Below are 56,893 nucleotides of genomic sequence, written 5' to 3'. Positions count from 1 at the left end.
GCCTCCGCATCTTGCAATTTGGGTTCCTGCTGGAATCCGTCATACTAGTTACAACCGTAAACCTATCGAATATTGTTCTTTGAACATTGCCCCTGAATTGACGGCGCACTTTCCTACCAAAACGAGTCTGATCAAAGTGACTCCAATCGTGTCGTCAATTATTGAGGACTTTCGTCAACGAGACATTAACGTGGCGCAAAGTGATGAAGACAAGCGCTTGGTACAAGTGTTATTAGACCAGCTCGCAAAGCAAGAAGTGGAACACCACTTTTTACCGACAACCGACAATAAGTATCTTGAACCAATCTTAAAAGCAGTAGAAGAATCGCCGACGGATGAGATCAGTTTGGCGGAGTGGGCGGAAAAAGTGCATACCACAGAACGCACGTTGGCGAGACACTGCCAGAGTGAGTTGGGCATGAGCTTTACTGAGTGGCGTTTACGTGTACGCTATTTGCATTCTATGGAGTTGCTGCGTAAAGGGCAGACCGTGAAAGAAGTCGCGTTGACGTTAGGTTATAACCAAGCTAGTCCTTTTATCGCGATGTTTAAGAAATACTCCGGCATGACACCGGAGCAATATAAGAACCGCTTATTATAACTGAGCCAGAACGTAATTCAGACCACCGACCACGGCTGCAACTTGCGCATCGTTGCACTCTTCGTCGGTCACCGTTGGGCTGTCTGGGTACACTTCCGTTGTCGTGCCGTAAACGCAATTTGTTACGCCGCCACACAGACCCAGCTTCACCATTGGGTAGTTGATAACGCCAAACTGTACGACTGGTGAACCAATGATTTCGCCATTTTCATCTGCAGGTGCAATGTGAGTCACTTTCGCAACCGATTCAATCACCGCTTTTTGAAACTCGGGTTGAGGATTTTCACTATCTCCAACTGTGTAAAAACCGTCTGGGATCATGCCCTCGATGTACTCAATGCCATCACGAGCGGCAAGCGCAGGACGGAACTCTGTTTCATCGGAGTCTGTCGTCTCGTGCAAATCAATGTGCATTAATACATCGCCTAATGTCGCAACGAGCTTCATGAGGTTGGCGGATTCTTCGGCGGGGCTATCCTTATAGAAAGAGCGGTTTGGATCAATCGCGTTTGGATTCCAGCGGTTGATCACCTCGTAACCCCAAGGGCTTACGCAGGGTGCAACGACAATATTGAAATGCTCTGCATAGCGCTCTGCTTCCGTTTCTACAAACTTTAATGCGCCATGTACACCGCTGGTTTCGTAACCGTGTACGCCGCCTGTGACCAACACAATAGGCTTCGTTGAATCCCAATTGCGTGTTTTGATACAAAATAGAGGGAAACGTGCCTCGTTGTATGAGAGCGCACCGTATTGTTCAACATCAAAACGCTCGCGTAGGGCATCGATTTTACTGACGACTTCATCTTGGTAGCTACGTTTTACTTCTTGCGTTGCTAACCAAGCTTTACGTTCTTCTTCGCTCCAAGGTTGGCCAGGGGTACCGATTGGGTAAATGTATCCACTTTTCATCTATACTTTTTCTTTTGACTGCTGAAAGGTATCACAAGACTAGACCTGTCTTATCTTAACGGCAATATAAAACACCATTTGGGATAGTATTCTTTGCAAAATCATCACTTTGATGAGTGATTTATTGGTGTTACATTTTGTTACTTACTCAATTTCATATAAGAGACAAAAAATGGCTGGAGCAAGTTTACTCACACTGTTGGATGATATTGCCACGGTACTCGACGATGTCGCCTTAATGTCGAAAATGGCGGCAAAGAAAACCGCAGGTGTGTTGGGTGATGACCTAGCGTTAAACGCTCAACAAGTGTCTGGTGTTGCATCTGAGCGAGAAATTCCAGTGGTTTGGGCGGTTGCGAAAGGCTCGTTCAAAAACAAATTGATTTTAGTTCCTTCAGCATTGCTAATTAGCGCGATTATTCCATGGCTTATCATGCCACTATTGCTAATTGGCGGCTTGTTTCTCTGCTTTGAAGGGGCAGAAAAGGTGCTTGAGAAAGTCTTCCCTCACTCCCATCCGCACGAAGAAAAAGAAGAGTTAGTTAATACTGGCGAGTCGATAGAAGAGTATGAAAAACGCAAAGTTGCTGGTGCGATTCGAACGGACTTTATTCTTTCAGCGGAAATCATTGTGATTGCGTTAGGTACCGTGACTGGGGCGAGCCTTGTGACGCAAATCTTAGTGGTGAGCTTAATTGCAGTCATCATGACCATTGGTGTTTATGGCTTAGTAGCAGGCATCGTGAAATTGGATGACTTGGGCTTCTACCTTGAAATTCGCTCAAAAGGTAAGGGCTGGATGGCGAAAGTCGGCAGTGCTTTAGTTGCTTTTGCACCAAAGCTGATGAAGTTGTTAACGATTGTGGGTACTGCCGCGATGTTTTTAGTCGGTGGGGGGATTGTAGTGCACAACGTGCCTGCCATTCATCACTTTGTAGAGCCGATTATTATGAACTTTAGTGGTCATTCGGTTGCTACAGCGATTCTGCCTATTTTGCTTAACGGCATTATCGGCTTTGTGGCGGGTTTGATTGTGGTTGCTGTGTGGACTGCTGTAGAAAAAATTCGCGGCCACTAATAATCACAGCTCAAAACAAGACAAGAACAACAAGGGTCATGACTTCTTTTCACAGAAAGGCATGACCCTCTTTTATGGATGGAACGTCAGTAAAGTACTTACTTCACTTTCCATTCGATCTGTTCATTTGCTCGAATAGGCACAACGATATCATTGCCAAATGGCATCGTTTCCGGCACATCCCAAGCGGATTTTTCTAACGTTACCGTATCTGTGTTGCGCGCAATGCCGTAAAAATCAGGACCATTGAAGCTTGCAAACGCTTCCAAGTTTTCCAGCTTGCCTTCATTCTCGAATACTTCTGCATAAAGCTCTAGCGCTGCGTGTGCGGTGTAAGAACCAGCACAACCGCAAGCTGACTCTTTTGCCCCTTTCGCATGTGGTGCCGAGTCTGTACCTAGGAAAAACTTCTTGCTACCACTAGTTGCTGCTTCGATCAGCGCTTGCTGGTGGGTTCCGCGCTTAAGAATTGGCAAACAGTAGAAATGAGGTTTAATACCACCCACAAGCATATGGTTACGGTTGAAAAGAAGATGGTGAGCAGTGATGGTAGCAGCTACGTTATCTGAGGCGTTATTAACGAAGTTTGCTGCGTCGGCGGTAGTGATGTGTTCTAGAACGATTTTAAGATTAGGGAAGTCATTGACGATAGGAGCGAGGACAGTATCAAGGAATTCTTTCTCTCGGTCGAAGATATCAACATCGTGATGTGTTACTTCGCCATGAACCAAAAGTAACATTCCGACTTCTTCCATCGCTTCGAGAACGTGGTAAATGTTCTTCGCATTGGTCACACCGGAATCTGAGTTTGTGGTAGCTCCAGCAGGATAAAGCTTGGCAGCAACAATGTTTCCGGTGGCTTTAGCCTTACGTATTTCATCTGGTGTGGTGTTGTCTGTGAGGTAAAGCGCCATCAAAGGTTCAAACTGTTCGCCATGTTGCTCTTTTAGAATTCGGTCACGGTAGGCTAGGGCGAGCTCAGTTGTAGTAACTGGTGGGACGGTATTTGGCATGATCAGCGCACGGCCATTGTAGCGGCTGATGTCGCGAACGGTGTCTTTAAGAACTTCCCCATCGCGTAAGTGAACGTGCCAGTCGTCAGGACGAGTGATTGTCAGTGTTGTCATTAATTGCTCCCACCATTGAAAAGTTGTCTGATTGGAGCCCAAGCGCCGTATTTGCTTTTGAGCAAACGCTTGCGCTTAGGCGACAGGATGATAGAGGAATTGCCCTCACATTTCATCCCATTTTTCACTTTTCTACAGAGTGAGAGTGTAAGTGATTACTTCATTGTTAACCAAAGCGCGTGGATCGTACCCGGCAGAAAGAAGAAACACGTCAATATTAGGTTAATCAAAAAGTCTTTATTTAGACCTTTCTCCATAAACACCGCGACAGGCGGAAGAAAGATACATAACAAAATCAGAACCAGTTTTCTTGTATCCATAATTAAGCTCCAAATCGATAAATGGGAGTAGTGATAACTTGGGTGAATTATGTGTGTCGTATCACACTTTATCAAACGGTATTTGGTCAGAACGGTGTTAAAAAACGCGAATATTGAGTGTAGTAAATACTTGTCACTAAAACCAAATTTATAAGAATATGGTTTCGAGAAAGTTGCGATGGATGAAGAGGCAGTAGACTCTGCAACTTAATGTGATTTGAGTATACAATACCGCAACAAATAAAAAACACCCGTAGGAAGAAGGCCATGTCGCAACCCGTTTTATCCCAAATTAATGTTTTTCCGGTTAAGTCAGTTGGCGGATTATCGCTGTCATCCGTATGGGTTGAGAAGCAAGGATTGAGCTTCGATCGTCGTTTTATGATTGCGAAAGCTGATGGCGCTATGATTACCGCGAGAAAGTATCCGCAAATGGTAACCATTAAGTCCGCCTTATTATCCGATGGAGTGGTGTTTAGCAGTTTGGGGATGGAGCCGCTTAAAATCCGTTACCAAGATTTCAAAATGCAGGAGACACCTGCAACGGTTTGGAAAGATACGTTTACTGCCTATACCACGACAGATGATGCAGATGACTGGTTTAGTCGTGTGTTGGGGCAGCGCGTTGAGTTGTTGTTTAGTGGTGAGCAATCGAATCGTGTCCGTGAAAAGCTAGGTCAAAACGTCAGTTTTGCTGATGGTTATCCGGTTTTAGTGATCAGCCAAGCTTCACTTGATGAGCTGAACCGAAGAAGTTCAGAGCTACATTCAATGGATCAGTTTCGTACTAACTTAGTTGTCTCTGATACTAAGCCGTTTGAAGAAGATTCATGGAAGCGCATACGAATCGGTGAGGTAGAGTTTGAGTCTCTCAAACCTTGCGAGCGCTGTATCCTGACTACGGTGAATACCCAAAGAGGCACATTCCGTGAGAGCAAAGAGCCGCTCAAAACCTTGCAACAGTTCCGTGCAAACGATGTCGGTGGTGTGTTCTTTGGCCAGAATCTTGTCGCGCGAAATGAAGGCATTATTCGTCAAGGCGATAAAGTTGAAGTATTGGAGTACAAAGAGCCGGAGTTTTACGCAGATAACTCGCCAGTGCGCATGACGTTAACATGTGTTGAGCGTGAAGAAATCGCCCAAGACTTCGTGACCTTATGGTTAGAACCAAACAAAGGTTCTTTACCTAATTACTTGCCAGGACAACACCTGCCAATAGAAGTGAATATTGATGGTAAGAAAGTAGGTCGACGCTATACGCTATCATCCAGTCCGTCTCGTCCGGGTCGCTATGCTATTTCTGTTAAGCGTATTGCAGGTGGAAGAGTCTCTAATTCGCTCTTAGACAATTTACAAGTCGGTGATGTTTTAGAGGCAGAACAACCTGATGGCCAGTTCCACCTAAAAACTCATGAAGCGCAGCCTCTATTGTTACTCTCTGCAGGCAGTGGAGTAACACCAATGCTATCGATGGTACGTTACTTAGCGGATCACAATCAGTTGGAGAACGTGGTTTTCTACCATCAATGTCGTACCGAAAATGATATTCCTTGTCGCTCTGAGTTGGAGCAGTTAAAGCGTAAGCACCCGGGGTTAGAAGTGAAAATCTGCTTGACGCAGCCTGCCGTTGATTGGTTTGGGTTAAAAGGGCGTTTAAGTTTGTCACACATTAAGCAAATCAAAGATATTGAACAGCGCCAAGTGTTTGTGTGTGGTCCTGATGGTTTTATGGAGAAAGCGAAAAATCTCCTACTAAGAAAAGGGCTGCCAGAAGAAAACTACCATCAAGAAGCGTTTGGCGTATCTTCAGTCACTTCAAGACCAGAGAAGAGCATAGCGATCGATTTTAATGGGACGAAAGTTGTAGGGAATAATCAGAAAACGTTGTTAGATCAGCTTGAAGACGCAGGGAAGGTTGTTAGCAATAGCTGCCGTGCTGGCTTATGCGGCGCGTGTAAGGTTCAGCTTACGTCGGGTCAAGTACATCATCCGGACGTGCCTGCGTTGACAGATGAGGAACGTGTGATGGGAACCGTATTGGCGTGTTGTGCTGTTCCAGAGACGGACGTGACGGTAACAAACTAAGCGAGAAGGCTCCCCGGTTCTCAATAAAAACGCTGCTAACTTTAGCAGCGTTTTGAGTTTAAAAGTGAACGGAAAATATCGCTTAGTCGTAAATCGTCGGGATTGGCTGACGTTTGTGCTGCGTTGCTTTGTAAATCGCTACCAGACGATCACTCACTTGCTGCGGAACGGGTTTGCCTTCTAAGAAGTCATCGATCTGTTCATAAGTTAAGTGCAGAGCATCTTCATCTGCTTTTTGCGGCTCTAGTTCTTCTAGATCTGCCGTTGGTACTTTCTTAACAAGTAGTTCTGGTGCGCCTAATGTTGCAGCCAACTCGCGGACTTGACGCTTGCTTAAACCAAATAGAGGGGCAAGGTCGCACGCGCCGTCACCAAACTTAGTGTAAAAACCGGTGATGTTCTCTGCTGAGTGGTCTGTTCCCAATACTAAGCCGCCAACGTAACCAGCGATTTCATATTGTGCAATCATACGAGCTCGCGCTTTTACGTTACCTTTTACGAAATCAATTTTGTCGGCTTCAGTCGGAAGCAGGCCCGTCCCTTGCAACGCGGTATCAGTCGCCGCATGCAAACCGTCAACACCATCTTTAATGTTCACAGACACAGAGTGTGTTGGCTTGATGAAAGAGAGTGCCAGTTGCGCTTCATCTTCATCTTTTTGCTCACCGTAAGGCAGACGTACTGCGATAAACTGATATTTGTCAGTACCAGATTCCGCATTCAATTGTTCTACTGCAAGCTGGGCAAGGCGACCTAACGTGGTTGAGTCAACACCGCCACTAATGCCAAGCACCAGTGACTTACAACCTGCTTCTTGTAGCTTACGCTTAATAAAAGCAATACGGCGTTCAATTTCAAAATGCGGATCAATTGAAGGGAGTACACGCATTTCATCACGGATGGATTGTTCCATTTAGGGTTCCTTTTCCTGCAAATATTTCAGACACCAAAGCCTGCTTGCTCAAATGGTGATAAACCATGCAATTGAGACTGATAAACACGACTTTAGGGTCAAAAGCTGTAAAGATTAGTAGTATCATACCGAAATCATCAGATTAGAAAACTCTCTTCAACCAGGTAATCACCGGATATGAAAAAAATCGCCATTTTTGGTAGTGCATTTAACCCACCTAGTTTAGGGCACAAAAGTGTTATTGAGTCATTGAGCCACTTTGACCTTGTGCTACTTGAACCTAGCATTGCACACGCTTGGGGCAAGAATATGCTCGATTACCCAACTCGGTGCAAAATGGTTGATGCATTCATCAAAGATATGGGGCTTTCTAATGTTCGGCGTTCTGATGCAGAGCAAGCTTTGTACCAACCCGGACAAAGTGTGACAACCTATGCGTTGTTAGAAAAAATTCAAGAAATCTACCCAACAGCCGATATAACTTTTGTCATAGGTCCTGATAATTTCTTCAAATTTGCTAAATTTAGTAGAGCAGAAGAGATTATGGAACGTTGGACTGTTATGGCGTGCCCTGAAAAAGTAAAAGTCAGAAGCACGGATATACGTAACGCATTGGTTACGGGTGAAGACATAAACGCCTACACAACCCCGTCCGTCTGTGAATTGTTGCTTAACGAAGGCTTATACAAAGAAACATTATCTGGGAACTGAGAGGTCAGATTTTCATGGTCAGATTAGCCGTATTTAGTGCATGTGCGCTGCTTGTGGTCACACAAGCTCATTCTGCGTGTAACTATTTTTCTGATCGTTCTGTTGTGTTTGAAGATAACACCCTTCCTATCTGTGAAGAAATTTTAGATTCCATTGGCGTATTAAGTACGGATGCGTTGATTTGGTATGCTGCGGAAGCGAAATTCGAAGGGCCAACAGAAAACTATTGGGAAGAGTGGGCGATTAAGCCGGAAGACACACCACTCCTAACCCAAAATCTAGAAAAGAATTATTTTGGGCTTGGTTTTTGGATGCCGGAAGAGCTCCGAGACGAAGAGAGCAAAATGGACACAGAAGAGTGGCTCCGTAGTCATGGCCTGATGTTTAGCGTGGGTTTTGGTGATAAATCCGACGGACAGCCAAGAATGCGATTTGATTATCGTTGGCACGAATATTACGACGCTGACTGGATGATGCAGATTGAAGTTCCCTTCTAGTCACCTTGAGCGAAAATAAAAAGGGCGTACATCATCCATGTACGCCCTTTTTATTTTTATCTGAGTCTCTATTTTCTGCGCGCGTCACTCTGCGTAATACTGAAAAGATGGCTCGTTAGAATGCGAGTTATAGCGCTTCTCCAAAGACCAAAAAACAAAGTTGCTCATATTCTTCTGTGTTACCCGCAAAAAGCGTATCGACAATCTGCTCTTCTTTCTTTCCCGACAGCTTCATTTTTCTTGCTTCACGGAGTGTCAGTACCAAGCACAGCTCTTTAGAAATGTCCATGTCACAACCAGGCGTCCACTGATTGATGGTTTTTGTTAACGTTGAGTGCGCTAGTTTAGGGGAGAGAGTCAATACTTCATGTCTTACTACCGTCAGCAGATCGGTTTGCAGATCTGAGCGCTCGGCTGTTGTTGCTAGTTTCTCGACGAGGGCTTTTAGCAGTGGTGAAGGTTTCACAAACCCTGCTTGTTGTGAGAAGTCATCATTTAAACGCACAGAAAAATCACAACGATATACACGAGAATTAGGTAAAAAGGTGAGGGAGCTCAAACATCCTTGAGGAATCCAAAAATATTGGCCTGGTTCAATGGCATACTCCTGCTTACCCAATTTAATGACGGCTAACCCTTCGACGACAGACAGCAGACTGTGCTTCAGTGCTTTTTTGCGCGCAGCTACTTCAAGAAAGGGGTATTTAGCGTCGTGAAATTCAATTGCGTAGTTCATTATGAGTACCAGTGTTTTTTGGCGCTAAGGGTAACGTTAAACCTATACGATTCCAACCAGCTGAGAGAATTTTTTAGCATGAGAAATTGTAGCCTAACTGGTATGACCATGTTAAAAGTATGGGTTGAAATGCTGCTTGTCAGCAAAACTATGCGTAAAATGTGCCAGCTTTTTTTGATATGTAATGAACAATGACTGCCAATACCGATCCTTATATTGAAATTCGTCCTTACAATGACGAAGAAATTCCAGCAGCGCTGGATCGTCTAATCCAAGATGATGAATTTATCACTGCTATTCTCGATCATCGCTTTGCTAATAAAGCAGCGTGGTTTAAAACGCTAATGAGCCCGATCCTGCGCATCTATCTGAAAGCTAAATGGAGCAAGCTTGATTCAGTAGAAGCGATTCAGATTGAAGTGAAGAAGTATCTGAAAGATACATTGAATAAGACAACGGATGGCGTCACTTTTTCTGGTTTGGATAAGCTGGATAAAAACACGTCGTACTTATTCGTTTCTAACCACCGTGATATTGCGATGGACCCTGCGCTAGTAAACTATGGCTTGTACCAAAGTGGGCACCGTACAGTTCGTATTGCGATTGGTGACAACCTGCTGAAGAAGCCATGTGCGACTGAATTGATGCGACTCAATAAAAGCTTCATCGTTAAGCGCTCTGCTAAGGCGCCTAGAGAAATGATGAAAGCATTAGGACAACTGTCGAGCTACATTAAACACTCGCTTGATACCGGTAATTCAATTTGGATTGCCCAAAAGGAAGGTCGTGCCAAAGATGGAAACGACTTTACTGATCCTGCGATTTTAAAAATGTTCCATGTTGAAGGCCGCAAGCAGAAGATCAGCTTTGGTGAATACACGCGTTCTTTGAAAATCGTTCCTGTCTCGATTGCCTATGAAAATGATCCATGTGACATTGCCAAAGCAAAAGAGCTGTACGAAAAAGCAGAAAATGGCCGTTATGAAAAAGGTGAATTTGAAGATATCGAAAGCATCATTCAGGGCATCATTGGTTATAAAGGTCGTGTGCATGTCGCGTTTGGTGATGTGATTGATCAAGAGTTTGAAACGCCAGAATCTCTTGCCGGTGAAATCGACCGCCAAATTCACAATAACTACAAGTTGTACCCAATCAACTTGTTAGCTGCTGGACGCGAAGATTCGAGCATCATCACAGAGGCGGTGAAACGTCATCTTGCGGATAAATTGGAGCAGTTACCTGAAGGGGCAAGACCTTATTTGGTGGCGAGCTATGCCAACCCAGTGAACAACCAAGAGTAATATTCATCACTGAATTGATGGATTATGAACGCCTTAAAGCCTCGGTTTTCCGGGGCTTTTTTTGTCTACTTTTTAAGGAGCAACGGCCCCGCCAAGGGTTAAATTGCTAGGCCACTTGGTAATCTTGTTGCCACCTAAAAAGATATTCCCTTTCACCGTCATCGTGTCTGGAAATACTTGTAGCGCTGATCCTCCTATATAAAGGTTACCATCAACCACCAATCCTTCAGGAAGAGCAGAGATAGGAGTGCGAATAACACTTAAATCGCCTTTGACTCGAAGTTTAGCTGGGAGCGTTTTTAATGGTGTATCCGTCAAGTTCAGATAACCGCCGAGTTTGATGCCCCTAGGCCAGCTTTCGATCTTACTACCCAGTAGATTCGCATAACCTTTTATCTTTGTACCTGAGCGAATGGTTTTGAGTGCGCTGTTGGTTGCTTCCAAACTGCCTCCAACATCAAGCCCCTTAGGCAGCTTTTTGATCGGGGTTTGCGAGATATTTAAGTTGCCTTTGACCACTAACCCAGAAGGTAATTGGGTGTAAGGTTTGTTTCGTAGATCAAGATTACCGTAATTATCGGTGTGACCAAACTTAGAGTAGTAATCTAGCTCATATGCGAAAGATGGGAAGCAGAGCAGCATCAAGGTAAGGAAAAGGGAAACAAAACGCATAGCCAGAGACTTAGTTAAACATAGAGATCTTAAGTGCTCATCTTATACTTAAATAGACTCATTATGCATACTTTGTTAACAGTTTTTGATTTTTAGCCCAAGAACTTCAAATTAGGGCTTTATCTGAAAGCATACACGCTCTCACGATGCCGAGTTGCTTCAGTGTGCAAGTTAGGGAATGATTAAGTGATTGATTATATAGTTTATTTAAAAGTAAATGTGAGAAAAATATCAGTAGAGATATGAAGAATATGAGGTTCTGCCAAGAACTGAACAAGCGTCCTTGTTAGTATCATGAGCGTCTGAGGGAGATTTTCATGAAGTTAAAAAGAGCGTCTATTTTTTCCGCTGGTGTTGTCGCAGTACTACTATCTGGGGCCGCTTTTGCTAAATCATACAGTACGCCAGAAAGCAAAGCGCTGGTGGTCGCTGACGGCAAGGTAGGTCAGCGTATCTGTTACTACGATGATAAAGCCTACACCACCGGAGCCGTGATTAATGTTGAGGGTGTATTACTGATGTGTACAGCTGAGAACGATTTTGAAACGAATGGTTCGTTAAAGTGGGTGGTATTCAAAAAAGATAAATAAACGCCAAAAAACGGTCTGTTTAATATTAGGATAACGGAAAAATAAAAAAGCGAGCACAGAGCTCGCTTTTTCCATTAACGCGCGAGTGAGCGAGTTTTTAATTCAAAGATAAGCTTTTCAGCACTTACTTCAAATTTGAATCGAGCCGTCGCTTGGTTTGACTCTTCTGTTATTTCAGAAACATTGTATTCAACATCAGCACATACTGATTTAGCGAGCTCAATGTATTTTTGTAGTTCAGACTCTAGCTCTGTTTTTGTCTGTGCGAAAACCGTTACGTCGGCAACTTCGTCACCTTCTTTGATGATGAAGCCAATCTCGCCTGCGCAGCCGCAAGCTTCACATACTTGGTTTTGTTCTAATTCGACACTCATAACGAATCCTCTTGTAAATACTAAGGGTATTCTATCAGGTATTTGATCTGTATCTACAAAAATGACGAGTTTTGAATAAAAAAAGAACAGAATAGGCGCTTGTTAAGTAAGGGTTAAAGATTGGATTACTAAATCATCAAGAACGTTAATGTGATATATATCAACATTTAAAATCAATTAACGAACATAGTGACGAGATTTCGCTCAGCCCAGTTGAACTAATGGACAATTTATAAGACTATTTCTTGATTGATTATTTTTAATAATTATCATTCTTGGTCTTTGAATAGTTTCGATGAATAATTGGCGCAAGGTTTTGATGAGACTAACTTTTCGCCTTATTTTGAGTAGCATGTATTGACAAAAACATAACTGCAAATTGCACATTACGCAGTGTAAAGACGTTATGATTTGGAACTTAACTTTATATTAAGTAGTCGCAGTACATATATCCAAACGGCCTTAATGCGCAGGTGTTAGCGGTTCAATTTTTAGGTTTCGCTTAACGAAGTGCCTTGGGCTAATTGGGTATAATGCTAAGAATGATTTCATTCTGGCCTCATTTAATAGTGAGTTAGATGGATTTACAAAGAGAAGAGCTTAAAATATGCCAAAGCGTAGTAAAGAAGATACCGAAATCACTATCCAAAAGATCATGGATGCCGTTGTTGATCAGCTACTAAGACTAGGTTACGACAAAATGTCGTACACGACTCTAAGTCAGCAGACAGGTATATCTCGTACCGGTATTAGCCATCACTTCCCTAAGAAAACGGACTTCACCGCCGCACTGGATGGCCGTATCTTTAAAATGTTTATTGAACACCTAGAGTTTGATAAAGGGCTAAGTGCATTTTCACAAAGTTGGATTAAAGCACTGGAAGATGCTGAGTTCCTCGCGATTTTACGACTGCTATTCCATCACATTGTCACGGCCGAAAATGCGCAAGAATTTGCTGCTAACGGTATTGACCGTTTATACAAAATGGTTGAAAGCCAGTTTGGCGCAGGTGGTGACAAAGAGCTCGAGTGGTTGATTGGTCGTTCATTGATCCAAATGAGTAAGTAATAGCAATTGAGAGCGCTAGATGAACACTTGTTTGCTGCTTTGGTTGTAAAGCCAAGGCAGAACACAGTAATTTTCTCGCCGCTCTTTTGAGCCCAAGATTCGATTAAATATCAAAGCAAAGGCCCGCAATATGATTATTGCGGGCCTTTGTCGTTTGGAAAGCAGAAGAGACGGCTCAGAAGAGATACACGCTAAGCGGCGGCGTGAACTTGAGGAAAGTCTAAAGTTGGATGTTTTGTCACGATGGAGCGGTAGCCATAAACGTGCTCAATGCGTTCTGGCGTCAGTGCATTCCATGGTGTGTCATCACAAACCAGTTTTCCGTTATGTAAAAGTACAAGTCGGTCTGCGTACTGGGAGGCTAAATTCAAGTCATGCAACACGACAACGACTGCGGCGTTCTGTATTTTCGCGGCCTCACGAGCAATCTTTAACGTGTTGTGTTGGTGGGCGAGATCTAACGCAGAGGTTGGCTCATCAAGCATCAAGATTCGTTCCTCGCCAGATTGGTGTAGCTGTGTCATCACGCGTGCTAGATGTAATCGTTGCTTTTCGCCACCAGATAAAGATGGGTAGAGGCTTTCTGCCAAATGCATTACATCGGTTTGTTCCATGTAATGTAAAGCTAACTTAGTTGTTTCTTTATTGGACAGCGATAGCGGAATCGCGCCTAATTCGACCACTTCTCTGGCTAGAAATGGGAAGGTCAAGGTACTGTGCTGTGGAAGCATCGCAATGTGTTTTGCGCTTTTTTCAGGCTCCCAATCATGCTTTTGTTTACCGAAGTAGGCGATGTCATGATTTGAAGAGATTTCACCACACAGAAGCTTGAGCAAAGTACTTTTGCCCGCACCGTTGGGGCCAAGTAGGGCGGTCACTTCACCAGCTCGGATATCAATATTGATGTCATCGAGAACAATTCGCTTGCCAAATTTCATCGAAATGTTTTTACCCGATAAAACGATCTGGTTCATTACAAAATCTTCCCTTTCTGCTGGAACAATAAGTAGATGAAGAAGGGTGCACCGATCAAGGCGGTCACGATACCGACGGGTAATTCTGCTGGTGCCACGGCAATACGAGCAAACATATCAGCAGCGGTAAGAAGCAGCGCTCCCATGAGTGCAGAGATTGGCAGTAGCGTTCGATGGTCGGGGCCTGCTAGCATGCGTCCTAAGTGAGGAATCACGAGCCCGATAAAACCAATTGCACCACTAATACTCACCGTAATACCAACCCCCAATGCAGAGAGCAAAATAAGCTGTCGTTTGAGTTTTTGGACCGGAACTCCCAAGTGTCTTGCTTCTGATTCCCCTAGCAGAAGAGCATTCAGCGCCATCGATTTTTTCTGGAACCAGAATAATAGGACGACCAGCGTGACAGCGGATAGGCCTATCCCCGACCAATTTGCGCCAGCTAATGAGCCCATCGACCAAAGTGTTAGATCTCGTAGCATCTGATCATCAGCAATAAAGTTCATGTAACCGATCGCCGCTCCTGAAAGCGCGCTGATGGCAACACCAGCTAACAACATAATCGTCACAGAGGTACCAAATTTACTTGTGCCGAGCTTATAAACGAGAATGGTCGTCAACGCACCACCTAGGAAAGCAAAAAGAGGCAGTGCAGCTAAGTTCATTAGCTGCGGATAGTTTTGGCTAAACTCAGCAAATACAACAATAGCGAATGCACCACCAAGAGCAGCGCCAGCAGACACGCCAATGATGCCGGGTTCGGCCAACGGGTTGCGGAATAAGCCCTGCATAACCACGCCACAAATCGCCAAAATAGCCCCGATGAACATACATAAAATGGTGCGAGGTAATCGGATCTCATTAATCACCAACTGAATGTGAGGAGCGAGATCAGAACTGCTTCCTGTTAGGCTACGCAAACTGTCAGTGAAACTAATGCTCATTGGACCAACGGTAATAGAGGCGATAGCAACAAATGCTAAAAAGCCACTAAGTACGGATAACGTCGTTGAAAGGGAGATACGTCTTAACAACATGCCATGTCTCTATGGGTAAAGCAGCGTATTCAAACGCTCGGCTTCTGCAAGGCTTTTAAGACCCAAACCACCAACAAGGGCGTGACCGTCAATCGTGATGATATTTTTATTCATTCCCGCAGGTGTTGCGGCGAGAAGTGGCATTGCTTTTAAAATCGCATCGGCACCGCCCAGCGTTTCATAGCTGCGACCGCTAACGAGAATAACGTCAGGCTGCATCTCTACCATGGCTTCTGTGGATAAAGGCTTGTAAGAAGACAGCTGGTCAGCAGCTGGGTTTTGTCCTCCTGCTAGCTGGATAATTGCATCGGGTGTGGTTTCTGATCCTGCAACGTTCGCAGGTCGACCTTCATGGATGAGTAGAAACAGTACTTTCTTTTTCTGAGCTTGAGCAGGTTGATTTGCATTGAGTGCTTGAACTTGTGCTTTCACATCTTGCTTTAAATCTTCCGCTTTAGCCTGGCGATTCATAAGGTTCGCAATTTGATCGATACGTTGGTAAAGGCCCTCAACGTTGGCATCGGTATTGACGATTTCTACATCTACCCCCGCTGCTTTTAATTGGTTCAATGCCGTTTTCGGTCCCATCTCATCAGAGCCAATGACTTTTGTCGGACGTAAGGCGAGCAACCCTTCTGCTGAAAGGCGGCGATGGTAGCCTACTTTAGGCAGCTCCATGCCTTTTGGTAACTGACTGGTTACGTCGATAGCAACCAAGCTATCTTTGGCGTCGAGTTCAAGCAACAGTTCAGTGACGGCACTGCCTGCACTAACAACACGCTCTGATGATGGTGTTTCATTGGCAAAAAGTTGGCTACTCGCAAGTAGGGAAATGGCAGCCGTAACAACAGCATGAATGGTGGCACGTGTGTTCTTCATTTTGAAAGGATCTCTATCTTACTTATTTTTATGATGGCTCTTCAGTGAGTAACTGAGTTGCCTGAATTCCGTTTTCTTGTAAAAAGCCGAGAAGTTGAACTAGCGACTGAATGTTCGCGGTTTTTTCTGCTCCAATCACAATCGGTTTATCGCTTGATTTACTCTCTTCTAGCAGCGCGAGGGTAAAGTTGTCCCAATCGATGTATGTCTTGCCGTTAATGGCCCAGTAAGGCTCGTCTTTGAGAATATTTACCGTGATGGATTGCTTATCGACATCTGCAACGGCCTGAGATTCTGTACTCGGTAAATTGACATCTAATGAATCGAGCTTGACCGCTGCAGTTAACATCAGGAAAACCATTACGATAAAAATGATGTCCAACAGCGGTGTTAAATCTGGAGTTAAGTCGTTACGAGTGTTGTCTTGTGGCGTTTTAATCATTGTGCTTCTGCCTCGACCTTTACAGAAGAGCGCACTGCTAATGTTGAATTGTCTGGCGACACGTGTTGCAGAGAGATACCTTCAAGCCATAAGTTGACATAGTTTAATGTGTGTTCGAGTTTGGCGATCACACGATCCGCCCACAAACCAATGATTTGTGCTCCTGAAATCGCAGGAAGGGCGATAATAAGACCTGCTGCAGTAGTGCGCATGGCCAAGCCTAGACCGTCTGCCAAATCATTCGGGGTGATATTCCCCGTTGAGACAGCGATGCCTTTGAACATCTCAATTAAGCCAAGTACCGTACCAAGCAAACCAATCAAAGGGCTAATGACGCCAATCAACGTCAGTAAGCGAAGGCCAGAATGCAGCTGATGACGTTTTTCTTGTAGCCAAATGCCTGCGGCATCTTCTCTTAGAGACTTTGAGAAAGAGTGATGGGCAAGCAACATGGCAACGCCACGATAAAGGAGCGGTCGCTTATGCGACAATTCTTCTGCAAGCGTCTCAAGATCGTTTCCATTCGTTGGGTCTAACCCAATGAGTTTTTGGCGAATGGCTCGTTTCCCGACGCCAAGGCTAATCAAAACGTGGAATAACCGCTCGGTAATGATCATGACGGTGAGGGCTGAGCAAATGATCAAAGGCCATGTCATTAGGCCAAGTTGAGTTTGTAATTCTTGTAGTTGTTCCATTATCCATCCAACTTAAAACGAACAGGTACTTGTACTCGGTGAGCCACTTTTAGCCCGCCCGAAATATGTGGTGTAAATTGCCACTGTTTGATGGCACGAAGCGCTGAGGCGTCCAGCGATTCTGTGCCGGAAGACTCAATCAAAACCTGTTTAATTTGATTGCCATTTTCATCGAGCCATATTTCATATAAGGCTACGCCTTCGATACCGCGTCTTTGTGCAGATCTTGGGTAGCGAGGCTGAGTTGGTTGATTCACAAACGTTGGTTTGTCGACCAAAATAGGTTGAGACGTTGCCCCTTTGGATTGGCTCGCTGGCGCGGTTTGCTGAGCGACCATCTCTTTCTTCGCCGGTTCCGTTTTTTTCTTCGGTTTGGCTTCGGGCTGATTCTCTTGTTTTGTTACGGCTTTGGCTGGTTCCACCGTCTTAGGCTTAGATTGTTTGACCGGCTCTGTTTTTTTCTTCACTACCTTTTTCTTAACAGCGTCTTTCTTAACGACCTGTTTCTTTACGATCTTCTTTTCCGGCTCAGGCTGCTCCTGAGGCTGCGGTTCTTTTGGTGGCGCCACATTTTCTGGCGTGGATGTTTCGACGGTAGGTGGTGGTGCCGATACAAGGTTTAAACTTACCGAACTTGCTGGATTTCCAGCAGGCATCGCGAACACTTTCGTTTCTTGAGAAACAAAAAGAAGTGCGGCATGGATGGCAAGGGAAGCACCTCCTGCAATGACATATCTTTGTACGTTCACGGAATATCTCGGGAAACTATGAAAACTTGAGCAGATTATTACTCACAACCGAAATAAGATCAATTATCAATTGCATTATCATTACGCTCAAATTATGATTCTTGCAGATTTTTAAAGACCAGCCTCTACCCCTTATATGGTGGGAGCTAAGCGAGTATATATGAGCGTCGATATCGATAAATTTGACGAATCAGTGTTGGGAAGCGATAGCCCTGACCCATTGCGATTTGCCTTTGTTAAGAAACATTCGGCACACGCTGGCGGAGCGAGCGTGCCTGTACCTCCACCTCAGCAACAGGCGATTTTTTCAAGCGTTACCGCTAACTCGGTTAAAGCGACCAATAAACGTTGTCTTTATATTCACGTTCCATTTTGTCGCGTACGTTGCACCTTTTGTAACTTCTTTCAAAATGCTGCGAGCCGCGCACTGGTTGATGAGTACTTTGACGCACTGATGCAGGAGCTCAAGGAGAAAGCTGCACTGCCTTGGACACAAAACGGTATTTTCCATGCTGTGTATATCGGTGGTGGAACGCCAACGGATCTGTCTCCAGCACAGGTTCGCGTGTTAGGTCAGGCGATTCATGAGCACTTTCCTTTGGCTGCGGATTGTGAAATCACCTTAGAAGGTCGCATCAACCGTTTTTCTGATGAGCTATACCAAGGCGCTCTCGACGGTGGATTTAATCGTTTCTCTTTTGGTGTACAAAGTTTTAATACACAAGTGCGTCGCAGCGCGAAACGATTAGATGATAGAGAAGGTGTGCTAAAGCGAGTTAGCGAGATTGCCAACGAAGACAAAATTCCTGTCATTATCGATTTACTCTACGGCTTGCCTTATCAAACCAAAGAAGTGTTAGAGCAAGATTTAAATGATTTTCTCTCGACTGGCGCACACGGGTTGGACTTATATCAGTTGGTCGTCGGTGGTTCAGCACCCATGCTTAACCTTGTAGAAAAAGGAAAAATCCCCCCACCAGCTACCACGCCAGAAAAAGCAGGCATGTATGAGCTCGGTGTGAACTTTATGGCCAAACACCATATGAAGCAACTGAGTGTGAACCATTGGGCAATCGATAACCGTGAACGTAGTTTATACAACAGTTTAGCCAAGACATATGCAGAGGTACTGCCAATTGGCTGTGGCGCTGGAGGTAATATCGGTGGTTACGGGATGATGCAACATCGCACATTGGCGACCTATATTAAAGCCATCAAAGAAGGGCAAAGTACCATTGCTATGATGATGAAGCAAAGCCCTCTAGAGCCACTATTTGCTGCACTCAAATCTGGGTTTGATCGCGGTATCGTTCAGGCAAACCAACTGCCATCGTTTATGGGGGAGGACACGTTCGGGTTTTTAATGCCTCTATTTAAAGTGTGGCAGCAAAAAGGTTTAGTGGAACTGCATGAACGTAGCCTACTTCTTACTCTTGCAGGCAGTTTCTGGGCCGTTTCATTGGCTCAAGGTTGTATTCAGGTACTTACGTCAGAGATGAACGAAACCGTACCGAAAGTATCCAATAATTAATGAAAAAATTGAAAAAAGACGGAAAACATATGGAATCAATCAAACAACAAGTTGAAGCATTACTAGAGCAAGAACCGCAATTATTGCCAGCAGCGATGGCAGAACGTCTCGGTATTTCTGAATTTGAGGTTGTTGCGGCTTTGCCGCAGGAAATGGTGGCCATCGCTCCAGGAGCGCAAGCACAAAGCATTCTAGAAGGTTTGGTTGGTTTCGGCCCGGTGACGACTATTGTTCACTCTTTTGGCTCTATTTTTGAAGTCAAAGCGCCATTCCCAAAGGGAAAAGTGGCGCGTGGCTATTACAATTTAATGGGCAGAGAAGGTGAGCTACACGGTCACTTGAAGCTAGATAATGTTAAAAATGTAGCGTTGGTCAGCAAACCGTTTATGGGTAGAGAGAGTCACTATTTTGGCTTTTTCTCTGAGTGCGGAAGCAATATTTTCAAAGTTTATTTAGGCCGTAACGAAAAGCGCGAGCTACTTGAAGATCAAGTCACCGCATTCCGCGCCTTACAAGCCGAATTGAAAAAGTAATCACAAACATAATCGAGGCTCAACTCGAATACTAATTAGTAAAGTCAGGTATCAATATGGATCAACAAGTTAAACAAGAGCGTTTGCAAGGTCGTTTAGGGCCAGAGATCAAAGAGTTTCGTCAGGAGCGTCGTACACTTCAGCTTGCAACTGTCGATGCAGAAGGTCGCCCTAATGTAAGTTACGCGCCTTATGTCCAAAATCAGGAAGGCTACTTCGTACTCATTTCTAAAATCGCTCGTCATGCTCGTAACCTTCTAGAAAATCCTAACGTTTCTTTGATGATGATCGAAGATGAAGAATCTTCAAAGCAGTTGTTTGCTCGTAAGCGCTTAACTTTTGATGCGGTAGCAAATGTGGTTGAGCGAGACACAGAGATGTGGCAACAAGTTGTTGGACAAATGAAAGAGCGTTTTGGTGAGATAATTGATGGTCTCAGCCAACTAGAGGATTTCGTGTTGTTTAACTTACAGCCAGAATCGGGACTGTTTGTTAAAGGCTTTGGTCAAGCGTATCAAGTCTCTGGCGACGATTTAGTGGACTTTGTTCACCTTCAAGAAGGTCACAAGAAAATCGAAAGTGCTTGATTGTAAACCGGTCATGTAAATATCGAATATTCGGAATAATGAACGCATAAGGGGAGTTAGGTTATACTGGCTCCCTTTTTATATTGGAACAAAAGCATGAAGCCTGTGAGCAAGGAATTGAGCGAGATTTGCTATCCCTTTATTTACGAGGACAGTCCAGTTTGTGACTTTGAAATCACGGCAGATGAACTTTGTAGTCGTATTGGTTTAGTTCTCGCGATGGATCTGGACGAGTTTAGCCGCGATATACTGACAAGAATGCAGCCTAATGTTTATCACCTAAATGGTTCGGTTCGCGGAAAGCTGGCGATTACAGAAGCGGAAGTTGAGGAGCTAAAGGCAGATTATGATTCGCTTAAGCAACGCATTGATGGTGGATTCAAAGGTTTCGTTCTACCCGGAGGGTACCCTGCATCCAGTCAATTGCATTTGTGCCGCTGCCAAGCTAAAAAAACGGTACGAGCATTAGTTGCGATCGAACATGCAGGTAAGAAGCAACCTGCCCCCATTCTATTTCGTTACGCGAACTTATTGGCGAATGTACTTTATAGCTTGGCTTCTTATATTAATCATATCAATCAAGTCGAAGAGACAGAGTTTGTATCTCGTAGTTACTCGATGCCAAAGAAGTGACCTGAGAAACTAGCAGCTGCGAGCATCAAAGCTTCTGCGCGAAAAAATGGCCGCAAAACACCATATTCGACAATTTGCTTCTTGGCTGTTTAGTTTAGAGTTAAGAAGCCATAGCTTTGGCTTCTAGTTCTTTTGCTCCGCGCAGCATGGCTTCAATCAGCTCACCAGCATTGAACTTCTCAAGCGCCTCGTGTGCGCCAACTTGGTGAGCTCTGTCTACACAGATTTCGCTCGATAACGACGTATGCAAAATGCGGTATGAGTGATTAAGAGCGGAGTCATTTTGTACTTCGAATGCTAGCTCGTAGCCGTCAAGCCCTGGCATCTCAATATCACTGACCAAAATATCGATTGGTCGATGAGCCTCAGCCTCGCTTTTCATCAGCTCTAATGCGTCTAAACCATTTTTACAAATTTGGTATCCGATATTGATACTATCAAGAGCATCACACAGCTGTTTACGAGCGATGGAAGAGTCATCCACCAAAAGAATGCTTAATGCTTTTAGGCGCTCACGTTCAACATCTGTCAGCATCGGGATCTTTGAGTTTTCGTATTGCGGATAAATTTTGGAAAGTAGCAGTTCTACATCCAGCATCTGAACCGTTTTGTCTTCGTAGCGAGTAATACCTGTTACGAAAATATTTTTCCCAGCGCTTGCTGGTGGGGTTTCAATGGCTTTCCAATCGCATTCAATGATCTTCTCAATACTACGAACCATAAAGGCGACCACGGTTCGCAAACAGTCTGTCACGATCAAGTAGCAATTCTTGTATTCTTCTTCACTGATAGGACGAAAGCCGACAGCCGCTGACATGTCGATCACAGGCACTGTTAAGTTACGTATTGTAACGGTGCCAATGACGTGATGATGCGAGTAAGGGATCTTCGTGGTTGGCATATACGGAACGATTTCACGGACTTTTAGCGTGCCTATCGCGAAACTCTGTTGCAGGGTGAGTTTGAACATCAACATGCCCTGAGATTGATTCGCTTTACTAACGACTTTTGCCATGAAATAACCTTATAAATACCACCGAATTGTGTCTAATCTAATCTTATCAGACGAAGGCTTCAACCATCGGAGAGACAAATGTGAGCTTTTTAGACAATCTCTTAAAGAATAGTGATTAACTGAGCAAAACTTGGTTGTATTTTAATCTTGTTATGCCGAAAGTTTTATAGTCCCATGTATTTGAACCTTGAAGCCGCCTAGGTATAAACAAGAAATGTTTGGCGTGTTAAAAGGGATTGGGTACACTTGCGCGACCAGAATAGTGAGAGATAGATCAATGGCAAATACAGCAGCCGCATTACATATTCTTGTGAAGCACAAAGAGCAAGCAGAAGACATTATCAAGCAACTGAAAAAAGGCGCAAAGTTTCAGACACTAGCGAAGAAGTATTCCACTTGCCCGTCAGGTAAGCGCGGTGGTGATCTTGGTGAGTTCCGCCGTGGTCAAATGGTACCTCAGTTCGACAAAGTGTGCTTTTCTGGCGAGGTTCTGACGCCACACCTAGTCAAAACCAAGTTCGGCTGGCATGTTGTAAAAGTGCTTTACAGAACGTAGTGATTTCTTACAGGTAAGCTTGAGCTTTTTAAATATTACCTGTTTCTGCATATTGTGAGTAATACATGACAGGCATAAGTTAAAGCCATGTATTACTCATAAATTTCCTCTATTTTCCCTACTGTTAATCAGTACAAAGAGATGCCGCATCAAGTTTGATTTGGCATGAGTAAGGTTTTGGGGAGTCCCAATAGATCTTATCAAATTCTGAGTTGCAACCTGCATCTTCCATTAGTGCTGTATCCCCGTCACATATCAACATAACTGCATTATTACCTTGAAACTCTGAAAGAATTCGATAATTAGAAATGTTTCCATCGATAGCTAACTGTGAGAGTTTGGTGATTTGAGCTGGATTAGATGACATCGCATTTTCGAATATTTCTTTCTCTGTTAGTCCTGCTGTGTCTCCAAACTTGAGCTCACCGTCAACAGCTTGGGCTACATCTTTTAAAATCGAGGCCATATCAAACATGACCTCTTCAGGATATTGAGAGCTGTTAGCGCAAGAAGTCAATGAGAGAAGAAGGGTGATAACGATGATTAGCTTCATAGATTTCTCCAAGCACTAAGCTGTCCGCTTTCATTTCGGCCAGTGTCTAAATTCCAATTTTCAAAAAAGCCAGTATCTTGGTTTTCATAAATGGTAGCTGCCAGCTTTTCCCAAAATATTTGGATTGTCTTAATCGCCTTATCAAAAATTTCATCGTAGTGCTTAATACCATCTGGCGTTTCTAAATCCTGAATATAAGTAGAGTCAACTTCGTTTGGAAGCGGGTAAGTTAACCCTAGTTTAGAAGCCACATGCCTCGCCCAAGGAAATAAGCGATGCGACTCCTCAGCATTGTCCACAACGGATTGAAATCCTTCGTGCCAGACGTTTACGTCAGGTTTGCATTCTTTAGCATATTCGGGATAAGTAGCTGAAAGAGCATTAGACCAAATAATACGAATAACAGGATCTATTAGGTTGTTGTTATTCTGGTCCACACAACTGCCGATGTTTTCTCTGACTCTATCTGCAAGGCCAATACTTCCGAGTTGCATCCTGGACAGCCAAATATAAGCATCTTGGTGCATTTCACAAATTCTGTGTTGCTGGGCGTTTTCTGCGTAAGGGCCCACTTTTAATTCAACAACAGGATGAAGAGTAATATCGGTTGCTACATGTGCTACAAAGCCACATAACCATGAGAAGGCTTTTTCAAAGTGTTCGTTATCTTCGGCTTTTACCTGTTGAATAAGAGCATCAATTAGCTTACCAACGTGGTTGTAATGCATTTTATCTGCCCACTTATTTTGCGCAGAACTCATTAGAGCAAGGTAAGGATAGTCGGGGCTTACACAACCGAGCTCTAAATACCGTTTATTTTGAGCTAAAGCCTTTTTTGCTTCTCGAGGTATGTTTAACTTCATCAATGCATTATTAGCAGAAGCTTCATTTACCGCTGTGATATGTGCGAAAGCACCAGGCATAGTAACCTCCATGTACAGTTTAAATGCATGGAGTTTACTATGCAGGCAATATGTTCGTTGCGACTCGAGTCTTATAAAAATAAATGTTTATGTATTGGATATCGAGCGAGGCATTTGCAAATTATCGCCTTAGGACTTGCGTTATCTATTTTAATGAAAATCGATAATGGCACTTCAAAAAATTAATGAAATCGTGTTATTTGATATAGGAGTCCAACACTTTCAGTACAACTTCCATATCAGCTTCACGCTTTTCCAATTCTTCCTCCAATACGACGTGTTCGATGAGATGGCCTTTAATTACTTCTTTCATTAAGCCATTTACAGCCCCTCGAATTGCAGCGATTTGTTGCAACACATCTTGGCACTCATGTTCTTCTTCCAGCATTTTTTTAAGACCATTCACCTGACCCTGTATTTTGCTGACACGGGTATTGAGCTTCTTTTGATCTCTGGTTGTATGGGACATGACTTATCTTCTTTAAGTTACTGACTGCGAGATTCTAACTGATAATGTAGCACTTATCTTATACTGGGGGGTAGTATTTAATACTAGGGGGGAGTATAGTTTGGGGCAACTTTAGAAGAGCATATTGAGAATAACAATGGATTTTGTCGCATTATTACAACAAGGTAATGGATGGTTTTTTATACCCAGCGCAATTTTATTAGGAGCGTTACATGGATTAGAGCCAGGACATTCAAAAACGATGATGGCCGCGTTTATTGTGGCCGTAAAAGGAACAGTGAAGCAGGCGGTGATGTTGGGGTTGGCTGCAACGCTTTCCCATACGGCGATCGTATGGATAATTGCTGCGGGTGGGATGTATATAAGTCAAAGATTTACTGCAGAAGCTGCGGAGCCATGGATGCAGCTTATCTCTGGGGTAATTATCGTTTCGACGGGTTTATGGATGTTCTGGAGAACGTGGAGCGATGAGCGAGCTTGGCACAAAGCTCATAAGCAAGCTCGAGACTGGAGAACGCAAGTTGTCGATACTGGTCATGGGCATCTATCGCTTTCTATCGTAGAAGAAGGGCATCACTGCCGTTTTCAGTTACGCACACTTAACGGTAAGCCTTTAACGGCTGAAAACGTTAAACTAGTGCTACCTAACGCAATCAGGCAGCCTTCTGATATTTATCACTTTATTGAGCGCGATGGCTATTTGGAATCCGCCTCCTGTATTGAAGCCTCTGATGATTTTTTCGTCACGTTGATGGTCGGGCACCATGATCACACCCACGATTTCGAGGTGCATTTTCATGCGGATTCCCACTCGGAAGGTGAGAATAAAGAGTACCAAGATGCTCATGAGCGTGCTCACGCTCTAGATATTCAAAAGCGCTTTGGCGATCGAGATGTTACCAATGGACAAATACTTCTGTTTGGTTTGACGGGTGGGTTAATACCATGCCCGGCGGCGGTCACTGTTTTACTCATTTGTTTGCAACTTAAGGCGATGACACTTGGTGCAACCTTGGTGGTGTCTTTCAGTATTGGTCTAGCGTTAACTTTAGTTGCAGTTGGTGTTGTCGCGGCAGTGGGCGTTCAAAAAGCAACATCGAAGTGGAGTGGTTTGAACGATGTGGCTCGTCGTGCACCTTATCTATCGGGGATCTTGATTAGCGCCGTTGGTGTATATATGGGCATGCACGGGTTTACGACGTTAATGAGCTAAGCTCTGTTGTAATTATTACGTCGCTTTTTGTTTATTAAAGGTAGCTCTTTCATGTTGTGGATGATTACTAAGTACGCGTTAACCGCAGGAATAGTGGTGCTGATATCTGAAGTTGCCAAGAGAAGTGATAAAGCGGGAGCGCTGATTGCCGCGCTCCCGACGGTCACTATTTTAGCTTTGATTTGGATGTATATTGAAGGGCAAGGTCAGGAAAAGCTCGCGAACCACGCGTTTTATACTTTTTGGTATGTACTGCCTACATTGCCGATGTTTCTAGTTTTTCCTTTCTTACTGAGCCGATATTCGTTTTGGTTCTCTTTGGGAATTTGCGCCATTATTTCAATCGTTTGTTTCTTTATTGTGACCATCGTTATCAAAGAATTTGGAATAGAATTAACTTAATTGAGCAAAGGAGAATTGTAAGAATATAGGTCGAAGCGCTCGCTTATTTATATTTTCAAGGCTCTAACTAGAACTCTTTTTTTAACGCTCGATGCTAGTGTGGCCGCCTACTTGAAGTTAGCGATTGCTCTCTTGTCTTTCAGCCAAATCTCGTAGAAATGTGACGTTTTGAAGACTTTTCTTCCTTCATTCTAAAGTTATCGGTAATCAGGCAGATACAGTGGCTACAAAGTTACGTCTAGCTTTGCCAGACAGGCTAAAAATACAGTTTGTGTTGGTTATAAGAGGCGAAAGGCTTAACGCTCTGTCGTGAGCATCACATTGAATTGTACCGAGACAATTAAAATGAAAAGAATCATCTTATTAGCCGTTTGCGCCATGTTTGGTATTGCTGTCGTAGCAAGTATGGCATCAACGTACCTAATTTCGAGTCAGAAAATCGATGACATCATCTTAAACAAATCCCAAGTTCAAGCTGAGTTTTTAGCAGGAAATGCAAGTTATATTTTGGAGAACTCAGCCAATCCAATGCAAGACTTACAATCGCTCGTTGAGGGTTTGAAACAACGTTCAGACGTAAGCTATGCAGTCGTAATTGATCGCAATGTGACGGCGGTTGCTCACAGTGATAAGCAAAAGCTAAATAAAACCTACAATGATAACTACACCGTTGAAGGTGCAACCAAGGGTGTACAACAGTATTCAAAGTGGTATGCCGACGTCCAGAAAGTGTGGGTGTTTGATATCATGGCGCCGATCTACGTGAATGGTCAGTTGTACGGTACGTTTGATATTGGTATTCCTATTACAGAAGTAAGCCAAGCGACGAATGGAATTATTACTTCCCAACTGATTTCCATGGTGGTGATCTTCGTTCTGTGTGTTTTGGCTCTATCGCTGCTACTCAACAAACTGATGCGACCGCTATCTGCGCTTAAGGAGGCGTTGCAAGACATCTCGAAAGGTGACGGAGACTTAACGGTTCGTTTACCAGCAAAAGGTAATGACGAAGTCGCACAAATTTCTTCGGCGTTCAACGTGTTTGTTGGCAAGGTACATGAAATCATTACACAAGTTGTAAATACTGGTGTGGATCTGAATGGTTCTGCTGTTGCGCTGCGTGGACAATCTCAACAAGCGCTTGCAAGAGGGCAGGAGCAGAATGAGCAAACCATGCTGGTTGTCACGTCTATGAACGAAATGATCGCGACCGTCAACGAAATCGCGTCAAATGCTGCTGGTGCAGCAAGTGCTGCGAGCACGGCAAGTAATGAGACTCAAGATGGCTACAAGACGCTAGAACGCACCAAGACGGCGATGACGAATCTTGAAAACGAGATGAACAGTACTTCCAATATTATCGTAAGTCTTGCGGACAACACTCAGTCGATTGGTAGTATTCTCGAAGTCATTAGAGGGATCTCTGAGCAAACGAACCTACTAGCGTTAAATGCCGCTATTGAAGCAGCGCGCGCCGGTGATGCCGGACGAGGTTTCGCCGTAGTGGCAGACGAGGTCCGTAACCTTGCAACTAAAACGGCTCAGTCCACTGATGAAATTGACAATATGATACATCAGTTGCAAACCGAAGCCCAAAGTGCGGTTAATTCAATGAGTAATAGTAGAACCCTAATTGAAGAAGGCACTGCAGAAACGGAGCTCGCTCGACAAGCACTAGAGGCAATTGCAGATCAAGTGACCACTATTTTGGATATCAATACTCAGGTGGCAACGGCAACAGAACAGCAATCGACGGTAGCAAATGAAATTAACATGAATATGGATACCGTCAGTCACTCCGTGAAAAACGCGCTAACGGCGAGTGAGCAATTGGAAGAATCAAGTCAACAACTTGCGGAATTATCGAGAACTCTCGATCGTCACGTAGGAGCGTTTAGAATTTAAACGCCAACGGAAATCCTTTTGCAAAAGCCAGTAAATCTCGATTGCTGGCTTTTTTATTTGAGAAAATCGCATGTCGAATTGCTCTACTATGTCAGTTTTTATAATTATTGGGATAAATGATTAGTGATTAACTAGGCGTTAAGTTTCGCGTGTTGTTTTAAGTGCTCAACAAACATAGAGATTTTCTTGGCTAAGTGCTTTCTAGAAGAGTAAAACGCATAAAGCACTAAATCTTCAGGTTCGTATTCTAGAGGGATGACTTCAAGCTTGCCGCTCTCGATCTCGCCTTTGCATGACTCTATTGGAAGTATTGCGTATCCAAGCCCTGATAACGCGCCAGATTTAGCGAGATGGCCACTGTTTACTTTGAACGAGGATTGTACTGTTTGCGTAATATGACCTCCGTCGGGGTTTTTAAACACCCAGGGAGCACCATTTACTGCGGTAAGTGTCGTGATACAGGGAACATGATTTAAATCCGTGATTTTGTAAGGACGGCCGCACTTATTAAGCAGTTGAGGCGCAGCCAAAATAGCACTGGGCCAGCGTTTTATTTCCCTTGCTACCCAATTGCTGTCAGACAAAGTCCCTCTATGAAAACTTAAAATGACATCAAAGCTATCAATAACATCATCTTTAGGGTTTAGCGTTGTATCGCAAGACAAAGAGATTGACGGGTATTGCGTGCAAAAGGTGACAACCGCTTTGGCCAGTATAGGTGTGTCTGGCATAAGAATACGTAGCTCTCCTGTTACAGTGTGCGAGTGGCGAGTCACGGTTTCTAGCGCGTTGTTGAGTTGTTCTAATAATGGACGAGTGCTGCTATAGAGCTCTTCTCCAGCCTCGGTAGGCGTCATTCGCCTTGTCGTTCTATTGAACAACCTGATGTTTAACTTTTCTTCAAGCAGGGCAATATGTCGGCTGACATTCGATGTTGGTATATTCAAACACTCAGCGGCTCGCTTAAAGCTGTTGTTTTCATACACACAGTGAAAACTTTTTAACCAGATTTGGTCGACGTCATCAAACATTCTATTGTCCCACTTTATTGGATTATCAAGCCAGCATATCCCACTTTATCCTCATACTGAGTAGCATACAATTTTATTTAAAAGTCAGAGCGGGCAAACGATGCAGATGTCCTGCTACGAGGTGATAAATAATGAGGTACTCATGAGTTGGCTAGAAAGGTTATTTGAGAATAAAAATATAATAGGTTCGCGCAAAGCGTCTATTCCTGAGGGCGTTTGGACAAAATGCCCTGAATGTGAACAAATACTTTATCGCGCGGCATTAAAAGAGAATTTGGAAGTATGTCCTAGGTGCTCTCATCACATGAAAATGGCTGCACGTCAAAGGTTGAACGCTTTTCTGGATCATGGAACACAGCAAGAGTTGGCAAGTGAGTTGGAACCGCAGGATATTTTGGGTTTTAAAGACTTAAAGCGATATAAAGAGCGAATTGCCATCGCGCAGAAAACGACTGGAGAAAAAGATGCCTTGGTTGTGATGCAGGGGAAGTTACTAGGCTTGCCTGTTGTAGCTTGTGCGTTTGAATTCTCTTTCATGGCTGGCTCGATGGGGGCGGTGGTTGGCGAGAAATTTGTCCGCGCCGTTGAAACTGCGATTAATACAAAATCTGGGCTAGTGTGTTTTTCTGCTTGCGGAGGGGCGCGCATGCAAGAGTCTTTGGTAGCACTAATGCAAATGTCAAAAACCAGCGCCGCGTTAAACCACTTATCTGAGTACAGATTACCCTATATCTCAGTATTGACGGACCAAACTTATGGTGGCGTCTCGGCGAGTTTAGCCATGTTGGGAGACATCAATATTGGTGAGCCTAAAGCAAGCATCGGCTTTGCGGGAAGGCGTGTTATTGAACAAACGGTACGTGAAAAGTTACCAGACGAGTTTCAGAGAAGTGAGTTTTTATTAGCACATGGTGCATTAGATATGATTGTAGACAGACGTGAAATGCGTGATCGCGTTGGCGGCTTATTGGCTAAGTTAACCAACGCGAGGGTGGTTTCAGAATAGGGGGATCGAAATGGAGTACTCGCAGTTTAGTCACTATCAAAATTTTTGATTAGCTCATCATGAATATGTCGCCTCAGGTTTTTGTGAGCAATATTGTACTCATCTCGTTTATGATAAATGATCTTATAGTCAATAAGTTGATTATTGATCGGACAAGGCAATATTTGTAGTTTGAGGACATCTTGCCACTCTCGAGCAAAAGATAATGGTAAGATGCCAAGGCAGTCTAACTTAGATACGCTCAGTACCATCCCAGATAGCGAGGTAGTGGTCATGCGAATGTGTAAATTTTTCACAGGATCGTTCGTTGTCCAACCAAGGTTCACGGCGTGATTGTGCGTATCAACTAGTACACAGTGTTGCTCTGCATAAAACATCGATGCGTTGAATGTATTGCCAGTAATGCGTGGGTGTCCTTGGCGACAAATCACCACGGCAGGTTCTTTGTACACTGATTGACTCTCAAAAGAGGTTTCTCTGACGGGGAGAGTGTCGACAACCAGATCCACTTTATGTAAGCGAAGATCGTCGAGCAAAAAGGGGTGAGAAACCGGTGCGCAACGAAGAGAAAAGTTGTGAGATGCAGTCAGTCTGGGAAAAGATGGTTCGGTGCAGCATACCTGAAATGTAGCTTGTTCGACAACGGCATCGTTGATCATGGCTAATGCCTGTCTGAATAATGGAATCCAATGGTGAGCGGTAGAGGTTAACTCGATGTTTCGCCCTTTTCTAACAAAAAGAGTTTTGTTGGTGAGTTGTTCTAGCCGTTTCATCGCGGCACTAATTGCAGGTTGTGTTAATCCCAAGTGTTCCGCCGCTTTGGTGTAAGACTTGTATTCAACGACAACAAGAAAGGTATTGATTAAGTTAAAATCCATTATGTTTTGACCTTTGGAATATAAAGGATTGGACGATAGGGCACTCATAGTGGCAGTTATTTCATGTAAAGCGGTGGGGAATGCATGATTTTTTGTGCTAATAATAAAAAGTGAATGCCAACTCATGAGAAGTTGGCATTGTTCGTCCATTATTTAATTATTGGTTGAGTCGGTGCGATCTCTAGGTCCACTTTCTCAATCTCGCCATTAAATCTGAACGGCGCTTTTTCTGTGTAAGCAGGCATCACAGGAGCTCCTAAATCGACACCAATATCCAAAGTTTCTGTACCAGAAAAACGTACAGGGACAACGTGATCAACAGCACCAGAACCTACTTTTTTATCATTAATGTATAATTCTACCGTTCCTCCGGTTGTGTCTTTCAGTCGTTGGAATGGTTTTTGAGTATAGATTGCAGATAGCTTTGATTTTCCATTAGGAATAGTAGTTTGCGATGCAATGGTATAATAGTTTTTGCCAAAGTAATTATAACCATATACCAACTTACCATCGTCCAGGTAGAGGGAAAGACCTGCGGCACTTCCTCCCATTGCTAAAAGCACACCATTAGGTTTTTGTTCTTTTGGAGTGGTCACATACGCATCAATACGATGGTCGCGCTGATAGACATCTGGGGCGGAGCCTTCAGGTATACGAGTGACATTTGCAGTATAGCTAAACTTCGTTCTCCCTTTTTCTAGTGATGGACGTTCTGCATTTGTGAAACGTTCTGCAAATCGGTCATCAAGAGGGTAGACTTCATTGATCTCAGCTTGTTTGTCGAATTCCTTGATCATTTCTTGCAGTTTATCTGGCATTTTATCGGCTAGATCTACTGCTTCTGAGAAGTCTTTCTCAACGTTGTAAAGCTCCCATTTAGAATCGTTAAAGCCTTTTGAACCACTAAGTTGCCAAGGAACCCCGTGGAATGAGGCGGCTACCCATCCATCTTTGTAAATTGCGCGGTGACCACCGGTTTCAAAGTATTGAACAGTGCGGTGTGATTTCACTTCGGGATTATTGAAGGTATACATCATACTCGTGCCAGCCATTGGTTTTTGCTTCACGCCGTTAACCGTTGTTGGCGCCGGCAGTTTTGCTGCTTCAAGAATGGTTGGTGTGATATCCACAACGTGGTGGAATTGACTCTGAATCGTTCCCGTATTCTTAATTTTCGCAGGCCATGAAACCACCAAGCCGTTGCGAGTACCACCAAAGTGAGAAGGGACGCGTTTCATCCATTTGAACGGGGTGGAACCTGCCCATGCCCAGCCAACTGGGTAATGGTTTTCATGCTTTTCATTCCCGAGTTCATCCATGTATTTTAATTGAGATTCAACAGTATCTGGCACGCCATTCTGTGTCATAACGTTGTTGGTTGTGCCCGTTGGAGAGCCTTCGGCACTCGCACCATTATCGCCTACAATATACATGATCATGGTATTGTCAGCGTCTGGCATGCTTTCTATTTTATCGAGAAGTCGACCCACTTCGTAATCGGTATAGGCTAGAAACCCTGCAAAGACTTCCATGTGTCGCGCATACAGTTTTTTCTGGTCTGGGCTCAGGCCATCCCATGCTTCGATTTCTTTTGGTCGAGCGGTAAGTTGGGTGTCTTGTGGGATGATGCCCATTTTTTTCTGACGCGCGAAGACTTCCTCACGGTATTTATCCCAGCCCATATCGAATTTGCCTTTGAACTTGTCAATCCACTCTTTTGGCGCGTGAAGTGGAGCGTGGACAGCGCCCGGTGCAAAATAAGTGAAGTATGGTTTCTCAGGTGCAATCGATTTTTGTTGGTCTATCCACTTAATCGCATTATCGACCAAATCCTCGTTGAGCTGATAGTCATCTTTGGGCTTTTTGGTAAGTTCAACTGGGGTTGTATCGTTGAAAAGTTGAGGTTCCCATTGACTGGTTTCCCCCCCTTGGAACCCATAAAAATGTTGGAAACCAAGACCTGTCGGCCATTGTTTAAATGGTCCAGCTGGAGAAGTTTCCCAGTCTGGCGTGTTATGCCATTTACCAAATGCGCTGGTGCTATAGCCATTATCTTTCAGTACTTCTGCAATGCTAGCTACTGATTTTGGCCAGATAGAATTGTAACCCGGAAAGCCTGTAGAGAGTTCAGAAATTGTGCCAAAGCCAACTTGGTGGTGGTTACGCCCAGTGAGCAAGGCCGCACGAGTTGGGGAGCTGATACCAGTGGTGTGGAAGTTGTTGTAGGTCACACCACGCGCGGCTAGCTTATCGATATTCGGTGTAGGAATAAGGCCACCAAATCGACCTGCTTGGCCAAAGCCCAAGTCATCTAACATGATCACCACAACGTTAGGAGCGCCTGCTGGCGCCTTAATAGGTTGGGGGTAATCCGATTTGGATTGATCAAAGGACTTACCAACTTGACCATTGAATTCGGCCGTTTGTTGGATAGGTAGCACAGTGCGGTCAATTGTATGCGCGGGCGCAGCGTAACCTGAAGCTGACATAATCAAGCTGGTGAGGGCGACCACGGGCTTTATTTTGGTTTTCATAAAGGTTCCTTAGAGTTGTAGACGTTGTTGGAGTGGAGCGTGGTGGTTAACCACTTTGCTATAGAATTTTTTTAAGCCAGGACACAAATAATTAAGCCCTGGTTCACCTTTTGTGGTTTTGGTAAAACGGTTTTTAGGACACTCGCCAAAACAGAGAGACAGAAAGAAACACTGACGACAATCGGACGGTAAGTCGTTGGTTTTGGATGTGCCAAAAGCTTGTTGCTTGCTTGAAAACACCAAATCGCCCATGTGAGTGTTGGTGATGTTGCCAAGCTTATATTCGGGGTAGACGAAATGGTCGCAAGAATAGATGTCGCCGTTGTGCTCAATAGCAACGGCCTTGCCACAAAACTCAGCGGAAACACATTTTTGGGCGCCATAGCCAAACATCTGTGAAATTACGTTCTCGAACTGGTCGATGAATACTTTCCCAAAGTCATGCTGAAACCACTCGTCCCAGATGGCAGTTAAGAACGTTCCCCATTGTCCTGCGCCAACAGACCATTCGGTTACGTAAGCATCTTGTTGTTTAGGTGCTAATGCTGGGTTGCCGATTTGAATGAGCGTCTCTTCATCCCACTTTATTGGAGCGTTATGCGCAAACTCTTTTGGTTCTACACAAGGAATAAACTGAATGACTCGAGGTTGCACATCATCACGGAGAAAACGATAAACTTCTAATGGGAAAGCGCCGTTGTCTTGGTTGACCACGCATAACGCATTGAACTCGATTTGAAACTGTTTTAATAAACGAACTGCCGCCATCACCTTGTCAAACGAAGACTTTCCTGAGCCGCTTAAGCGGTGTTGATCGTGAAGATGCTTTGGACCATCTATGGAAATTCCGACTAAGAATTGGTGTTTTTTTAGAAATTTACACCACGTCTCGTTAAGCAAGATGCCATTTGTTTGCAGATCATTGAGAATGGTTTGTTTAGGCTTTTTGTAACGCTTTTGCAGTGCGATTACTTTTTCAAAAAAAGCTAATCCCATAAGTGTGGGTTCGCCACCTTGCCAAGTGAATATGACCTCATCGCCAGTTTGCGCTTCAATGTATTGTTGGATATGTCGTTCTAGCGTTTCATCACTCATTTTTGCTTGATGGGTTTGCTCCAATAACGATGCTTTATGTAGGTAAAAGCAATAGGTGCAATCTAAATTACAACGTGATGCAGCAGGCTTCGATACAGCATGGAAGCGATAAACATCATGACCGAGCTTAGGAAGTTGTAGTTTTGGTGAATAAATACCCGTGACGTTCTGATTTTCTACTGTCATATCGGTTCTCATCTAGGTAAAGAAGACCGAAGTAGTGTAGAGTGTGAAAATTAATCATTCACGGAATACCTAGTGTGACAAAATGGAAAATAGGGTGAATTTAAATTTGATTAATTTGCTGATCTTATTGAAGAAGCACAAAAGCATGCGAATTGTGGCGAAGATCATAGGCAAATCCGAAAGCGCAATCAGTAAAGATGTCGCTAAGTTAAGTAATGAGTTTTCCGAAGTACTATTTGTTAAAACAAAAAATGGTTTTGAACCTTCGTATTATTTGGAACAAATTTATCCTGAACTAGAAGCGTCTTATTTAAAGTTAGTTAATGTGGTGAATAAACCGATAAAGTTTGAGCCTCTAGAATATCGTGAACTGATTCATATCGTGATAACGGATGCGGAATATGAACGAGTCGTCGCCTGCTTGTATCCCAAGTTAATCAGAAAATTTCCAAAAGCAAAATTAAAACTTTCTACTTGGAATCAAGACAGTTTAGAGGCGTTGTTACAAGGAGATGTAGATTGCGCTATTCATTTACAAAATGAACGTATACCGAAAGATATTTATCAAAAAACGATAAAAACGGATGAGATAGTTGCAGTTGTTCACAAAGAGCATCAAATAGACACATGGGATGAACTCAAAAAAATACCTTTTGTTTTCATTGATGTGCCGAGTTGGAATGAGTTCAGTTACCGATATGAGGAGATATTACCAGCCGAAAGCCGAAGAGATATCTCGTACAAAATCCGTGTGGATAAATTGAAATCGGCATTGGACATCGCTGAGCAATCAAAAATCGCTATTCAATTACCTAAGCGTTATTTAAGTGATAACTTTAAAATCATTCCTTATCCAAATAATGTAAATTTTAATATTGCTTACTCTTTTTATTGTCGGCAGACTGAGAAGCACAACCCATTAATTAAAATGATCCAGAAAATGGTTGAAGATTGTTATTAAAACCACGGTTGATGAGTAGGTGAATGCACTTAGACATGTACCTACGTATTTTTAATTAGACCGCCGTTGTCATAATTACAAACCGTTCATTTTGGCCCCATCTTGGTTCCGCATTCATTAGGCTGAGATCCAACGCCGTTTGGTATGGGTCAACAGCAAAATGGTCGCTTACTAAACCCCAGAGCATCCAGTTGATTGCGGTTTCATTCTCGGTAAGCTCTTCGAGTGGCGCTTGGAGGAAAAAGTACTCATCTTCACCATCGTAACCGAGCCGATCATAGATAATGTTGCGTAGCTCTCGATCCAAATCATGTTGGAGGTTGATTGAGTCGTACAGTTGCTCTTCTGTTGGGCCATTCTCATGGTGATAAACATTGCGTTTTGACTCTTTGCGTAAAGTACCTGAGCCAGTTTCAATGCTTACTTTCTTTTGCGAGTGTTGCTCAAGAACTTGAATGATTTCATCCTCTAGTTGATCGAGTTTACTCAGCAAAACTTGATTGTTTATGTCACCAGCGGGGGAGGCCATCGTTTGGAAGGCTTTCACTCTCTCGTAGACTGCTTTCCCGTGAGGAAGCGCTGCAAAGCACTGTTCTCGGAGCGCGTCATTGGCTTGCCAAATGCCCGAGTAGAGCTCGTAATCATGTGGATATGGTGGAAGATCTTCAGTATCTTCCCCTAATAATTCTCGCCAGCGCTTTTGCCACTGTTCTTCTTTTGCGTGTTTTACACGCGCGTATTGCTTAACCCAGCGGTTACGAAGTTTTACCCCAAAAATGGCAAGTCCCCATGGAGCGAGCAAATAAAAATAATAGTGAGAAGAGTTATCCCAAAAGTAACCGTAAACGTAAACACCAAAAGCAAGCACCCAAGTTCCAATAGTACAAGCAATAACCCCGGACATTATTGATGATTGGCGCTTTGTTTCTCTTAATGTATTACCTTCAGCACATAACCAAAAAATGCCGCCAAAAACAAAGGCAAACGTTGTCATGAAGTAGGCAATCCCCGCTCCCAAAAATCCCCAAAGTGACATGTATTATCCCTAGCCAAATATCTGCTTTATTCACTCATCAATGACTCGAGGAGTAAATGTGTTTGATTTGGCGGAGAATTTACCATTAATGCCAACCTTTTGATATGCACTCGATGACTTATTAGGAATGAGTCACAAATAAAAATAGATGGTATCAAGCATCAAAATTTAATTTAGAACCTTTGATTGTCGTGAACTCTATCTGGAAGAGTTAAGGGGGGCGTTTAAGGGCAATTTTCCTCATAAAGTCGTTATTTAGAAAAATGTAAATTAATGTTTTTATTGATAATTGTGAGAAAACTTGGGTTGGGATTGATCCCATAAATTTAGAGTAAAAAGCCTATTTTTGGGAGCGATTTCATAAATTTTATGACACTGATTTCACTGTTTGAGCTGTAAAGAATATAAACCCCACTCAATGTATGTTAATAATCAATGAGTGTTGTTATGTCTCATATCCGTTTTTTCCCGCGCCATCGTTTGGCGCTTGCTTGTATGCTAGCGAGTGTTTCTAGCTTCTCTTTTGCACAAAACCAGTGCGCTGTTGCTGATTTACAACAATCGAGAGACTTGGCTGCTGCCGTTTCTGGTGCAGAGTATGATTGCTACCACGCTTGGTTTTCAGCTCCTTCCGCAACGCTGAACGATATTTACAGCGAAGCGAGCTTAAGCCGTATCCAAGTCGCGTTGGATCAAGAAATTGCCCGCTATCGTGGAGAAGCAGAGCAAGCTCGTGTTCTAGAAAATCTGGGCGAGTTTATTCGTGCTGCATACTACGTTCGTTACAATGCTGGCACTGGTACACCTGAGTTTTCGCAAGCGTTGAGTCAGCGTTTTGCTCAGTCGACGAACCTATTCCTTAACAACCCTCATGCTTTGGATCAAGGCCGTGAACAAGTTGGCGCAATGAAGAGCTTGACTTTGATGGTTGATAACGTGAAGCAGTTGCCGCTGACCATGGATAGCATGATGGCCGCGTTGATGCACTTTAACCGTGAAACCGCGCAGGACACGCAATGGGTCGATGGTTTAAACAACTTGTTCCGTTCTATGGCAGGTCATGTAGCAAACGATGAGTTCTACCGCTACATGGCAAACAATACTCACCATATTGATACATTAGCGAGATTCGCATCTGATAACGCTTGGGCATTGGATACGGATGCGAGCTTTATTGTTTTCAATGCATTACGTGAAACTGGTCGTTTGCTTGCGAGCCCAGATCAGGAGACCAAACGCAAAGCCTTGGTTGTGATGCAACAAGTGATGCAGCGTTACCCATTGGGCAGTGAGCATGACAAACTGTGGCTTGCTGCCGTAGAGATGATGAGCTACTACGCACCTGAAGGTTTAAACGGTCTGGACCTAGATCAAGCGAAGCAAGATCTAGCAGCGCGCGTGATGCCAAATCGTTTTGAGTGTCAGGGACCTGCCATCATTCGCTCTGAAGATCTAACCGATACTCAAGCTGCGAAAGCGTGTGAAGTACTGGCTGCGAAAGAAGCCGACTTCCATCAAGTGGCGAATACGGGCAATCAACCTGTTGCTGATGACTTGAATGACCGTGTTGAAGTGGCGGTGTTTGCTAGTAACGACAGCTACGTTGATTATTCTTCGTTCCTGTTTGGTAATACAACGGACAACGGTGGTCAGTACCTTGAGGGGAATCCATCAAAAGCGGACAATACCGCCCGTTTCGTGGCTTATCGCTATGCGAATGGCGAAGATTTATCGATCTTGAATCTAGAGCATGAGTACACGCACTATTTGGATGCGCGATTTAACCAGTACGGCTCATTCAGTGATAACTTAGCCCACGGTCATATCGTGTGGTGGCTGGAAGGTTTTGCTGAATACATGCATTACAAACAAGGCTACCAAGCGGCGATCGAACTGATTGCAGGCGGTAAACTGAGCCTTTCAACTGTGTTTGATACCACATATTCTCACGATACTAATCGTATCTATCGTTGGGGTTACTTGGCCGTTCGATTCATGCTGGAAAATCATCCGCAAGACGTAGAAAGCTTGTTGGCGTTGTCGCGCACTGGTCAGTTTGAACAGTGGGCGCAACAGGTGACGACATTAGGTCAACAATATGACGCAGAGTTTGAGCGCTGGTTGGATACGTTAGAAGTGGAGCCAGAGCAACCAGGTACTGACCCAGAAGAGCCAATAGAACCAACAGAACCTGAAGCACAAGTGACTGAATTGACGGCGAACCAAAGCCTTCAACTCAGTGGCGAAGCGTACAGCGAAAAACTGTTCTACGTTGACGTACCAGCCAACACCGTTCGCTTTAATGTATCTATTGAAGGTGCGGGGGATGCGGATCTTTACATGAGCTACAACAAAGTCGCGCATTACTATGATTTCGAAATGAGTCAATATGCTGATGGTAGCAATGAAGAGATTGTGTTTGAACCAGAGCAAGATGGTTACGTTAAAGCGGGTCGTTACTACATCAGCTTAACTGGCCGTGATAACTATGACTCAGTGAATCTTGTGGCTGCTTTAGACGTTGAAGCGCAAACACCGCCAACACAAGTGCAAGACGATTTGGCACCGGTGGTATTAGAGTCTGGTGAAGCAAAAATGCTGACCGTTCACAAGCAGCGTTATGCGGCAGTGTATGTACCTGAAGGTGTTGAAGAGATTCGTGTATGGCTAACGGCTCACTCTCAAACTGGTAATGTCGATCTATACGCCAGCAGAGAGCATTGGCCTACGGTTGAGCAACACGAGTACGTCTCCAACTATGCAGGTAGCAACGAATACCTTGCGATTCCTGTTACTGAAGCGGGCTATGTGCACTTCTCTCTTCAAGCACCAGAACAAGGAGATGACGTTGAAATGTTAGTGCACTTCAACTAAAACATGCTCGATTAGCTGAAATCGAGATAAAAAACGTCGCTCATAGAGCGGCGTTTTTGTTTGTATCGGATGCCATTGTGATCAAACAGCGGCGAATGCCAGTTAATCGGCTGATTTATCGAGTTATCCTTTGCTCTTTTTCTAAACGGCTTTAGGTTTGTATTACAATTTACCGCGCACATAAACTTTTTTAGCGACGCGTTCTGTGACCTAGCTTCTGATTTGTGCTTTCCAAACGGATACAATATATATGCACCCCGTGCAATAAAGTGAAAAGGGAAAGACATGAAAACGCTTATTTATGAAACGTTGATTAGCCTTGCTAACCAAGAACCAGAACAACATGCAAGAATCCGACAAAATCTATATGAACAGTTGGATCTGCCGTTCGATAAGCAGCTGGCTTTGTATTCTTGTGCCCTTGGTCCTGCAAGTTCAGGCAAGTTGGAGAGTAGTCAAGGCATTAACAACGCGGTAGATTGCGCGGTTAAACTGCTTGAAACCCCTGAGCGCTAATTCACTCGTTGTTTAAATCACGGCCCGATCCCCAAGGGCCGTTTTTAATTTAATTGCCTTTAAATTGATTTCAACGTCGTGATTACTCTGCTCTTTCCGCTAGCACTTCTTTGAAGGCAAACATGCCGTTTAATGCCGCTGGAAACCCTGCGTAGACGGACATCTGTAAGATGACTTCTTTAATTTCAGCCTCGCTGCAGCCTACATTCAGTGCTGCATTGAGATGTACTTTCAGTTGTGGTGTACAATTCCCCATTGCCGTTAGCGCGGCGACGGTTGAGACTTCTCTCGATTTTAGGTCTAAGCCTGGGCGAGCATAAATATCGCCAAACGGATACTCAATGGTGTACTGAGCTAAATCTGGGCAAACATCTTGTAAGCTTTCGATGACGTTATGACCAGCGTCGCCATCAATGTGAGAGAGTAGTTCTAATCCTTTGTTAAAGCGTGATTGTTCCATCGATATGTTCCTAGTGAATAAATGCAAACATACCTTAATCCTTAGAGTTAACTCTAAGTCAACGAACTTTTCCGCTTTTATACAAGGCAATTTTTTCTTCTAGAGCCGTTAAGTGCTTTTGCTGCTGTTCAATGTGGAGTTTGAGGTTTTCTTGATGTTGCTCTAGCAAGGCTTGGCGTTGTCGTACAGACTCTGAGCCGACTTCCCTTAATTTTGCATATTCCAGAATCTCTTCAAGTGGCATTGCAGTTTCTTTTAATCGCTTTACGAAGCTAATCCAGCTTAGATCTTTCGCACTATACACTCGATGCCCACTCGCGTTTCTATGGACATGTTTAAGTAAGCCAATTTTTTCATAGTATCGAAGTGTATGAGCAGACAAGCCGACGAGGCTAGAAAACTCTTTGATATTCATGATTACCCTCCAAGGTAATTCATACCAATAGGCATAAGCTAAGTTCCGCATTTTGAAGTCATTTCGGGATAGATACAAACGGTAATCTTCCATGTTTTAAGGTGGGATACGCAGAAGGAGGCTATTTTGAATACGCGCCAAACGTGATCCACCTGCCAGTTTCACTTTATTAAAAATTAGTTACTCAATAGAGTGGTTTGGCTGTTTTTAGTCTTTGGTCTCCTTTAGGGCGTACCCGGGCATTTTCTTTTATATATTTTGAATGCAATTTTTTGCAATATAAAACAATGACTTATCTTGATTTGTGTGCGGTGTGCTTGAATGTCATCTACTCGTTTACGTCCAGAACCGTTTCTACTTATGCAATGGAGGAGTCACTACGCCTTCATTTTCAGCCTTGAGTTAGGGCGAAAAGGGTGAGGGCGTCTGATGAATAGCTCTTATAATTTCGACTATTGAATTCACTCACAAAAAAATGCAAACAAGTAATCGTGAGTGAAAACGAGTAGGAGAACAACATGAGTGGCTCACAGGAAATACAATCATTCGGTGCGAATGTTATCTTACATGCGTTTGATTGGAAGTATGCTGACATTGCCCAACGAGCAAAAGAAATCCACGAGCTAGGTTACGGCTCCGTGCTGGTTTCGCCACCAATGAAAAGCGCCCACGATGATCGCTGGTGGCAGCGCTATCAACCTCAAGATTACCGTGTCATCGACAATGCGTTGGGTGATACCAAAGACTTTATCCGTATGGTTCGTGAACTGGAGCAAGTTGGCGTGTGGGTTTACGCTGACGTGGTGTTTAACCATATGGCAAATGAGGCCCACCTTCGCCGAGACCTCCAATACCCAAGGCAAGAGGTCCTGGAGGAATACCAACAAAACAAACAGAAATATCAGTCGCTAACGTTATTTGGCGACTTATCTCAACCGCTTTTTGATGAAGAGGACTTTGTTGAAGCATTCGGTATTAAAGACTGGAAAGATAAATGGCAGGTACAAAATGGACGCATCACAGGTGGACCAACCGATCCTGGCTTGCCAACCCTCCGTGTTTGTGACCATGTCGTTGAGCAGCAACGCGCTTACCTAAAAGCATTGAAAGCCATTGGTGTGAAAGGTTTTCGTATTGATGCCGCGAAACACATGACGCTAGAGCATCTTAAACGTGTTTGGACAGACGACATCACGCGCGATGTGCATATATTTGGCGAAATTATTACCGATGGCGGTGCGACAGAGGAAGAGTATCAGTTGTTTCTTGAGCCGTATTTACAGGAAACTCGCTTAGGCGCTTATGATTTCCCGTTGTTCTCGACCATTTTTAAGGCGTTCGCTAAAAAGGGCAGTTTCAAGTCGTTGATTGACCCATACTGTTTCGGTCAGGCCCTTTCGCCTGGTCGCGCGATTACATTTGTTGTCACGCATGACATTCCTAACAATGACGTTTTTCTTGACCTGATCATGGATGAGGAAAATGAATGGTTAGCTTATGCCTACATTCTAGGCCGCGATGGTGGTGTGCCATTGGTTTATACCGACTTAAACACTAGCGGTATTACAGATAAAAATGGCAAGCCAAGATGGCAAGGCGCATGGAACGATCCGCGAATGGCGAAAATGATCCAGTTCCACAATATGACGCATGGCGAGTCGATGAGTGTTCTTGAAGGTAACGATGATATGCTGGTATTTAAGCGAGGGAGCAAAGGCGTTGTTGTGCTTAATAAATCGCAGCGTCAGCAGTCTTTGGCATTGAAAATGGATGGCGACTGGGTGGATTTGATGACGGATCAGGACGTTCCATCTGACGGTAAGTTAATTGTGCCACCTAAAGCCTCAATGTTGCTCGTCGAAAACTAAAAAATAAAACACCGAGCTTAGCGAGCTCGGTGTTTATGTTTGTCGGCGGTCATTCAAGAACGGGTAAAGTCTAATGTAAAACCGAAGTCTTTCGCCTCTGCTATGAGGTTATGAGCACTCATTAACGCAACATTCAGCCTTTAAAAAGCCGATCACATCATCTAAACATTGGTACTCTGCAACGCAAAAAAGGGTTCGCCCCTCACGACGTTGGGTGAGAAGCCCGGCTGAGGCTAGACTAGAAATATGATGAGAGAGAGTGGATGCAGGAATGCCAAGCTTTTCTTGTACGCCGCCTACCGCGATACCTTTGTATCCGGCTTTGACAACTTCTTTGTAAATACTTAAACGAGTAGGATGCCCTAACTCTTTTAGTGCTTTAGCGACGGCTTCAAGCTCCATACTGACCTCTAAAGAATGACTACAGTAAATTTGTTTCGATAATAGGGAAAGTCTCGGTAAATGCCAACTCTTGTGATCTAGGAACGATTTAAATCAGATGAGATTCATACCGGCTCATACCAGCACAACAATAATTGTCTACTCCAATGAGACAGATCAATCTTCATTATTATTTCACCCCACGTTCAAACTCCCTCGTCTACACTCATGGGTGAGTTGTCAGTTGGCAGACCAAGGAGGCGGCCATGATTGCGGTTCATAGAGATTATTGTTTGTCTAACAGTTCAGATTTACATGCTCACGTTAAAGTTAACCCTGTCGGTAAATTAGAAGTTGAGATTGTAGAACTTCAAGAGCGCCATACCACAGAGTTTGATGATTTGTCTTTTGAGAGCCGTGGGTGTGAAACTCGAATCTGTGGTAAAGAAGACACAACTCAGTGGCAGTTCAATCTTGCAGTTACTGATGCGTTAGAGCTTTCTCACTTAGTGGAAGAAGCAAACGAAGAGTATGAGATTTTAATGAATGATCTTATGTAATCTCGTGAGAAGATCATTTTATCCTGCACGGCATGTGACTCGGTACTGAAAAAGAAAAACCTCCCAAACGGGAGGTTTTTAATATTGAGCAAGTTACCGTCAGAGCGGCTCTTCTCTCGGCGGTGTTAGTTCTTGAACGTTATCTTCATTGAAGTCATCGGCGTAACCTTTCGGCGGTGGCGTCCAACCACGTTCTGAGCGCGAGAGTTTGTCATGGCGATCTTTTTGCATCTCTTCCGCCATTTTTTCCTCTAACTGAATAAACAGTTGTCGGAAATTGTTGTCATAACGTTCGCCTTCAGAATCATCTTCCCAAGCTTTGTAGAGTATCTCGGACTTGCGCGCTTCAACACGCTTGTATGTCGCTTTTTGCTGCTCAACAAAGAAGGGATGAATACCAAGTGCTTTCATCGTGTGACCGCCCATCTCCAATGCGGAATGGTAGGTTTCCGATTCAATAATATCAGCCCCAGCTTGACGCAAAAGATAGCCGTGACCACGGTCAAAGGCGCGTGCGATCACCGTTACTTTGGGGTACGTGTGTTTGACGTACTTCACCAATTCCACACTCGATTCTTGGTTATCAATTGCGACGACCAACGCAGCCGCATGCTCGATGCCTGCAGTGTGCAGCATATCTGGTCGAGTCGCATCGCCAAAATAAGCACGAGTGCCAATCTGGCGCATGTTATCAACTTGGTTGGCTTGGTGATCGAGCACCACTGTTGTTACACCATTAGAAACAAGCAAGCGGTTAACAATCTGACCAAAACGGCCGATACCAGCGATGATTACTGTGCCTTTTTCTTCAATCGTATCGCTTTCCCTTTCGTTTGATTGAGTTTCAAAACGCGGCAGTATTAATTTGTCAAATAGAATGAACAAACCTGGCGTTAAGAACATTGAGATAGCAACAACCAGCGCAAGCGTTTGCGAGAGTTCAAACGGAATGACGTGGTTTTGCACAGAGAAGCTTAGCAACACAAAACCAAATTCACCCGCTTGAGCCAAGCTTAAGGTAAACAGCCAGCGGTTGCTGCCTTTCACTCTAAATATCAGCGCGAGAATAAATAGCACCAAGGCTTTCAATACCATCACGCCAATGGTCAGTGCCATGATCAACCAGAAGTCACCAAATAGAACTGAGAAATTGATCCCAGCTCCGACTGTGATGAAGAACAGACCCAGCAGCAACCCTTTAAATGGTTCGATATTGGACTCTAGCTCGTGACGGAATTCGCTGTTCGCCAATACAACGCCAGCCAAGAAGGTTCCTAAGGCAGGAGATAAGCCCACTAAACTCATCAGTGCTGCGATGCCGATCACCAGCATCAATGCGGTGGCGGTAAAAATCTCACGCAGCCCAGAGCTAGCAACATAGCTCAGCAGAGGTCGACTTAAAAAGTGACCACCAACGACAACAATCGCAATCGATGCTGTGATGACTATTCCGTACGCCCAGCCCGGTAAATCGGCCACGAGGTTTAAATCGTCATGATGCTGAGCAGCCGTTTGAACAGCATTTTGTGCTTGTTCGACTAACTCCGGCAGGGCCAGCAATGGAATAAAGGCCAACATCGGGATAACAGCGATATCTTGGAAAAGCAAAACAGAGAACGCGTTTTGTCCGCCTTCTGTCTTCGTTAACCCTTTTTCGCTAAAAGTTTGCAAAACAATCGCAGTAGAAGAAAGGGCGAAAATCAAGCCGATGGCTAAGGCAATGGTCCAAGGCTGCTCAAAGTACAGGGCAATACCCATAATCGCCGCGATGGTACCGCCAACTTGAAGACCGCCTAAGCCCATTAAACGATTTCGCATTGACCAAAGCATTTTAGGCTCTAGCTCTAACCCCACTAGGAATAGCATCATAACCACGCCAAATTCGGCAAAATGCTGAATTGTCGTTGTTTCTTCACCAACTAAACCGATAATTGGACCAATTACCACACCAGCGATGAGGTAACCTAAAACGGAACCGAGCCCTAAACGCTTGGCAAGTGGTACCGCAATTACAGCGGCAATCAAATACACGAAGGCTTGTAAGAATATCCCTGTCATGAAGCCTCCTTGATGAGCTTCGGAAGTGCGCTGTTGAGTTTGATTAATGACGCAGCTGCTTCAACATCCAGTCTATCTTCGACTAATGCTGTTAGCAGGTTTTTGTACCGTTCGACATGACGGGGAATTCGTCCTTCCTCTTCGGCTGTACGTGCGCCGAACAAAGCAAGAGGCGCAATGTAGTGCATACCCGTGAGCGCTGACATTTGCTCGATAGGAGCGAGCAGTTCCCGAATCGTAAAATGGTTGTAGCCTTCGGCTTTATAGGCTTCTTCTTTGCCGCCGGCCGAAAGCACGCACAGCATGGTTTTACCTTGTAGTTCGGTTCCTTCAGTGCCGTAAGCAAAGCCATACTCCAAAACCAGATCTTGCCACTCTTTTAAAATTGCTGGGGTTGAATACCAATATAGTGGGAATTGAAAAACCACCACATCATGCTCACGCAAGCGTTGTTGTTCACGGTCGATATTGATATCGAAACGAGGGTATTCACCATAGAGATCAACACATGTCACGCCTTCAATTTTTTGAGCTTCTTTGAAAAGTGGAGTATTCACTTCTGAACGATGCTGGGAAGGATGAGCAAAGAGAATTAATACTTTTTTATTCGCCATAAGGATCCTTGCTATCTAAATAACCATGCCCAGTAGGAGCGCAGGTTGGTTAGAAAATGTAACTCATAAATGGCCGTCAAGCTAGCTTGGAAAAGTGCTTAAGCTGTTTCAATATCAATAAAAAACCACCAAATAAGTTGGTGGTTTTGGCAAGCGTCAAATTCTAATTAATCATGAATAGGAACGACTAAAATATCGACTGGTGACTTGTTGATAAGATGTCTTGAGTAGGAAATGATTTTGCTCCAGAAATCTTGATGATGTCCACAAATCAACAAGTCCACTTCTTGCTCTTTGATAGTAATTTCGAGCTTATCGGCTAAATCACCAGTACCCACGAAGAAGTGTTTGAGTGGATAATCCATGTACTCACTGAATGTTCTCAAACATTCCATAGAGTGCTCATTCAGCGGCCTTTGGTCTGGGTTCTCTTTAATGTCTACGAGCTCACGATAAATTTCCCCGTGAGTTCCATCAATATGGATGAATGAAATATCGGAGTCGAGATAGTTAGCCATCGCTACGGCCCTGTCGATCAGAACAGTGCTCTCATCGGACAGTTCGAGTGCAACAAGGATATGTTTGTATTTCATTACCACGCCCTTATGTGGATTAGCTTTACTGTAAGCATAGTATGGCTTGGGCAAAATTTGTGTAGATAAGATCTCGAAATCGTTCAAAGTTTTGATAAATAATGCTGCTTGCTTTTTAGTCAGAAAACCCGCTAAACTTCGCAAATCATTTCTCTAGGAGATTACGCCAACATGAAGAACTAAACCTGTTATCCATATTTTTACTTATTTTTTGGATCTGCAGGGTTAGTAGGCGTAGCTCACTTTCCGATATTTCTTTGCAACAAGACAAATTTTTTATTTGACGTTTATCGTCGAGCTTTACATAAAGCTACTGCGTTTGTGCACGCGTTTTGTTGCAATCTCAAATCATAGCTACGGCTGTTGTCCCTGTCATACAGGAGGCAAATTATGCCAGTTTTACAAGCTTTTAATGTTAGCCATCAGTTTGATAATGGCGAGACGATATTCCAGTCTATTTCTTGTTCCATGACTAAACGACGTGTTGGTTTGGTTGGGCGCAATGGCATCGGTAAGTCGCTTTTGGCTTCCATTTTGGCGGGCGAAACTCAGCCTTCCAGCGGTGTAGTGACTTTTCCCTCTTCTTTCATGATGTATCGCCAGCAGCCGTCTGATCTGCTTTCAGGTCAGCAATCGATCGCCCAGTTTCTGGGCAAAGATGCGGTCTTGCATGCTTTAAAGCAGATTGAACAAGGTGATGTTTCTGAACATTGGTTCGAACTGGTTGGCGAGCAGTGGGATATTGAATTGAAACTCAAACAGCAGCTCGCTGCGATGGGATTACCGCAAGACCTTGATTTCTCTTGTGCTCGGCTCAGTGGTGGTCAGTTGGCGCGTTTGCAGTTATGGCAACTGTTTGAAAACGAAACGGAGCTTTTGATTCTCGATGAGCCATCCAATCACCTCGATACCGAGGCGAAACAATGGCTGATAGAGTCTATGACGCATTTCGGCGGCGCGATTTTACTCATTAGTCACGATCGTGAGCTGTTGCGATCAATGGAGGAAATTTGGGAACTATCGGGCTTAGGCTTACAAGTTTTTGGGGGAAATTACGATGTGTATGCCGAGCAAAAACGCACTGAGCTACAAGCGGTCGAAAGGCAGTTAGCGCAGGTCGATAAACACAAAAAACGGTTAGCTGAGCAAGCCCAGAAAAATCGCGAAAAAGCAGACCAACGCGCCGCGCAAGGGAACAAACTGCGCAAAGACGGCAGTCAGCCCAAAATTTTGCTTGATGGCAAAAAGGATAGAGCGACCGCCAGCACCTCAAGTCGCAATAAGAATGAGCAACTCAGACAAGTGCATTTACAAGCCAAAGACCGGGCATTGCAATCGCGACATGAGCAGCTCAAAGTGCAAAAGCTTTATCTTGCAGATAATCCGAACCGTTCGAGAAAAGTGTTGTCGATACAAGAAGGTATATTGCCTTTTGGGGATTCTACTCCTATCACTTTGCAGATTTTTGCGAACGATAAAGTCCATCTCAAAGGGAAAAATGGCTGCGGAAAGTCAACCTTGTTAAAGACGTTGCTTGGCGAGTTGTCGTTGCTGAGAGGTGAGCTGCAAGTGAATACGTCTTTGTATTATCTCGACCAACACTTTGGCGCAGTGAATCCAAATCTTTCGTTACTTGAGAACGTAATGGAGACCTGCCAAGAGATGACGGAAAGTGAAGCGAGAACCTTATTGGCAGGGATCGGTTTTCGTCGAGACGCTGTGTTTCGGTTGGGATGCGTACTAAGCGGTGGCGAGAAGATGAAGCTCGCAATGCTGATCGTCAGCCATCAACACTCCCAGCCTTTGCTGCTGCTTGATGAGCCAGATAACCATCTCGATCTCGATTCAAAAATAATGCTTAGTCAGGCGTTAAATGCATACAAAGGTGGATTTGTTCTGATTAGTCACGACCAAGATTTCGCTTCTGAGTCTGGGGTTTTGCGTCAAATCGAACTGAATTAAACGAAAGAGAGTAAACGCCATCGTAGCTCTTCAGCGTTGTTCCTAAGCTCTACACTTCCACTTACCGATAGGTAGAATTCGCAGGAAATGAGGGAGTTAGGATGGCTTTCACAACTCGTTTAATGAAATTAGATTCATTTTGTCGATATATAGTAGAGTTCTGATGTATTGCACAAAAAGACAACAGAAAAATAAAAAGGAATTTCATGAAAAAGAACACCTTAGCATTAGCAACGGCTCTCGCACTCGGAAGTGTGTTGTCTGTGGCGCATGCAAATGAAGCGGCGCAGTCGTCGGTTGAACAGGTAAACCCGAAAGCCATCACGTATCCAACCACGCAAAAAGTGGATGTTGTCGATGACTACTTTGGTACAAAAGTGAGTGATCCTTATCGCTGGTTGGAAGACGATCTCAGCCCAGAAACCGCAGAATGGGTGAAGGCACAAAATGCAGTGACGTTTGATTATCTGTCGAAAATCCCTTACCGCAAGCAGATTGAAGAGCGCATTACTAAGCTCATGGATTACGAAAAACAAAGCCAACCGTTCAAAGAGGGTAAGTTCACTTACTTCTACAAAAATGACGGGTTACAAAACCAAGACGTGCTTTATCGGCAGCTAGGTGATGGTGAAGCAGAAATTTTCCTCGATCCAAATACTTTTAGTGAAGATGGCACCACATCGTTAGCGGGAGTGAGCTTTTCACGAGATGGATCTTTAGTTGCATACAGCATTTCGGAAGGCGGTAGCGATTGGCGAAAAGTCATAGTTCTAGAGACAGAAACCAAAAAGCCCGTCGGCGAAACGCTGGTGGATATTAAGTTCAGCGGCATCAGTTGGCTCGGCAATCAAGGTTTCTATTACTCAAGTTATGACAAGCCACAGGGGAGTGAACTCTCCGCGAAGACAGATCAACACAAGCTCTACTTTCATACCCTTGGAACAAAACAAAGTGAAGACCAGCTGATTTTCGGCGGCTTTGAGGAAGAGAAATACCGTTATGTTGGCGGCTATACGTCGGATGATGAACGCTACTTGTTTATCTCAGCCAGCATATCGACATCGGGTAACAAACTGTTCTTTAAAGATTTGAGTAAGCCAAACAGCCCGCTTAAAACCATTTTAGATAACACCAGCTCTGATACTTGGGTAATAGACAACCAAGGCACGAAACTGTACTTGGTTACGAACCTTAATGCGCCGAACAAACGTGTCGTGACGGTGGATGCGAGTCAGCCGCAGCCCAAAAACTGGAAAGATTTGATCCCTGAAACAAAGAACGTATTACGTGTTTCTACCGCGGGTGGCAATTTGTTTGCGAGCTATATTGTTGATGCGATCTCGATGGTGAAGCAATACGACATGAACGGCAAACTCATCCGTGAAATCAAGCTGCCTGATATTGGTAGTGCGTACGGTTTTTCAGGTAAAAAAGAAGAAACCGAAGTCTACTATTCTTTCACCAACTACAAGATGCCAAGCACTACGTATCGTCTGAACATCAAAGATGGTGATAGCGAGGTGTACTACAAATCTAAAGCGCCATTTTATCCAGCTTTGTATGAATCTCGTCAGGTGTTTTACACCTCAAAAGACGGAACAAAAGTGCCGATGATCATCACCTATAAAAAAGGGACACCGATGGACGGCAGTGCACCAACCATCCTATATGGTTATGGTGGTTTCAACATTAGCCTCACACCATCTTTTAGCCCGACACGTGCAGCTTGGCTTGAGCTTGGTGGTGTTTACGCGGTAGCGAACATTCGTGGCGGTGGGGAGTATGGTAAAGAGTGGCACAACGTTGGCATTCAAATGCAAAAGCAAAATGTGTTTGATGACTTTATTGCGGCGGCTGAATTTCTAATTGATGAAAAGGTAACGTCATCAAACAAGTTAGCCATTAACGGTGGATCGAATGGTGGCTTGTTAGTGGGGGCTGCTATGACGCAACGTCCAGAGTTGTTTAAAGTGGCGCTGCCAGCAGTCGGCGTACTGGACATGCTGCGTTATCATACTTTTACCGCAGGTGCTGGTTGGGCGTATGACTACGGTACGGCAGAGCAAAGTAAAGAGATGTTCCAATATCTGAAAGATTATTCGCCAGTGCACAATGTAAAGGCGGGGGTGGAATACCCAGCAACATTGATTACAACGGGTGATCATGATGATCGTGTTGTTCCTGCTCACTCTTACAAATTTGCTGCTGAGTTGCAGTCAAAACAGGCGGGTTCAAATCCGACCTTGATTCGCATCGAAACCAATGCAGGGCATGGTGCTGGCACACCAACTCGTAAAATAATTGAGACAAATGCAGATATTTATAGCTTTGCACTGTTCAATATGGGGATAGAGAAACTGCAATAGTGCGAATCGTTTGCGTTTTTAGTTAACGAAATGCATTGGTGCTTTTGCACTCGAAAATAAAAGGGAATCACAGAGTGTGATTTCCTTTTAATTTATTGTGGAGTAACTATTCTAAATTGACCGCAAGGCTAATTAAATTAAGGTATTTGCAATTTATTACATCTATCTTCTTTACCTGAAGAGTAATATACGATACAAATAAAACTTGATCGCGATCACCTAACACCATTGCACTCCTTATTTATATGGTAAATTTAATTAATCATTTGTTCTAATGATAATTGAATTTTCATAAGTTTTAATATTCCCTTCTTCGTAAAGCTTACCAAATTTCAAGTTATATAAGATATAAGTAGCAGTGATTGAACTTTTACGACGCTTTATTTTATTTTAATTAAAACGTCTAATGTTTCGTCATTATTAAATTTGCTTTGATAATTTATATTATCCAAAGCGAGTTGTGTTGCTTGCTATTTATGATGACCTCATGACGTGAATAATTTTATAATCATTAAAATGGATACAGTTTTATGAATTTAGTGAAACCGTCTGTTGTTATCATGGCAGCAGCCCTTCAACTCGCGTCTTCTGCTTATGCTCAGACAAATAATGACGAAGAACTACAAGATATGTCTGACCCACTTGCGGTTTACACCCAAGCGGGCTTTGGTATTACTGACAAAGGCGCGAACATCAAAATCGGTCAAACTTACCAATCTAGCCAGCCTGGCACCATGGCGATGAACATCATCGAAATGAAAGGCATTGGTGGTGAGCTACTTGGCATTCGCGACAATGACGATCCAATGTATGCCAATGTTGATGATAGCATTGACTCTTTCCGACTACGTAATTTCCAAGTAGAAGTCGCAAAAGGTCTAGGCCGTCAATTAGATGTAAACTACGATGTTGATAACGATAAATTAGATGCATCTTATAGCTTTATTCAAGGTCTACCTAAGTTTGGTATGTTGCAGTTATTTCCTTTGGCTGGTGCGGGTGTCACTATTGCTAATGATTTTAGTGGTGATGACAAAGGTTATGAAATTCCAGGTATTTTCACCGTTGTCGGTATGTACTCAAAAATTGAATTAACCGATAAAATCTGGATTAACTACAACCCAATGTATATGCATACACTATCAGGGTCTAGTCAATATAAAGATACTTATTACGCGGGTGAAGATAATATCTTAACTCATGAGTTTGCGTTGTCTTATCAAATTAATCCTCGCGCAAATATTCGTTACTTTGCAAACTGGAATGAGCACGTTAATTTCGGTGATGGTGATCACCGTATCGAATTTAACTACCAATTCTAACTCCCTCGTTTATTTCCAGAATAGAAAGTGTGTTTATCCATATATTTAAACATTTAGGCTAGGACACTTTCTACATAAAGTAGGTTTATCATGAAAGCCAAATATAAATTTGCGTTGGTATCTATTGCTATATCTTCTGCATTACTATCAGGATGCAAAACTGGCGATATCGCAACGAAAACTGCCCAAGCACCCTCTGTTGAAACCGTTACCCTAACCGAAACAAAAATCACTCCTTATCATACTTTTATCGGTCGAACTGAAGCGGTAAATGACGTTGATATTATGCCTCGAGTCGGTGGCGAATTAACCGCGATTCATTTTAAAGATGGCGATATGGTCGAAAAAGGCCAATTGCTGTTTGAAATCGACGACCGCCCTTATAAAGCGGCACTGGCGTATGCAAAAGCGTCGTTGCAAAAAGCAAAAGCACAACTCGTTCAAACTACGCGTGATGCAGAACGTGTGAAGAAACTCATCAAAGATAAAAGCATCAGTGAGCAGCAATACGATGACGCCATTGCCGCGCACGCCGCAGCGATTGCTTCGGTAGAAGAGGCGAAAGCGACGCTGGTTTCAGCAAGGCTCGATCTTGAATTTAGCTCTGTGCGTGCTCCTTTCTCTGGCCGCGTGGGTTTCAGCAACTTCCGAGTGGGTGACCGTATTTCGAAAATTCAACTCGTTCCTCTTGTTTCGATCACTCAAATCGATCCAATTCGCTTTGGCTTTGATGTGGATGAGAAGCTCTACCGCCGCGTAAGAAGTGCGATTGATGTGGCTCATCGTAACGATGACAAACTGGATGTTGATTTAACACTGACGCTTTCAGACGGTTCATTGTACCCGCTTGATGGCAAGATCTACGCCGTTGGCAACAAGATCGATTTAGAAACAGGCTCAATTCGAGCAGAAGCACAATTCGATAACCCAACTTACGCGCTTATGCCGGGTGAATATGGCAACTTGACCATCAAGCTGCGCAACAAAACTATTGATGGTTTGCTTATCCCATCGGCGGCTGTTCAGCAAGACCAAGCGGGTGACTACGTCATGGTGGTTGGTGATGATCACGTGGTGTCTCGTCGTAACGTTGAACTCGGTCAGACCTACGGTGTGAAACGTGCTGTGCTGACTGGCTTGGCGGCTAACGAAAAAGTCATCGTCAATGGTCTACAAAAAGTGCGTCCGGGTGCAACGGTGAAAGACGTTGAACTACAGAGTGAACAAGGCTGAGTGAGAACTGATGTTAAGTAAATTTTTCATTCACCGGCCGAAGTTTGCTTTGGTGATCTCACTGGCGATGACATTGATGGGTATGATCGCCCTGAAAGTCTTGCCAATTTCTGAGTATCCTCAAATCTCTCCGACGGTAATTACGGTGAGCACCATGTATCCGGGTGCAAACGCGAACGTGGTTAAAAAGACGGTTGCACAGCCGATAGAAGCCAAAGTCAACGGTGTTGAAGACATGATTTACATGTCTTCTGTGATTGGTAACGATGGTTCATACACACTACGTATCTATTTTCGAGTGGGCGCAGATGGCGATATGGCGCAGGTTCGTGTGAACAACTTGGTGGCGCAAGCGACGTCTTCTCTCCCACAAGAAGTAAACCAAATCGGTGTGACGGTTAAGAAGAAATCTTCCGACATGTTGGGCGTTATCACACTGCGTTCCCCGAAACAGTCTCACGATAGTATCTACCTTTCTAACTATGCGGATCTCAATATCGTTGAGCGTCTAAAACGTATCGAAGGTATGAGTGACATTACGCTGCTGGGTAAGAAAGACTACTCAATGCGTATTTGGTTGAACCCAAATAAACTGGCCACCTTGAAGCTTTCTGCTAGCGATGTTATTGGCGCAATTAAAACGCAAAACATCCAAGTGGCGGCGGGTAAGATCGGTGGTATGCCAGCTCCGGGTGACCAGCAATATCAATATGTTTTGCAAACCAAAGGCCGCCTTACTTCTGCAGAAGAGTTCGAGAACATCATCATCCGCGCGAGCAAGAAAGGTTCTTTGATTCGCTTGAAAGATGTGGCTCGTGTGGAAGTTGGCGCACAAGGTTACGAAGCTGATGGTCGTATGAATAACGAACCAGCCGCCGTTCTGGCCTTGTATCAGTTGCCGACAGCGAACGCGCTAGACGTGATGGAACGCGTGAAAGAGGCCATGAAAGAGTATGAGAAATCGTTCCCAGATGATTTGGTCTACGACATCGCGTATGACTCTACCGAATACGTAGAGACATCGATTGATGAAGTGTACGAGACGCTGGTGATTGCGGTACTTCTTGTCACCTTCGTTGTGTACGTTTTCTTGCAGAACTGGCGAGCGACCATCATTCCAACCTTAGCGATTCCGGTTTCCATCATTGCGACGTTCGCAATCATGGGCGTGATGGGCATGACCATTAACACGATCTCGTTGTTTGGCTTGATCCTCGCCATCGGTATCGTGGTGGACGATGCGATCATCGTGGTAGAGAACGTGGAACGGGTTATCCATGAAGAGCATTTAGACCCGATTCCGGCCACTATCCAAGCTATGAAAGAAGTGACGGGGCCAGTATTGGCAACAACGCTTATTTTGTTGGCGGTATTCGTACCGGTTGCGCTATTGCCGGGTATTTCTGGTCGAATGTTCAACCAGTTCGCGGTCACTATCTGTGTGTCGGTGCTGATCTCTGCGATCAACGCATTAACGTTAACACCAGCGCTTTGTGCGTTGATGTTGAAATCAACTCACTCGCAACCTATTGCGCCTTTGCGTGCGTTTAACCGCGGTTTTGAAGCAATAACGCGCAAATATCAAGGCTTAGTTGGCTTCTTGAGCCGCCGCATTGTGCTGAGTGTCGGTGTTTATGGCGTGCTTATTGCGGGGCTGGCATTTGCGTTCATGACCGTACCTTCTTCTTTCGTACCGAACGAAGATAAAGGCGTGTTCATGGTCGAAATGCGTTTGCCAGACGCAGCTGCATTGCAGCGTACGGCACCATTAATGAAGAAGTACGTTGATGAGCTAAAACAGATGGAAGGTGTGGAGAACGTGGTTTCGGTTGCGGGTTTCTCGGTAATTAACATGGCGTCGATTCCAAACTCGGGCATGTTGATCATCAAACTGGATAACTGGAGCAAACGTAAAGACCCTGAGCTACACCAACGCGCGTTGATGAATAAAGTTAACCAAATGCTGAACTCAACGCCAGATGCCGCTTCGTTCGTTTTCGCGACGCCGGCAATCAAAGGCATGGGTGCGGTGGATGGTTTCAACCTTGTGCTGCAAGACAACTTGGGCCGTTCTCCACAAGAGTTGGCAAAAACAACCGCTGATTTTGTTGCCCAAATCAATCAACTGCCTGAAGTGGCGCGTGCGTTCTCGATTTTCCGTGCGAACATTCCGCAACGTTACATCGATATTGACCGCGATAAAGCGATTTCGATGGGCGTACCGTTGAATGAAATCTTCAGCACACTGCAAGCACAGTTGGGCGGTGCATACATTTCTGACTTCAACTTGTTTGGTCGTTCGTACCAAGTGAAAGTGCAAGCAGAAGAGCAATACCGTGACAACATCGACGACATCGACCATCTGTTTGTTCGCTCAAGCTCTGGAAAAATGGTGTCACTGGCAACGCTAGTGAAAGTGAAGCCGATCTTCGGCCCTGATACCTTATCGAACTACAACATGTTCAGTTCTGCAACCGTGAACGGTGCGCCAGCGCCAGGTTACAGCTCGGGTGATGTTGTAAAAGCCATTGAAAAACTGGCTGCGGAATCTTTGCCAAGTGGTTACTCGTACGAGTGGTCAGGCATGACTTACCAAGAGATGAAAGCAGGCAACATGGCGCCAATCGCGTTCGCATTGTCTTTGCTGTTCACCTACTTGTTCTTGGTGGCTCAGTACGAAAGTTGGACTATTCCTGCTGCGGTAATGATGGCGGTTCCAGTCGCGATTCTCGGCGCAATGGGCACGCTACTGCTGGTGGGACAACCGTTCGATTTGTACGTGCAGATTGGTGTGGTCATCTTGATCGGTATGTCCGCCAAAGTGGCGATTCTTATCGTGGAATTTGCCAAAGTTCTGCGAGA

The 56,893-nt window shown here is 44.1% G+C and carries 55 protein-coding genes (2 of these 55 running past the window's edge); 27 read left to right on the top strand and 28 right to left on the bottom strand.

Features of this window, described 5'->3' with window-relative positions; all coding sequences use genetic code 11:
* Nucleotides 1-601 carry the 3' portion of a helix-turn-helix transcriptional regulator gene (locus L3V27_RS05760; RefSeq protein ID WP_048625321.1) on the top strand. The gene continues 188 nt to the left of window position 1, outside the view, so 601 of the gene's 789 nt are visible here — the last part of the coding sequence; the start codon falls outside the window, past its left edge; its stop codon occupies nt 599-601.
* Here L3V27_RS05760 and L3V27_RS05755 read toward each other — a convergent pair.
* The gene (locus L3V27_RS05755; RefSeq protein ID WP_150917767.1) at nt 596-1,513 is read right to left on the bottom strand and encodes a M14 family metallocarboxypeptidase; all 918 of its coding nucleotides are present in this window, start codon (nt 1,511-1,513) and stop codon (nt 596-598) included. The two genes, L3V27_RS05760 and L3V27_RS05755, sit on opposite strands and share 6 nt — an antisense overlap.
* A gap of 172 nt (nt 1,514-1,685) precedes the next feature.
* On the opposite strand from L3V27_RS05755, the gene L3V27_RS05750 reads away from it, so the two are divergent.
* Nucleotides 1,686-2,591: a DUF808 domain-containing protein gene (locus tag L3V27_RS05750; RefSeq protein WP_046873771.1), complete on the top strand. Its 906-nt coding sequence runs from the start codon at nt 1,686-1,688 to the stop codon at nt 2,589-2,591.
* Between the two features lie 98 nt (nt 2,592-2,689).
* Here the strand turns inward: L3V27_RS05750 and pyrC are convergent, their stop codons facing one another.
* Both pyrC and L3V27_RS05740 read right to left on the bottom strand, forming a co-directional pair.
* Nucleotides 2,690-3,718, bottom strand: coding sequence for a dihydroorotase (gene pyrC / locus L3V27_RS05745; RefSeq protein ID WP_237311266.1), 1,029 nt, complete (start codon nt 3,716-3,718; stop codon nt 2,690-2,692).
* A 155-nt stretch (nt 3,719-3,873) separates the two neighbouring features.
* The gene (locus L3V27_RS05740; RefSeq protein WP_005375297.1) at nt 3,874-4,038 is read right to left on the bottom strand and encodes a YqaE/Pmp3 family membrane protein; all 165 of its coding nucleotides are present in this window, start codon (nt 4,036-4,038) and stop codon (nt 3,874-3,876) included.
* Nucleotides 4,039-4,305: 267 nt separating this feature from the next.
* Here L3V27_RS05740 and L3V27_RS05735 point away from each other — a divergent pair, with 267 nt between their 5' ends.
* Complete coding sequence (locus L3V27_RS05735) at nt 4,306-6,123, top strand: hybrid-cluster NAD(P)-dependent oxidoreductase (protein WP_237311265.1); 1,818 nt, start codon at nt 4,306-4,308, stop codon at nt 6,121-6,123.
* Nucleotides 6,124-6,205: 82 nt separating this feature from the next.
* Here the strand turns inward: L3V27_RS05735 and nadE are convergent, their stop codons facing one another.
* Nucleotides 6,206-7,036 carry an ammonia-dependent NAD(+) synthetase gene (nadE, locus tag L3V27_RS05730; protein WP_237311264.1) on the bottom strand — a complete coding sequence of 277 codons (831 nt, stop codon included), beginning with the start codon at nt 7,034-7,036 and terminating at the stop codon, nt 6,206-6,208.
* A 177-nt stretch (nt 7,037-7,213) separates the two neighbouring features.
* Between nadE and L3V27_RS05725 the strand changes: the two genes are divergently transcribed.
* Together L3V27_RS05725 and L3V27_RS05720 are read left to right on the top strand one after the other, a co-directional pair.
* Nucleotides 7,214-7,747, top strand: coding sequence for a nicotinate-nicotinamide nucleotide adenylyltransferase (locus tag L3V27_RS05725; protein WP_048625315.1), 534 nt, complete (start codon nt 7,214-7,216; stop codon nt 7,745-7,747).
* A 14-nt stretch (nt 7,748-7,761) separates the two neighbouring features.
* Nucleotides 7,762-8,244 (top strand): hypothetical protein, encoded by a 483-nt coding sequence (locus L3V27_RS05720; protein ID WP_006742203.1) that lies wholly within the window; start codon nt 7,762-7,764, stop codon nt 8,242-8,244.
* 127 nt (nt 8,245-8,371) lie between these two features.
* On the opposite strand, the gene L3V27_RS05715 is transcribed toward L3V27_RS05720, so the two are convergent.
* Nucleotides 8,372-8,980, bottom strand: coding sequence for a hypothetical protein (locus L3V27_RS05715; RefSeq protein ID WP_047008435.1), 609 nt, complete (start codon nt 8,978-8,980; stop codon nt 8,372-8,374).
* Between the two features lie 191 nt (nt 8,981-9,171).
* Between L3V27_RS05715 and L3V27_RS05710 the strand changes: the two genes are divergently transcribed.
* Nucleotides 9,172-10,281, top strand: a complete 1,110-nt coding sequence (locus L3V27_RS05710; RefSeq protein WP_006742201.1) for a 1-acyl-sn-glycerol-3-phosphate acyltransferase — start codon at nt 9,172-9,174, stop codon at nt 10,279-10,281.
* A gap of 72 nt (nt 10,282-10,353) precedes the next feature.
* Here the strand turns inward: L3V27_RS05710 and L3V27_RS05705 are convergent, their stop codons facing one another.
* Nucleotides 10,354-10,953, bottom strand: coding sequence for a hypothetical protein (locus tag L3V27_RS05705; protein ID WP_031780261.1), 600 nt, complete (start codon nt 10,951-10,953; stop codon nt 10,354-10,356).
* Between the two features lie 317 nt (nt 10,954-11,270).
* On the opposite strand from L3V27_RS05705, the gene L3V27_RS05700 reads away from it, so the two are divergent.
* Nucleotides 11,271-11,543, top strand: a complete 273-nt coding sequence (locus tag L3V27_RS05700; protein WP_237311262.1) for a YnjH family protein — start codon at nt 11,271-11,273, stop codon at nt 11,541-11,543.
* A 74-nt stretch (nt 11,544-11,617) separates the two neighbouring features.
* Here the strand turns inward: L3V27_RS05700 and L3V27_RS05695 are convergent, their stop codons facing one another.
* Entirely contained in the window at nt 11,618-11,917 is a 300-nt protein-coding gene (locus tag L3V27_RS05695) for a YfcZ/YiiS family protein (protein WP_182018262.1), read from the bottom strand.
* Nucleotides 11,918-12,524: 607 nt separating this feature from the next.
* Between L3V27_RS05695 and L3V27_RS05690 the strand changes: the two genes are divergently transcribed.
* Nucleotides 12,525-12,986 (top strand): TetR/AcrR family transcriptional regulator, encoded by a 462-nt coding sequence (locus L3V27_RS05690; protein ID WP_005392508.1) that lies wholly within the window; start codon nt 12,525-12,527, stop codon nt 12,984-12,986.
* A 191-nt stretch (nt 12,987-13,177) separates the two neighbouring features.
* Here the strand turns inward: L3V27_RS05690 and L3V27_RS05685 are convergent, their stop codons facing one another.
* Genes L3V27_RS05685 through L3V27_RS05660 form a run of 6 tightly spaced genes read right to left on the bottom strand, consistent with a single transcriptional unit; the run spans nt 13,178 to nt 17,762 of the window.
* Complete coding sequence (locus L3V27_RS05685; protein WP_237311260.1) at nt 13,178-13,960, bottom strand: heme ABC transporter ATP-binding protein; 783 nt, start codon at nt 13,958-13,960, stop codon at nt 13,178-13,180.
* Nucleotides 13,960-14,997 (bottom strand): iron ABC transporter permease, encoded by a 1,038-nt coding sequence (locus tag L3V27_RS05680; RefSeq protein WP_012842435.1) that lies wholly within the window; start codon nt 14,995-14,997, stop codon nt 13,960-13,962. Before L3V27_RS05680 ends, L3V27_RS05685 begins: the two co-directional genes overlap by 1 nt.
* 9 nt (nt 14,998-15,006) lie before the next feature.
* Entirely contained in the window at nt 15,007-15,876 is an 870-nt protein-coding gene (locus L3V27_RS05675) for a helical backbone metal receptor (protein ID WP_237311258.1), read from the bottom strand.
* 28 nt (nt 15,877-15,904) lie between these two features.
* Complete coding sequence (locus L3V27_RS05670) at nt 15,905-16,318, bottom strand: biopolymer transporter ExbD (RefSeq protein WP_005392512.1); 414 nt, start codon at nt 16,316-16,318, stop codon at nt 15,905-15,907.
* Nucleotides 16,315-17,013, bottom strand: coding sequence for a MotA/TolQ/ExbB proton channel family protein (locus L3V27_RS05665; RefSeq protein WP_237311256.1), 699 nt, complete (start codon nt 17,011-17,013; stop codon nt 16,315-16,317). The genes L3V27_RS05670 and L3V27_RS05665 overlap by 4 nt, the downstream gene beginning before the upstream one ends.
* On the bottom strand, nt 17,013-17,762 hold the full coding sequence (locus tag L3V27_RS05660) for an energy transducer TonB (protein WP_237311254.1): 750 nt from the start codon (nt 17,760-17,762) through the stop codon (nt 17,013-17,015). The genes L3V27_RS05665 and L3V27_RS05660 overlap by 1 nt, the downstream gene beginning before the upstream one ends.
* Nucleotides 17,763-17,922: 160 nt before the next feature.
* Here L3V27_RS05660 and hutW point away from each other — a divergent pair, with 160 nt between their 5' ends.
* The 4 genes from hutW to L3V27_RS05640 all read left to right on the top strand — a co-directional run bounded on the left by hutW (nt 17,923) and on the right by L3V27_RS05640 (nt 21,046).
* A complete protein-coding gene (gene hutW, locus L3V27_RS05655; protein WP_237311252.1) occupies nt 17,923-19,293 on the top strand; it encodes a heme anaerobic degradation radical SAM methyltransferase ChuW/HutW in 1,371 nt (456 codons plus the stop codon).
* A gap of 29 nt (nt 19,294-19,322) precedes the next feature.
* Nucleotides 19,323-19,826, top strand: coding sequence for a heme utilization cystosolic carrier protein HutX (gene hutX, locus L3V27_RS05650; RefSeq protein WP_047008487.1), 504 nt, complete (start codon nt 19,323-19,325; stop codon nt 19,824-19,826).
* 56 nt (nt 19,827-19,882) lie between these two features.
* The gene (gene hutZ / locus L3V27_RS05645) at nt 19,883-20,413 is read left to right on the top strand and encodes a heme utilization protein HutZ (RefSeq protein ID WP_104972830.1); all 531 of its coding nucleotides are present in this window, start codon (nt 19,883-19,885) and stop codon (nt 20,411-20,413) included.
* Between the two features lie 96 nt (nt 20,414-20,509).
* Entirely contained in the window at nt 20,510-21,046 is a 537-nt protein-coding gene (locus L3V27_RS05640; RefSeq protein ID WP_005392518.1) for an ATP--cob(I)alamin adenosyltransferase, read from the top strand.
* Nucleotides 21,047-21,146: 100 nt separating this feature from the next.
* On the opposite strand, the gene L3V27_RS05635 is transcribed toward L3V27_RS05640, so the two are convergent.
* Nucleotides 21,147-22,061: a chemotaxis protein gene (locus L3V27_RS05635; protein ID WP_005392519.1), complete on the bottom strand. Its 915-nt coding sequence runs from the start codon at nt 22,059-22,061 to the stop codon at nt 21,147-21,149.
* Nucleotides 22,062-22,275: 214 nt separating this feature from the next.
* Here L3V27_RS05635 and ppiC point away from each other — a divergent pair, with 214 nt between their 5' ends.
* Nucleotides 22,276-22,617, top strand: a complete 342-nt coding sequence (ppiC, locus tag L3V27_RS05630; protein ID WP_074189873.1) for a peptidylprolyl isomerase PpiC — start codon at nt 22,276-22,278, stop codon at nt 22,615-22,617.
* 124 nt (nt 22,618-22,741) lie between these two features.
* Here the strand turns inward: ppiC and L3V27_RS05625 are convergent, their stop codons facing one another.
* The 3 genes from L3V27_RS05625 to rcnR all read right to left on the bottom strand — a co-directional run bounded on the left by L3V27_RS05625 (nt 22,742) and on the right by rcnR (nt 24,562).
* Nucleotides 22,742-23,170, bottom strand: coding sequence for a hypothetical protein (locus L3V27_RS05625; protein ID WP_237311250.1), 429 nt, complete (start codon nt 23,168-23,170; stop codon nt 22,742-22,744).
* Entirely contained in the window at nt 23,167-24,093 is a 927-nt protein-coding gene (locus L3V27_RS05620) for a zinc dependent phospholipase C family protein (protein ID WP_237311248.1), read from the bottom strand. Before L3V27_RS05620 ends, L3V27_RS05625 begins: the two co-directional genes overlap by 4 nt.
* A gap of 196 nt (nt 24,094-24,289) precedes the next feature.
* Nucleotides 24,290-24,562 carry a Ni(II)/Co(II)-binding transcriptional repressor RcnR gene (rcnR, locus tag L3V27_RS05615; protein ID WP_046873754.1) on the bottom strand — a complete coding sequence of 91 codons (273 nt, stop codon included), beginning with the start codon at nt 24,560-24,562 and terminating at the stop codon, nt 24,290-24,292.
* Between the two features lie 136 nt (nt 24,563-24,698).
* Here rcnR and L3V27_RS05610 point away from each other — a divergent pair, with 136 nt between their 5' ends.
* From L3V27_RS05610 to L3V27_RS05600, 3 genes are all read left to right on the top strand, one after another.
* Nucleotides 24,699-25,775: a nickel/cobalt efflux protein RcnA gene (locus L3V27_RS05610; protein ID WP_237311246.1), complete on the top strand. Its 1,077-nt coding sequence runs from the start codon at nt 24,699-24,701 to the stop codon at nt 25,773-25,775.
* A gap of 51 nt (nt 25,776-25,826) precedes the next feature.
* Complete coding sequence (locus L3V27_RS05605) at nt 25,827-26,177, top strand: DUF3147 family protein (protein ID WP_005392525.1); 351 nt, start codon at nt 25,827-25,829, stop codon at nt 26,175-26,177.
* A gap of 345 nt (nt 26,178-26,522) precedes the next feature.
* A complete protein-coding gene (locus tag L3V27_RS05600) occupies nt 26,523-28,082 on the top strand; it encodes a methyl-accepting chemotaxis protein (protein WP_047008423.1) in 1,560 nt (519 codons plus the stop codon).
* Between the two features lie 131 nt (nt 28,083-28,213).
* On the opposite strand, the gene L3V27_RS05595 is transcribed toward L3V27_RS05600, so the two are convergent.
* On the bottom strand, nt 28,214-29,113 hold the full coding sequence (locus tag L3V27_RS05595) for a LysR family transcriptional regulator (RefSeq protein WP_237311244.1): 900 nt from the start codon (nt 29,111-29,113) through the stop codon (nt 28,214-28,216).
* A gap of 142 nt (nt 29,114-29,255) precedes the next feature.
* On the opposite strand from L3V27_RS05595, the gene accD reads away from it, so the two are divergent.
* Nucleotides 29,256-30,119, top strand: a complete 864-nt coding sequence (gene accD / locus L3V27_RS05590) for an acetyl-CoA carboxylase, carboxyltransferase subunit beta (protein WP_237311242.1) — start codon at nt 29,256-29,258, stop codon at nt 30,117-30,119.
* Between the two features lie 26 nt (nt 30,120-30,145).
* On the opposite strand, the gene L3V27_RS05585 is transcribed toward accD, so the two are convergent.
* From L3V27_RS05585 to L3V27_RS05575, 3 genes are all read right to left on the bottom strand, one after another.
* Nucleotides 30,146-30,997, bottom strand: coding sequence for a LysR family transcriptional regulator (locus L3V27_RS05585; RefSeq protein WP_152814026.1), 852 nt, complete (start codon nt 30,995-30,997; stop codon nt 30,146-30,148).
* Nucleotides 30,998-31,146: 149 nt separating this feature from the next.
* Complete coding sequence (locus L3V27_RS05580) at nt 31,147-33,531, bottom strand: arylsulfatase (RefSeq protein WP_237311241.1); 2,385 nt, start codon at nt 33,529-33,531, stop codon at nt 31,147-31,149.
* Between the two features lie 9 nt (nt 33,532-33,540).
* Nucleotides 33,541-34,812, bottom strand: a complete 1,272-nt coding sequence (locus L3V27_RS05575; protein ID WP_152814022.1) for an anaerobic sulfatase maturase — start codon at nt 34,810-34,812, stop codon at nt 33,541-33,543.
* Between the two features lie 94 nt (nt 34,813-34,906).
* Here L3V27_RS05575 and L3V27_RS05570 point away from each other — a divergent pair, with 94 nt between their 5' ends.
* Entirely contained in the window at nt 34,907-35,773 is an 867-nt protein-coding gene (locus tag L3V27_RS05570; protein ID WP_237311240.1) for a LysR family transcriptional regulator, read from the top strand.
* A 55-nt stretch (nt 35,774-35,828) separates the two neighbouring features.
* On the opposite strand, the gene L3V27_RS05565 is transcribed toward L3V27_RS05570, so the two are convergent.
* Nucleotides 35,829-36,809 carry a hypothetical protein gene (locus L3V27_RS05565; protein ID WP_237311239.1) on the bottom strand — a complete coding sequence of 327 codons (981 nt, stop codon included), beginning with the start codon at nt 36,807-36,809 and terminating at the stop codon, nt 35,829-35,831.
* A gap of 447 nt (nt 36,810-37,256) precedes the next feature.
* On the opposite strand from L3V27_RS05565, the gene L3V27_RS05560 reads away from it, so the two are divergent.
* Together L3V27_RS05560 and L3V27_RS05555 are read left to right on the top strand one after the other, a co-directional pair.
* On the top strand, nt 37,257-39,683 hold the full coding sequence (locus L3V27_RS05560) for a M9 family metallopeptidase (RefSeq protein ID WP_237311238.1): 2,427 nt from the start codon (nt 37,257-37,259) through the stop codon (nt 39,681-39,683).
* Between the two features lie 285 nt (nt 39,684-39,968).
* Nucleotides 39,969-40,199 (top strand): PAS factor family protein, encoded by a 231-nt coding sequence (locus tag L3V27_RS05555; RefSeq protein ID WP_005375384.1) that lies wholly within the window; start codon nt 39,969-39,971, stop codon nt 40,197-40,199.
* A gap of 82 nt (nt 40,200-40,281) precedes the next feature.
* Here the strand turns inward: L3V27_RS05555 and L3V27_RS05550 are convergent, their stop codons facing one another.
* Together L3V27_RS05550 and L3V27_RS05545 are read right to left on the bottom strand one after the other, a co-directional pair.
* Nucleotides 40,282-40,659 (bottom strand): carboxymuconolactone decarboxylase family protein, encoded by a 378-nt coding sequence (locus tag L3V27_RS05550; RefSeq protein WP_237311237.1) that lies wholly within the window; start codon nt 40,657-40,659, stop codon nt 40,282-40,284.
* Nucleotides 40,660-40,717: 58 nt separating this feature from the next.
* The gene (locus L3V27_RS05545) at nt 40,718-41,074 is read right to left on the bottom strand and encodes a MerR family transcriptional regulator (protein ID WP_005392533.1); all 357 of its coding nucleotides are present in this window, start codon (nt 41,072-41,074) and stop codon (nt 40,718-40,720) included.
* A gap of 518 nt (nt 41,075-41,592) precedes the next feature.
* Between L3V27_RS05545 and L3V27_RS05540 the strand changes: the two genes are divergently transcribed.
* Nucleotides 41,593-42,942 (top strand): alpha-amylase family protein, encoded by a 1,350-nt coding sequence (locus tag L3V27_RS05540; protein ID WP_237311236.1) that lies wholly within the window; start codon nt 41,593-41,595, stop codon nt 42,940-42,942.
* 108 nt (nt 42,943-43,050) lie between these two features.
* On the opposite strand, the gene L3V27_RS05535 is transcribed toward L3V27_RS05540, so the two are convergent.
* Complete coding sequence (locus tag L3V27_RS05535) at nt 43,051-43,344, bottom strand: metalloregulator ArsR/SmtB family transcription factor (RefSeq protein WP_005375388.1); 294 nt, start codon at nt 43,342-43,344, stop codon at nt 43,051-43,053.
* Nucleotides 43,345-43,589: 245 nt separating this feature from the next.
* Here L3V27_RS05535 and L3V27_RS05530 point away from each other — a divergent pair, with 245 nt between their 5' ends.
* Nucleotides 43,590-43,883, top strand: coding sequence for a hypothetical protein (locus L3V27_RS05530; RefSeq protein ID WP_012842444.1), 294 nt, complete (start codon nt 43,590-43,592; stop codon nt 43,881-43,883).
* A gap of 99 nt (nt 43,884-43,982) precedes the next feature.
* Here the strand turns inward: L3V27_RS05530 and L3V27_RS05525 are convergent, their stop codons facing one another.
* The 3 genes from L3V27_RS05525 to L3V27_RS05515 form a co-directional block, all read right to left on the bottom strand.
* Entirely contained in the window at nt 43,983-45,941 is a 1,959-nt protein-coding gene (locus tag L3V27_RS05525; protein WP_065645746.1) for a monovalent cation:proton antiporter-2 (CPA2) family protein, read from the bottom strand.
* The gene (locus L3V27_RS05520; RefSeq protein WP_046873744.1) at nt 45,938-46,555 is read right to left on the bottom strand and encodes an NAD(P)H-dependent oxidoreductase; all 618 of its coding nucleotides are present in this window, start codon (nt 46,553-46,555) and stop codon (nt 45,938-45,940) included. The genes L3V27_RS05525 and L3V27_RS05520 overlap by 4 nt, the downstream gene beginning before the upstream one ends.
* Nucleotides 46,556-46,722: 167 nt before the next feature.
* Nucleotides 46,723-47,148, bottom strand: a complete 426-nt coding sequence (locus L3V27_RS05515) for a universal stress protein (RefSeq protein WP_005392539.1) — start codon at nt 47,146-47,148, stop codon at nt 46,723-46,725.
* 390 nt (nt 47,149-47,538) lie between these two features.
* Between L3V27_RS05515 and L3V27_RS05510 the strand changes: the two genes are divergently transcribed.
* From L3V27_RS05510 to vmeQ, 5 genes are all read left to right on the top strand, one after another.
* Nucleotides 47,539-49,110 carry an ATP-binding cassette domain-containing protein gene (locus L3V27_RS05510; protein ID WP_237311235.1) on the top strand — a complete coding sequence of 524 codons (1,572 nt, stop codon included), beginning with the start codon at nt 47,539-47,541 and terminating at the stop codon, nt 49,108-49,110.
* 206 nt (nt 49,111-49,316) lie between these two features.
* Nucleotides 49,317-51,476: a prolyl oligopeptidase family serine peptidase gene (locus tag L3V27_RS05505; RefSeq protein ID WP_237311234.1), complete on the top strand. Its 2,160-nt coding sequence runs from the start codon at nt 49,317-49,319 to the stop codon at nt 51,474-51,476.
* Nucleotides 51,477-52,006: 530 nt separating this feature from the next.
* Entirely contained in the window at nt 52,007-52,798 is a 792-nt protein-coding gene (locus tag L3V27_RS05500) for a hypothetical protein (protein ID WP_237311233.1), read from the top strand.
* Nucleotides 52,799-52,888: 90 nt separating this feature from the next.
* Entirely contained in the window at nt 52,889-54,031 is a 1,143-nt protein-coding gene (vmeP, locus tag L3V27_RS05495) for an efflux RND transporter periplasmic adaptor subunit VmeP (protein WP_005391278.1), read from the top strand.
* Nucleotides 54,032-54,041: 10 nt separating this feature from the next.
* Nucleotides 54,042-56,893, top strand: partial view of an efflux RND transporter permease subunit VmeQ gene (gene vmeQ / locus L3V27_RS05490; RefSeq protein WP_237311231.1) — the 5' portion only. 289 nt of this gene lie beyond the right edge of the window; only the first 2,852 of its 3,141 coding nucleotides appear in the window; the start codon lies at nt 54,042-54,044; the stop codon falls past the right edge of the window.

It is taken from the genome of Vibrio sp. J2-3(2022) (assembly GCF_021725735.1).
Taxonomy (GTDB): domain Bacteria; phylum Pseudomonadota; class Gammaproteobacteria; order Enterobacterales; family Vibrionaceae; genus Vibrio; species Vibrio diabolicus.
Note: the sequence above shows the minus strand (reverse complement) of the source record. Positions and strands in the feature narration are given on the sequence as shown.

Bases quoted from the DNA above. Each gene is read 5' to 3' on its own strand.
- hutW (WP_237311252.1), top strand. From the start codon at position 17,923: ATGAGCGTCGATATCGATAAATTTGACGAATCAGTGTTGGGAAGCGAT.
- L3V27_RS05540 (WP_237311236.1), top strand. From the start codon at position 41,593: ATGAGTGGCTCACAGGAAATACAATCATTCGGTGCGAATGTTATCTTA.
- L3V27_RS05640 (WP_005392518.1), top strand. From the start codon at position 20,510: ATGAAGCCTGTGAGCAAGGAATTGAGCGAGATTTGCTATCCCTTTATT.
- L3V27_RS05600 (WP_047008423.1), top strand. From the start codon at position 26,523: ATGAAAAGAATCATCTTATTAGCCGTTTGCGCCATGTTTGGTATTGCT.
- L3V27_RS05710 (WP_006742201.1), top strand. From the start codon at position 9,172: ATGACTGCCAATACCGATCCTTATATTGAAATTCGTCCTTACAATGAC.
- L3V27_RS05620 (WP_237311248.1), bottom strand. From the start codon at position 24,093: ATGCCTGGTGCTTTCGCACATATCACAGCGGTAAATGAAGCTTCTGCT.
- L3V27_RS05500 (WP_237311233.1), top strand. From the start codon at position 52,007: ATGAATTTAGTGAAACCGTCTGTTGTTATCATGGCAGCAGCCCTTCAA.
- L3V27_RS05525 (WP_065645746.1), bottom strand. From the start codon at position 45,941: ATGACAGGGATATTCTTACAAGCCTTCGTGTATTTGATTGCCGCTGTA.
- L3V27_RS05580 (WP_237311241.1), bottom strand. From the start codon at position 33,531: ATGAAAACCAAAATAAAGCCCGTGGTCGCCCTCACCAGCTTGATTATG.
- pyrC (WP_237311266.1), bottom strand. From the start codon at position 3,718: ATGACAACACTGACAATCACTCGTCCTGACGACTGGCACGTTCACTTA.
- L3V27_RS05740 (WP_005375297.1), bottom strand. From the start codon at position 4,038: ATGGATACAAGAAAACTGGTTCTGATTTTGTTATGTATCTTTCTTCCG.
- L3V27_RS05625 (WP_237311250.1), bottom strand. From the start codon at position 23,170: ATGAAGCTAATCATCGTTATCACCCTTCTTCTCTCATTGACTTCTTGC.
- L3V27_RS05605 (WP_005392525.1), top strand. From the start codon at position 25,827: ATGTTGTGGATGATTACTAAGTACGCGTTAACCGCAGGAATAGTGGTG.
- nadE (WP_237311264.1), bottom strand. From the start codon at position 7,036: ATGGAACAATCCATCCGTGATGAAATGCGTGTACTCCCTTCAATTGAT.
- L3V27_RS05715 (WP_047008435.1), bottom strand. From the start codon at position 8,980: ATGAACTACGCAATTGAATTTCACGACGCTAAATACCCCTTTCTTGAA.
- L3V27_RS05595 (WP_237311244.1), bottom strand. From the start codon at position 29,113: ATGTTTGATGACGTCGACCAAATCTGGTTAAAAAGTTTTCACTGTGTG.
- rcnR (WP_046873754.1), bottom strand. From the start codon at position 24,562: ATGTCCCATACAACCAGAGATCAAAAGAAGCTCAATACCCGTGTCAGC.
- L3V27_RS05685 (WP_237311260.1), bottom strand. From the start codon at position 13,960: ATGAACCAGATCGTTTTATCGGGTAAAAACATTTCGATGAAATTTGGC.
- L3V27_RS05700 (WP_237311262.1), top strand. From the start codon at position 11,271: ATGAAGTTAAAAAGAGCGTCTATTTTTTCCGCTGGTGTTGTCGCAGTA.
- L3V27_RS05520 (WP_046873744.1), bottom strand. From the start codon at position 46,555: ATGGCGAATAAAAAAGTATTAATTCTCTTTGCTCATCCTTCCCAGCAT.
- hutX (WP_047008487.1), top strand. From the start codon at position 19,323: ATGGAATCAATCAAACAACAAGTTGAAGCATTACTAGAGCAAGAACCG.
- L3V27_RS05550 (WP_237311237.1), bottom strand. From the start codon at position 40,659: ATGGAACAATCACGCTTTAACAAAGGATTAGAACTACTCTCTCACATT.
- L3V27_RS05535 (WP_005375388.1), bottom strand. From the start codon at position 43,344: ATGGAGCTTGAAGCCGTCGCTAAAGCACTAAAAGAGTTAGGGCATCCT.
- L3V27_RS05750 (WP_046873771.1), top strand. From the start codon at position 1,686: ATGGCTGGAGCAAGTTTACTCACACTGTTGGATGATATTGCCACGGTA.
- L3V27_RS05690 (WP_005392508.1), top strand. From the start codon at position 12,525: ATGCCAAAGCGTAGTAAAGAAGATACCGAAATCACTATCCAAAAGATC.
- L3V27_RS05725 (WP_048625315.1), top strand. From the start codon at position 7,214: ATGAAAAAAATCGCCATTTTTGGTAGTGCATTTAACCCACCTAGTTTA.
- L3V27_RS05720 (WP_006742203.1), top strand. From the start codon at position 7,762: ATGGTCAGATTAGCCGTATTTAGTGCATGTGCGCTGCTTGTGGTCACA.
- L3V27_RS05585 (WP_152814026.1), bottom strand. From the start codon at position 30,997: ATGGATTTTAACTTAATCAATACCTTTCTTGTTGTCGTTGAATACAAG.
- L3V27_RS05560 (WP_237311238.1), top strand. From the start codon at position 37,257: ATGTCTCATATCCGTTTTTTCCCGCGCCATCGTTTGGCGCTTGCTTGT.
- L3V27_RS05515 (WP_005392539.1), bottom strand. From the start codon at position 47,148: ATGAAATACAAACATATCCTTGTTGCACTCGAACTGTCCGATGAGAGC.
- L3V27_RS05665 (WP_237311256.1), bottom strand. From the start codon at position 17,013: ATGGAACAACTACAAGAATTACAAACTCAACTTGGCCTAATGACATGG.
- L3V27_RS05565 (WP_237311239.1), bottom strand. From the start codon at position 36,809: ATGTCACTTTGGGGATTTTTGGGAGCGGGGATTGCCTACTTCATGACA.
- L3V27_RS05610 (WP_237311246.1), top strand. From the start codon at position 24,699: ATGGATTTTGTCGCATTATTACAACAAGGTAATGGATGGTTTTTTATA.
- L3V27_RS05555 (WP_005375384.1), top strand. From the start codon at position 39,969: ATGAAAACGCTTATTTATGAAACGTTGATTAGCCTTGCTAACCAAGAA.
- L3V27_RS05680 (WP_012842435.1), bottom strand. From the start codon at position 14,997: ATGTTGTTAAGACGTATCTCCCTTTCAACGACGTTATCCGTACTTAGT.
- L3V27_RS05755 (WP_150917767.1), bottom strand. From the start codon at position 1,513: ATGAAAAGTGGATACATTTACCCAATCGGTACCCCTGGCCAACCTTGG.
- hutZ (WP_104972830.1), top strand. From the start codon at position 19,883: ATGGATCAACAAGTTAAACAAGAGCGTTTGCAAGGTCGTTTAGGGCCA.
- L3V27_RS05705 (WP_031780261.1), bottom strand. From the start codon at position 10,953: ATGCGTTTTGTTTCCCTTTTCCTTACCTTGATGCTGCTCTGCTTCCCA.
- L3V27_RS05675 (WP_237311258.1), bottom strand. From the start codon at position 15,876: ATGAAGAACACACGTGCCACCATTCATGCTGTTGTTACGGCTGCCATT.
- L3V27_RS05670 (WP_005392512.1), bottom strand. From the start codon at position 16,318: ATGATTAAAACGCCACAAGACAACACTCGTAACGACTTAACTCCAGAT.
- L3V27_RS05635 (WP_005392519.1), bottom strand. From the start codon at position 22,061: ATGGCAAAAGTCGTTAGTAAAGCGAATCAATCTCAGGGCATGTTGATG.
- vmeP (WP_005391278.1), top strand. From the start codon at position 52,889: ATGAAAGCCAAATATAAATTTGCGTTGGTATCTATTGCTATATCTTCT.
- ppiC (WP_074189873.1), top strand. From the start codon at position 22,276: ATGTTTGGCGTGTTAAAAGGGATTGGGTACACTTGCGCGACCAGAATA.
- L3V27_RS05575 (WP_152814022.1), bottom strand. From the start codon at position 34,812: ATGACAGTAGAAAATCAGAACGTCACGGGTATTTATTCACCAAAACTA.
- L3V27_RS05530 (WP_012842444.1), top strand. From the start codon at position 43,590: ATGATTGCGGTTCATAGAGATTATTGTTTGTCTAACAGTTCAGATTTA.
- L3V27_RS05505 (WP_237311234.1), top strand. From the start codon at position 49,317: ATGAAAAAGAACACCTTAGCATTAGCAACGGCTCTCGCACTCGGAAGT.
- L3V27_RS05545 (WP_005392533.1), bottom strand. From the start codon at position 41,074: ATGAATATCAAAGAGTTTTCTAGCCTCGTCGGCTTGTCTGCTCATACA.
- L3V27_RS05695 (WP_182018262.1), bottom strand. From the start codon at position 11,917: ATGAGTGTCGAATTAGAACAAAACCAAGTATGTGAAGCTTGCGGCTGC.
- L3V27_RS05510 (WP_237311235.1), top strand. From the start codon at position 47,539: ATGCCAGTTTTACAAGCTTTTAATGTTAGCCATCAGTTTGATAATGGC.
- accD (WP_237311242.1), top strand. From the start codon at position 29,256: ATGAGTTGGCTAGAAAGGTTATTTGAGAATAAAAATATAATAGGTTCG.
- L3V27_RS05735 (WP_237311265.1), top strand. From the start codon at position 4,306: ATGTCGCAACCCGTTTTATCCCAAATTAATGTTTTTCCGGTTAAGTCA.